The organism is Brevibacillus sp. FIR094 (assembly GCF_050477165.1).
Lineage (GTDB): Bacteria > Bacillota > Bacilli > Brevibacillales > Brevibacillaceae > Brevibacillus.
On sequence record NZ_JBEAES010000029.1, the window covers coordinates 1 to 57,516 of the forward strand.

Annotated in this window: 60 protein-coding genes and 3 tRNA genes; 49 read left to right on the forward strand and 14 right to left on the reverse strand. The window is 45.9% G+C overall.

Features of this window, described 5'->3' with window-relative positions:
• Window positions 1-57 precede the first annotated feature (57 nt).
• The 9 genes from ACQ5DJ_RS22080 to dnaA all read right to left on the reverse strand — a co-directional run bounded on the left by ACQ5DJ_RS22080 (window position 58) and on the right by dnaA (window position 6,876).
• Window positions 58-133, reverse strand: a tRNA-Asn gene (locus tag ACQ5DJ_RS22080).
• Between the two features lie 17 nt (window positions 134-150).
• Window positions 151-226 (reverse strand) — tRNA-Ala (locus ACQ5DJ_RS22085).
• Between the two features lie 44 nt (window positions 227-270).
• A tRNA-Ile gene (locus ACQ5DJ_RS22090) sits at window positions 271-347 on the reverse strand.
• Window positions 348-563: 216 nt separating this feature from the next.
• Window positions 564-2,486: a DNA topoisomerase (ATP-hydrolyzing) subunit B gene (gyrB, locus tag ACQ5DJ_RS22095; RefSeq protein ID WP_429844334.1), complete on the reverse strand. Its 1,923-nt coding sequence runs from the start codon at window positions 2,484-2,486 to the stop codon at window positions 564-566.
• Entirely contained in the window at window positions 2,486-2,773 is a 288-nt protein-coding gene (gene remB / locus ACQ5DJ_RS22100; RefSeq protein ID WP_137031562.1) for an extracellular matrix regulator RemB, read from the reverse strand. The genes gyrB and remB overlap by 1 nt, the downstream gene beginning before the upstream one ends.
• A gap of 12 nt (window positions 2,774-2,785) precedes the next feature.
• Entirely contained in the window at window positions 2,786-3,904 is a 1,119-nt protein-coding gene (gene recF / locus ACQ5DJ_RS22105) for a DNA replication/repair protein RecF (RefSeq protein ID WP_429844335.1), read from the reverse strand.
• A gap of 16 nt (window positions 3,905-3,920) precedes the next feature.
• Window positions 3,921-4,136 carry a S4 domain-containing protein YaaA gene (yaaA, locus tag ACQ5DJ_RS22110; RefSeq protein WP_017246846.1) on the reverse strand — a complete coding sequence of 72 codons (216 nt, stop codon included), beginning with the start codon at window positions 4,134-4,136 and terminating at the stop codon, window positions 3,921-3,923.
• Window positions 4,137-4,167: 31 nt separating this feature from the next.
• Window positions 4,168-5,307, reverse strand: coding sequence for a DNA polymerase III subunit beta (gene dnaN, locus ACQ5DJ_RS22115; protein WP_429811325.1), 1,140 nt, complete (start codon window positions 5,305-5,307; stop codon window positions 4,168-4,170).
• 207 nt (window positions 5,308-5,514) lie between these two features.
• Entirely contained in the window at window positions 5,515-6,876 is a 1,362-nt protein-coding gene (gene dnaA, locus ACQ5DJ_RS22120) for a chromosomal replication initiator protein DnaA (protein ID WP_429844336.1), read from the reverse strand.
• 587 nt (window positions 6,877-7,463) lie between these two features.
• Here dnaA and rpmH point away from each other — a divergent pair.
• The 16 genes from rpmH (at window position 7,464) to ACQ5DJ_RS22200 (ending at window position 22,557) form a co-directional block, all read left to right on the forward strand.
• Entirely contained in the window at window positions 7,464-7,598 is a 135-nt protein-coding gene (gene rpmH / locus ACQ5DJ_RS22125; RefSeq protein ID WP_007720125.1) for a 50S ribosomal protein L34, read from the forward strand.
• Window positions 7,599-7,785: 187 nt separating this feature from the next.
• Window positions 7,786-8,715, forward strand: a complete 930-nt coding sequence (locus ACQ5DJ_RS22130) for a hypothetical protein (RefSeq protein WP_429844337.1) — start codon at window positions 7,786-7,788, stop codon at window positions 8,713-8,715.
• A gap of 140 nt (window positions 8,716-8,855) precedes the next feature.
• A complete protein-coding gene (gene rnpA / locus ACQ5DJ_RS22135) occupies window positions 8,856-9,236 on the forward strand; it encodes a ribonuclease P protein component (protein WP_429844338.1) in 381 nt (126 codons plus the stop codon).
• A 4-nt stretch (window positions 9,237-9,240) separates the two neighbouring features.
• The gene (yidD, locus tag ACQ5DJ_RS22140) at window positions 9,241-9,465 is read left to right on the forward strand and encodes a membrane protein insertion efficiency factor YidD (protein ID WP_429844339.1); all 225 of its coding nucleotides are present in this window, start codon (window positions 9,241-9,243) and stop codon (window positions 9,463-9,465) included.
• Between the two features lie 38 nt (window positions 9,466-9,503).
• Complete coding sequence (yidC, locus tag ACQ5DJ_RS22145; RefSeq protein WP_429844340.1) at window positions 9,504-10,262, forward strand: membrane protein insertase YidC; 759 nt, start codon at window positions 9,504-9,506, stop codon at window positions 10,260-10,262.
• Window positions 10,259-10,888, forward strand: coding sequence for an RNA-binding cell elongation regulator Jag/EloR (jag, locus tag ACQ5DJ_RS22150; RefSeq protein ID WP_007720132.1), 630 nt, complete (start codon window positions 10,259-10,261; stop codon window positions 10,886-10,888). Before yidC ends, jag begins: the two co-directional genes overlap by 4 nt.
• Before the next feature lie 290 nt (window positions 10,889-11,178).
• Complete coding sequence (mnmE, locus tag ACQ5DJ_RS22155; protein WP_429844341.1) at window positions 11,179-12,555, forward strand: tRNA uridine-5-carboxymethylaminomethyl(34) synthesis GTPase MnmE; 1,377 nt, start codon at window positions 11,179-11,181, stop codon at window positions 12,553-12,555.
• A gap of 16 nt (window positions 12,556-12,571) precedes the next feature.
• Window positions 12,572-14,470, forward strand: coding sequence for a tRNA uridine-5-carboxymethylaminomethyl(34) synthesis enzyme MnmG (gene mnmG, locus ACQ5DJ_RS22160; protein WP_429844342.1), 1,899 nt, complete (start codon window positions 12,572-12,574; stop codon window positions 14,468-14,470).
• An 11-nt stretch (window positions 14,471-14,481) separates the two neighbouring features.
• Window positions 14,482-15,198, forward strand: coding sequence for a 16S rRNA (guanine(527)-N(7))-methyltransferase RsmG (gene rsmG, locus ACQ5DJ_RS22165; protein WP_017246837.1), 717 nt, complete (start codon window positions 14,482-14,484; stop codon window positions 15,196-15,198).
• Between the two features lie 212 nt (window positions 15,199-15,410).
• A complete protein-coding gene (locus ACQ5DJ_RS22170) occupies window positions 15,411-15,974 on the forward strand; it encodes an MgtC/SapB family protein (protein WP_429844343.1) in 564 nt (187 codons plus the stop codon).
• Window positions 15,975-16,611: 637 nt separating this feature from the next.
• Window positions 16,612-17,466: a nucleoid occlusion protein gene (gene noc / locus ACQ5DJ_RS22175; protein WP_137031572.1), complete on the forward strand. Its 855-nt coding sequence runs from the start codon at window positions 16,612-16,614 to the stop codon at window positions 17,464-17,466.
• Window positions 17,467-17,975: 509 nt separating this feature from the next.
• Window positions 17,976-18,734 carry a ParA family protein gene (locus ACQ5DJ_RS22180; RefSeq protein ID WP_015894094.1) on the forward strand — a complete coding sequence of 253 codons (759 nt, stop codon included), beginning with the start codon at window positions 17,976-17,978 and terminating at the stop codon, window positions 18,732-18,734.
• Window positions 18,731-19,576, forward strand: coding sequence for a ParB/RepB/Spo0J family partition protein (locus ACQ5DJ_RS22185; RefSeq protein WP_392431136.1), 846 nt, complete (start codon window positions 18,731-18,733; stop codon window positions 19,574-19,576). The genes ACQ5DJ_RS22180 and ACQ5DJ_RS22185 overlap by 4 nt, the downstream gene beginning before the upstream one ends.
• Window positions 19,577-19,591: 15 nt before the next feature.
• Entirely contained in the window at window positions 19,592-20,746 is a 1,155-nt protein-coding gene (locus ACQ5DJ_RS22190) for an aminotransferase class V-fold PLP-dependent enzyme (RefSeq protein ID WP_429844344.1), read from the forward strand.
• Between the two features lie 30 nt (window positions 20,747-20,776).
• Window positions 20,777-21,490: a DUF554 domain-containing protein gene (locus ACQ5DJ_RS22195; protein WP_429844345.1), complete on the forward strand. Its 714-nt coding sequence runs from the start codon at window positions 20,777-20,779 to the stop codon at window positions 21,488-21,490.
• 167 nt (window positions 21,491-21,657) lie between these two features.
• Window positions 21,658-22,557, forward strand: a complete 900-nt coding sequence (locus ACQ5DJ_RS22200; RefSeq protein WP_429844346.1) for a diacylglycerol/lipid kinase family protein — start codon at window positions 21,658-21,660, stop codon at window positions 22,555-22,557.
• Window positions 22,558-22,646: 89 nt separating this feature from the next.
• On the opposite strand, the gene yyaC is transcribed toward ACQ5DJ_RS22200, so the two are convergent.
• The gene (yyaC, locus tag ACQ5DJ_RS22205) at window positions 22,647-23,252 is read right to left on the reverse strand and encodes a spore protease YyaC (protein WP_007720159.1); all 606 of its coding nucleotides are present in this window, start codon (window positions 23,250-23,252) and stop codon (window positions 22,647-22,649) included.
• A gap of 214 nt (window positions 23,253-23,466) precedes the next feature.
• Between yyaC and ACQ5DJ_RS22210 the strand changes: the two genes are divergently transcribed.
• From ACQ5DJ_RS22210 to ACQ5DJ_RS22225, 4 genes are all read left to right on the forward strand, one after another.
• Entirely contained in the window at window positions 23,467-23,748 is a 282-nt protein-coding gene (locus ACQ5DJ_RS22210) for a DUF3343 domain-containing protein (RefSeq protein ID WP_409176465.1), read from the forward strand.
• Window positions 23,745-24,620, forward strand: coding sequence for a mechanosensitive ion channel family protein (locus tag ACQ5DJ_RS22215; protein WP_429844347.1), 876 nt, complete (start codon window positions 23,745-23,747; stop codon window positions 24,618-24,620). Before ACQ5DJ_RS22210 ends, ACQ5DJ_RS22215 begins: the two co-directional genes overlap by 4 nt.
• A 15-nt stretch (window positions 24,621-24,635) precedes the next feature.
• Window positions 24,636-24,845 carry a DUF951 domain-containing protein gene (locus ACQ5DJ_RS22220; RefSeq protein WP_007720174.1) on the forward strand — a complete coding sequence of 70 codons (210 nt, stop codon included), beginning with the start codon at window positions 24,636-24,638 and terminating at the stop codon, window positions 24,843-24,845.
• Window positions 24,846-24,958: 113 nt separating this feature from the next.
• Entirely contained in the window at window positions 24,959-25,738 is a 780-nt protein-coding gene (locus ACQ5DJ_RS22225; RefSeq protein ID WP_429844348.1) for an Ig-like domain-containing protein, read from the forward strand.
• A 216-nt stretch (window positions 25,739-25,954) separates the two neighbouring features.
• Here ACQ5DJ_RS22225 and ACQ5DJ_RS22230 read toward each other — a convergent pair whose 3' ends face one another.
• Entirely contained in the window at window positions 25,955-26,041 is an 87-nt protein-coding gene (locus ACQ5DJ_RS22230) for a YjcZ family sporulation protein (RefSeq protein ID WP_016739383.1), read from the reverse strand.
• A 357-nt stretch (window positions 26,042-26,398) separates the two neighbouring features.
• Between ACQ5DJ_RS22230 and pepF the strand changes: the two genes are divergently transcribed.
• On the forward strand, window positions 26,399-28,309 hold the full coding sequence (gene pepF, locus ACQ5DJ_RS22235) for an oligoendopeptidase F (protein WP_429844349.1): 1,911 nt from the start codon (window positions 26,399-26,401) through the stop codon (window positions 28,307-28,309).
• Window positions 28,310-28,376: 67 nt separating this feature from the next.
• On the opposite strand, the gene ACQ5DJ_RS22240 is transcribed toward pepF, so the two are convergent.
• Window positions 28,377-29,000: an NAD(P)-dependent oxidoreductase gene (locus ACQ5DJ_RS22240; RefSeq protein WP_429844350.1), complete on the reverse strand. Its 624-nt coding sequence runs from the start codon at window positions 28,998-29,000 to the stop codon at window positions 28,377-28,379.
• 221 nt (window positions 29,001-29,221) lie between these two features.
• Here ACQ5DJ_RS22240 and ychF point away from each other — a divergent pair, with 221 nt between their 5' ends.
• The 10 genes from ychF (at window position 29,222) to ACQ5DJ_RS22290 (ending at window position 38,144) form a co-directional block, all read left to right on the forward strand.
• On the forward strand, window positions 29,222-30,322 hold the full coding sequence (gene ychF, locus ACQ5DJ_RS22245) for a redox-regulated ATPase YchF (protein ID WP_429844351.1): 1,101 nt from the start codon (window positions 29,222-29,224) through the stop codon (window positions 30,320-30,322).
• A 143-nt stretch (window positions 30,323-30,465) separates the two neighbouring features.
• The gene (rpsF, locus tag ACQ5DJ_RS22250; RefSeq protein WP_007720183.1) at window positions 30,466-30,753 is read left to right on the forward strand and encodes a 30S ribosomal protein S6; all 288 of its coding nucleotides are present in this window, start codon (window positions 30,466-30,468) and stop codon (window positions 30,751-30,753) included.
• A gap of 29 nt (window positions 30,754-30,782) precedes the next feature.
• Entirely contained in the window at window positions 30,783-31,262 is a 480-nt protein-coding gene (locus ACQ5DJ_RS22255) for a single-stranded DNA-binding protein (RefSeq protein ID WP_007720185.1), read from the forward strand.
• Window positions 31,263-31,302: 40 nt separating this feature from the next.
• On the forward strand, window positions 31,303-31,533 hold the full coding sequence (gene rpsR / locus ACQ5DJ_RS22260; protein ID WP_007720187.1) for a 30S ribosomal protein S18: 231 nt from the start codon (window positions 31,303-31,305) through the stop codon (window positions 31,531-31,533).
• Window positions 31,534-31,634: 101 nt separating this feature from the next.
• Entirely contained in the window at window positions 31,635-32,543 is a 909-nt protein-coding gene (locus tag ACQ5DJ_RS22265) for a DUF2232 domain-containing protein (RefSeq protein WP_429844352.1), read from the forward strand.
• Between the two features lie 4 nt (window positions 32,544-32,547).
• Window positions 32,548-34,485, forward strand: coding sequence for a DHH family phosphoesterase (locus ACQ5DJ_RS22270; protein ID WP_429844353.1), 1,938 nt, complete (start codon window positions 32,548-32,550; stop codon window positions 34,483-34,485).
• A gap of 26 nt (window positions 34,486-34,511) precedes the next feature.
• On the forward strand, window positions 34,512-34,955 hold the full coding sequence (gene rplI / locus ACQ5DJ_RS22275) for a 50S ribosomal protein L9 (protein WP_429844387.1): 444 nt from the start codon (window positions 34,512-34,514) through the stop codon (window positions 34,953-34,955).
• A gap of 24 nt (window positions 34,956-34,979) precedes the next feature.
• Complete coding sequence (gene dnaB / locus ACQ5DJ_RS22280) at window positions 34,980-36,329, forward strand: replicative DNA helicase (RefSeq protein ID WP_017246818.1); 1,350 nt, start codon at window positions 34,980-34,982, stop codon at window positions 36,327-36,329.
• Window positions 36,330-36,510: 181 nt separating this feature from the next.
• Entirely contained in the window at window positions 36,511-37,797 is a 1,287-nt protein-coding gene (locus tag ACQ5DJ_RS22285; protein ID WP_137031589.1) for an adenylosuccinate synthase, read from the forward strand.
• A gap of 131 nt (window positions 37,798-37,928) precedes the next feature.
• Window positions 37,929-38,144 (forward strand): hypothetical protein, encoded by a 216-nt coding sequence (locus tag ACQ5DJ_RS22290; protein ID WP_020477510.1) that lies wholly within the window; start codon window positions 37,929-37,931, stop codon window positions 38,142-38,144.
• A gap of 70 nt (window positions 38,145-38,214) precedes the next feature.
• Here ACQ5DJ_RS22290 and ACQ5DJ_RS22295 read toward each other — a convergent pair whose 3' ends face one another.
• Window positions 38,215-38,670 (reverse strand): hypothetical protein, encoded by a 456-nt coding sequence (locus tag ACQ5DJ_RS22295; protein WP_429844354.1) that lies wholly within the window; start codon window positions 38,668-38,670, stop codon window positions 38,215-38,217.
• Window positions 38,671-38,843: 173 nt separating this feature from the next.
• Here ACQ5DJ_RS22295 and ACQ5DJ_RS22300 point away from each other — a divergent pair, with 173 nt between their 5' ends.
• The 6 genes from ACQ5DJ_RS22300 (at window position 38,844) to ACQ5DJ_RS22325 (ending at window position 46,049) form a co-directional block, all read left to right on the forward strand.
• Window positions 38,844-40,340, forward strand: coding sequence for a LysM peptidoglycan-binding domain-containing M23 family metallopeptidase (locus ACQ5DJ_RS22300; RefSeq protein WP_429844355.1), 1,497 nt, complete (start codon window positions 38,844-38,846; stop codon window positions 40,338-40,340).
• Between the two features lie 207 nt (window positions 40,341-40,547).
• Window positions 40,548-41,258 (forward strand): response regulator YycF, encoded by a 711-nt coding sequence (yycF, locus tag ACQ5DJ_RS22305; protein WP_429844356.1) that lies wholly within the window; start codon window positions 40,548-40,550, stop codon window positions 41,256-41,258.
• Window positions 41,255-43,078 carry a cell wall metabolism sensor histidine kinase WalK gene (gene walK / locus ACQ5DJ_RS22310; RefSeq protein ID WP_429844357.1) on the forward strand — a complete coding sequence of 608 codons (1,824 nt, stop codon included), beginning with the start codon at window positions 41,255-41,257 and terminating at the stop codon, window positions 43,076-43,078. The genes yycF and walK overlap by 4 nt, the downstream gene beginning before the upstream one ends.
• Window positions 43,075-44,457 carry a YycH family regulatory protein gene (locus tag ACQ5DJ_RS22315; protein ID WP_429844358.1) on the forward strand — a complete coding sequence of 461 codons (1,383 nt, stop codon included), beginning with the start codon at window positions 43,075-43,077 and terminating at the stop codon, window positions 44,455-44,457. The genes walK and ACQ5DJ_RS22315 overlap by 4 nt, the downstream gene beginning before the upstream one ends.
• The gene (locus ACQ5DJ_RS22320; protein ID WP_429844359.1) at window positions 44,444-45,217 is read left to right on the forward strand and encodes a two-component system regulatory protein YycI; all 774 of its coding nucleotides are present in this window, start codon (window positions 44,444-44,446) and stop codon (window positions 45,215-45,217) included. The genes ACQ5DJ_RS22315 and ACQ5DJ_RS22320 overlap by 14 nt, the downstream gene beginning before the upstream one ends.
• Before the next feature lie 43 nt (window positions 45,218-45,260).
• On the forward strand, window positions 45,261-46,049 hold the full coding sequence (locus tag ACQ5DJ_RS22325; protein ID WP_429844360.1) for an MBL fold metallo-hydrolase: 789 nt from the start codon (window positions 45,261-45,263) through the stop codon (window positions 46,047-46,049).
• On the opposite strand, the gene ACQ5DJ_RS22330 is transcribed toward ACQ5DJ_RS22325, so the two are convergent.
• A complete protein-coding gene (locus tag ACQ5DJ_RS22330; RefSeq protein WP_429844361.1) occupies window positions 46,044-46,280 on the reverse strand; it encodes a hypothetical protein in 237 nt (78 codons plus the stop codon). The genes ACQ5DJ_RS22325 and ACQ5DJ_RS22330 overlap by 6 nt on opposite strands.
• A 281-nt stretch (window positions 46,281-46,561) precedes the next feature.
• Between ACQ5DJ_RS22330 and ACQ5DJ_RS22335 the strand changes: the two genes are divergently transcribed.
• The 12 genes from ACQ5DJ_RS22335 (at window position 46,562) to ACQ5DJ_RS22390 (ending at window position 57,471) form a co-directional block, all read left to right on the forward strand.
• Window positions 46,562-47,794, forward strand: coding sequence for a S1C family serine protease (locus ACQ5DJ_RS22335; RefSeq protein ID WP_429844362.1), 1,233 nt, complete (start codon window positions 46,562-46,564; stop codon window positions 47,792-47,794).
• 509 nt (window positions 47,795-48,303) lie between these two features.
• The gene (locus ACQ5DJ_RS22340) at window positions 48,304-48,570 is read left to right on the forward strand and encodes a CxxH/CxxC protein (RefSeq protein WP_429844363.1); all 267 of its coding nucleotides are present in this window, start codon (window positions 48,304-48,306) and stop codon (window positions 48,568-48,570) included.
• Window positions 48,571-48,574: 4 nt separating this feature from the next.
• Entirely contained in the window at window positions 48,575-49,054 is a 480-nt protein-coding gene (rlmH, locus tag ACQ5DJ_RS22345) for a 23S rRNA (pseudouridine(1915)-N(3))-methyltransferase RlmH (protein ID WP_048035457.1), read from the forward strand.
• Between the two features lie 141 nt (window positions 49,055-49,195).
• The gene (locus tag ACQ5DJ_RS22350) at window positions 49,196-49,699 is read left to right on the forward strand and encodes a hypothetical protein (RefSeq protein WP_429844364.1); all 504 of its coding nucleotides are present in this window, start codon (window positions 49,196-49,198) and stop codon (window positions 49,697-49,699) included.
• A 66-nt stretch (window positions 49,700-49,765) separates the two neighbouring features.
• Window positions 49,766-50,467 carry a tetratricopeptide repeat protein gene (locus ACQ5DJ_RS22355; RefSeq protein WP_429844365.1) on the forward strand — a complete coding sequence of 234 codons (702 nt, stop codon included), beginning with the start codon at window positions 49,766-49,768 and terminating at the stop codon, window positions 50,465-50,467.
• 389 nt (window positions 50,468-50,856) lie between these two features.
• The gene (locus ACQ5DJ_RS22360; protein WP_429844366.1) at window positions 50,857-52,212 is read left to right on the forward strand and encodes an RNA-binding domain-containing protein; all 1,356 of its coding nucleotides are present in this window, start codon (window positions 50,857-50,859) and stop codon (window positions 52,210-52,212) included.
• Between the two features lie 225 nt (window positions 52,213-52,437).
• Window positions 52,438-53,046 (forward strand): hypothetical protein, encoded by a 609-nt coding sequence (locus ACQ5DJ_RS22365; RefSeq protein ID WP_429844367.1) that lies wholly within the window; start codon window positions 52,438-52,440, stop codon window positions 53,044-53,046.
• A 594-nt stretch (window positions 53,047-53,640) separates the two neighbouring features.
• A complete protein-coding gene (locus ACQ5DJ_RS22370) occupies window positions 53,641-55,314 on the forward strand; it encodes a DUF6138 family protein (protein ID WP_429844368.1) in 1,674 nt (557 codons plus the stop codon).
• 96 nt (window positions 55,315-55,410) lie between these two features.
• Window positions 55,411-55,908, forward strand: a complete 498-nt coding sequence (locus tag ACQ5DJ_RS22375) for an imm68 putative immunity domain-containing protein (protein WP_429844369.1) — start codon at window positions 55,411-55,413, stop codon at window positions 55,906-55,908.
• A 124-nt stretch (window positions 55,909-56,032) separates the two neighbouring features.
• Window positions 56,033-56,551 (forward strand): DUF4303 domain-containing protein, encoded by a 519-nt coding sequence (locus tag ACQ5DJ_RS22380; protein ID WP_429844370.1) that lies wholly within the window; start codon window positions 56,033-56,035, stop codon window positions 56,549-56,551.
• A 28-nt stretch (window positions 56,552-56,579) separates the two neighbouring features.
• On the forward strand, window positions 56,580-56,996 hold the full coding sequence (locus ACQ5DJ_RS22385; protein WP_429844371.1) for a hypothetical protein: 417 nt from the start codon (window positions 56,580-56,582) through the stop codon (window positions 56,994-56,996).
• A gap of 52 nt (window positions 56,997-57,048) precedes the next feature.
• Window positions 57,049-57,471, forward strand: coding sequence for a tetratricopeptide repeat protein (locus tag ACQ5DJ_RS22390; RefSeq protein WP_172139764.1), 423 nt, complete (start codon window positions 57,049-57,051; stop codon window positions 57,469-57,471).
• The last annotated feature ends 45 nt before the right edge of the window (window positions 57,472-57,516 follow it).

Below are 57,516 nucleotides of genomic sequence, written 5' to 3' on the forward strand. Positions count from 1 at the left end.
TGTATGACAGCGTGAAAGGCTGCTGTGTTAAACCGCTTCACCAACGGGCCATTTCAATGGCTCCTCGGGACGGACTCGAACCGCCGACCGATCGGTTAACAGCCGATTGCTCTACCAACTGAGCTACCGAGGAATAATCATATTTTAGAATGGTGGAGCTGAACGGGATCGAACCGATGACCTCCTGCTTGCAAGGCAGGCGCTCTCCCAACTGAGCTACAGCCCCATCCTAGCGCTTTAATGACGCAATTGCCATGTCAGCTATGTAAGTGGTGGGCCTAGGCTGACTCGAACAGCCGACCTCACGCTTATCAGGCGTGCGCTCTAACCAACTGAGCTATAGGCCCATGATTACTTCCGGAATTTAAATCTAGCATACTTTTTAATTCATTGCAATAGAAAATTTGATTTTTTTTATTGCGTGAGTGAACTTTTTTTTGAAACGAGCTTAACAAAAGTACACCCTATTATAAGTCATGTTCTTACTAGATTTCAAATGTGTTTTGAAATTTTCATTAAGAAAAAGCTTGCCCGGTAAAGGACAAGCTTTTCTTTGTTCCAACTTAAATATCAAGATCGCGAACGTTTGCCGCGTATTGCTCAATAAACTCCCTGCGAGGCTCTACTTCGTCTCCCATCAGTGTCTCAAACACCATATCGGCATCCATAGCATCCTCGAGGTCTACCTGAAGCAACGTACGGACTTCTGGGTCCATTGTAGTCTCCCACAATTGATCCGCATTCATCTCACCTAGTCCTTTATAGCGTTGGACGTTAGGCTTCGGTTGAGCTTTCAAGGTAGCGAGTACCGCATCACGTTGCTTGTCGGTATAAGCATATTGCAACGTCTTCCCTTGCTTGATGCTGTAGAGAGGTGGCTGCGCAATATAAATATACCCCGCTTCAATCAACTGTTTCATGTAGCGGAAGAAGAACGTCAGCAGAAGCGTGCGAATATGCGATCCGTCGACGTCGGCGTCCGTCATAATGACGACTTTGTGGTAACGTGCCTTAGAAATATCAAAGTCTTCACCAACACCCGTTCCCAGAGCCGTAATAATGGCACGGATCTCGTTGTTGCCGAGAATTTTGTCCAGACGTGCTTTTTCTACGTTCAATACCTTCCCGCGAAGAGGAAGAATGGCTTGGAAATGACGGTCGCGTCCCATCTTCGCAGAACCGCCCGCAGAGTCACCCTCTACAATGAACAGTTCAGATTCGGATGCGTCTTTGGAAGAGCAGTCTGCCAGTTTACCCGGCAAAGCACTTACTTCCAGCGCACTCTTGCGACGAGTCATTTCACGTGCTTTACGAGCTGCCTCACGGGCACGAGATGCCATGAGCGCTTTTTCCACAACTTTTTTGGCTACACCCGGGTTTTCTTCCATGAAGGTATTAAAACGGTCACCGAAGACAGACTCGGTAATGCTACGCGCTTCCGAGTTGCCCAGCTTCGTTTTTGTTTGTCCTTCAAACTGAGGCTCTTGAATTTTTACGGAGATAATCGCAGTGATTCCTTCACGCACATCGTCCCCGGAAAGATTCGGATCCTTTTCCTTCAGGAAGTTAAACTTGCGGCTGTAGTCATTGATAACACGAGTAAGAGCCGTTTTAAATCCGGTTTCGTGAGTACCACCCTCATGCGTGTTGATATTATTGGCAAAAGAGTAGATGTTGCTCACATAGCTGTCGTTGTACTGAAGGGCAACCTCCACGACAAGACCTTCTTTTTCCCCTTCGCAATAAATCACATCATCATGCAGGGCTTCCCGGTTTTTATTCAAGTATTCTACGAACTGGATGATACCGCCCTCGTAGTGGAAGGACTCTTCCTTCTGCTGATCTGGACGTGCATCTTTCAGCGTGATGCGCAAGCCTTTGTTAAGGAACGCCAGCTCGCGAATACGTTTTTGCAAAATCTCGTATTCAAATACCGTTGTTTCGGTAAAAATAGTCGGGTCTGGCTTGAAGGTAACTTTTGTTCCCGTCTCTTCGGTCTCGCCCACAACAGCAAGATCGGCATCCGGTGCACCTACTTTAAAGCGCATGAAGTATACCTGGTTATTTTGTCTAACCTCGACTTCCATCCACTCCGATAGTGCGTTCACTACCGAGCTACCTACCCCGTGAAGACCGCCGGACACCTTGTATCCGCCACCGCCGAATTTACCACCGGCGTGCAATACAGTCAAAACGGTTTCAACTGTGGATTTTCCGGTCTTTTCATGAATGCCAGTTGGGATTCCTCGACCGTTATCGGTTACAGATACGGAGTTGTCTGGATGAATGACCACCAAGATCTCGTCGCAATAACCAGCCAGCGCCTCGTCAATGGCATTGTCGACAATCTCCCATACCAGGTGATGCAAACCTCGGCTGCTGGTCGACCCGATGTACATTCCGGGACGTTTCCGAACTGCCTCTAGCCCTTCCAGTACCTGAATCTGACTCGCATCGTAGTTTGTATCTTTCGTCACTTGATCCACTACTCTGTCAACTCCTCCACTTCAGCTTGTACAAAGGGAAACTGATCCAAGCTGTCCACGAACTGAGCGCGTCGCTTCAGCGTCAGAGAAGAAATAGGTGAACAGTAAATGGCGTTCTTGGTGATTACATAAGACTTCGTTTCTTCCTCGCTATGGTCAACAACTGTCTTACTTTTTTCGAGTAAGAACGCTTTATTGATTTTTGAGGATTTCACAGTCTGATGATCAAGAATGGAAATAACTTCCTTCGTGCTCACCACAGTATCTCCACCAATGTGAATAAACATCCCTGTACCCCCCTACCTTTCTCCGGAGATTTTCCCTTCCCTCACGTAAAAACGAGAGGCTTGCTGGAGAACCTGATGCTTTAAGCCTTCCACACCTGTGGTACTTACAAACGTTTGTACTCGATCCTGAATAGTTTCGAGCAGCAATGTTTGCCGATGTTCATCCAACTCTGACAAGACATCATCCAACAACAGAACGGGGTATTCTCCCACTTCTTCTTTAATCAGCTCAATTTCGGCTAATTTAATGGACAGCGCACTGGTACGTTGCTGTCCCTGGGAACCATACGTTTGCACATCCATGTTGTTCACTTTAAGTGAAAAATCATCACGGTGTGGCCCAATAAGGGTGCTCCCCCGCATGATTTCCCGATCGCGAACCTCTTCGTAGGCAGCAAGCATTTTATCTACAGCCTGATCTATCGTCATCTCTTCTGTAACGGGCGATGAGTTAACGTAATGCAAAGAAAGTCTTTCCCTGCCATCGGTAATGCCGGCGTGGATTTCCTGTGCCCACGTCTCCAGCTTCCGAATGAACTCAAAACGCTTCCGTAACAATTTTACCGCTAAATCGGCTAATTGGGTATTCCAAATTGCCAGCATTTCCAGCGAGTTACTTTTTTTCATGGCCAAATCCTTTAAAAGCTGATTTCGCTGGGCCAGCACTTTGTTGTAATTGCTCAAATAATAAAGATACGTAGGTGAAACCTGACCAATTTCCATATCGATGAAGCGTCTACGCTGGGCAGGTGCGCCTTTGACAATGGAAAGATCCTCGGGTGCAAACATGACGACATTCAATGCCCCCACATAGGCGCTCAGCTTCTGCTGTTCCATTCCGTTGATTTTGGCCCGCTTTCCCTTGGTTGTCAACTGCAGCTCTAAACGAACAGAACCGTAGCGACGAAGAACATCGCTACGGATCGTGGCATAATCGGCATCCCAGGAAATTAGCTCCTTGTCGCGGGGCGTTCGGTGGGATTTGGCGAGTGCCAAAACATAGATCGATTCGAGAGCATTCGTTTTCCCTTGAGCGTTGTTGCCAATAAACAACTGGATGGGACCGTCAAATGACAGGGACATCGTTTCGTAGTTGCGATAATTGGTTAGAGACAGGTTCTTGAGAAACAAGAATCACGCTCTCCTCTCAGGGGCGTACCACTTGATAGCGACCATAGCCTTCAATCGCTACTTCATCGCCAGGATATAGCTTGCGTCCACGTCTGTTGTCCAACTCTCCATTGACCTGGATCGGAACCTCAGCCAAAAAAGCTTTGGCCATTCCCCCCGTGTCAATGATTTCAGCCAGCTTCAAAAATTGGCCGAGAGCAATATAGTCTGTGCTAATGGAAACCTCACGCATGGCTTGGCTCCTTTCTTTTACGTAAAACAAATTAGTACGTACGAACCGGCAAAATCAAATGGAGCATCCAGTCGTGATCGGTCGGACGAATCACAAATGGACTCATCGGGCCGCTAAAGCTCGCTTTGATTTCCGCGCTATCGATTGCACGCAGCGCATCGATCATGTATTTGGCGTTGAAGGAAATTTTCAATTCTTCGCCATTCATTGCTTTTGGCGTCAAAATGTCCGTTACTTTCCCGATCTCAGGTGCATTGGACGTAATTTCGACGGTTCCATCAGGCATCGTAACGAGCTTGACTACGTTCGATTTGCCTTCGCGGCTCAGCAAGGAAGCACGCTCGATGGATTGCAAAAACTCCTTGGTACTAACGGTGATCTCTGTTTTGCTTCCTTGTGGAATAATTCTGGTCGTGTCCGGATATGTTCCTTCCAAGAGACGGGAATAGAACAGGATATGCTTGGACTTCACCAAAATTTGATTGTCAGCAACAACGATATCCGCGAGATTTTGGTCGTCATCTAATATCTTTACCAATTCATTGCAGCTTTTACCCGGAACAACCACGTTATGGAAAGAAAGATCCTCTGGGCATTCGACCATTGCGGTACGGCTAGCCAAGCGATGGCTGTCGGTTGCTACAAAACGCAATTTACCTTGATCAAGCGACCACATCAAACCGGTCAAGATCGGACGCATTTCGGAAGTAGAGACACCAAAAACAGTCTGGCGAATCATCGCCTTCAGTAAATCACAGGGAACACTGAAGACTTTATCTTCTTCCAGATGCGGCAGCTGTGGATATTCATTGGCATCCATTCCGTTAATGGTGAACTCAGCTTGTCCGGAACGAATTTTGGTTACGAGACGATCATCAACTTGAATATCGATTTCATTGCTTGGCAACTTACGCACGATTTCGCTGAAAATACGTGCAGTCAACACAATGCTACCAGGTTGATGTACGGTTACTCCCCATTCTCCTGCTTCTTCCAACGGGATCTGAACTTCAATAGACACATCAGAATCGCTTGCTGTCAGTGTCAAACCTTCATCATCCGTTTTGATTTTAATCCCGGTCAAAATTGGAATCGTAGTTCTGCTAGAAACTGCTTTGCTAACATGCGATACGGCGTTCGATAGCTTTTCACGCTGAACGGTAATATGCATCGACGTGAGCCTCCCTCTCCGGCGCCATTATTTTTGGTTGGAATCTGCATAATGGCTGCGCCTTTATCATAACTTATTAGGATAAATCTTTTTAACAGAAGTAGTAATAGGGCCTGTGGATTTGTGGATATGTGGGTTCAATACGTAAAAGAGAGCCTATACACATGTGGGTAAGTTGTGTATAGGCTTTTTGCGTTATGCACAGGTTTAATGGCTTGCTTTTAACTTTTCAATGAGCGACTGAATTGTTGTTTGCATATGAGGGTCATTTGCCAGCGCACGAGAGATTTTCTCATGGGCATGGATGACTGTCGTATGGTCACGGCCACCAAATTCATCACCGATTTTCGGCAAGGAGGCATCCGTCAGCTCTCTGGAGAGATACATCGCAATCTGACGTGGGAAAGCGACGGTTTTTGTCCGTTTTTTCGCCTTGAAATCTTCTAGTTTCAGGCTGTACGCTTCTCCGACCGTTCGTTGGATGTCCATAATAGTAATCACGCGTGGGCGGGAGGAAGGAATAATGTCTTTCAGTGCTTCCGCTGCCAGCTGCGTGTCGATATCGCGATTAATCAAGGAGGAGTAGGCAACGACACGAATCAGTGCGCCTTCCAGCTCGCGGATGTTGCTGTCGATCTGGTTGGCGATGTACGCCATTACCTCATTAGGGATATCAAGATTTTCTGCTTTCGCCTTTTTGCGCAAAATCGCAATCCGCGTTTCGAGGTCTGGCGGCTGAATATCCGTAATCAGTCCCCATTCGAAGCGTGAGCGGAGGCGATCCTCCAGTGTCGGGATCTCCTTAGGAGGTCGATCGGAGGAGATGATGATTTGTTTGCTTTCTTCATGCAAGGCATTGAACGTATGGAAAAACTCTTCTTGTGTCGATTCTTTGCCTGCTAAAAACTGAATGTCATCAATTAAAAGAACGTCAACACTCCGGTATTTATTGCGGAATTCGACGGCTTTGTTGTCACGAATAGAGTTGATGAATTCATTGGTGAATTTCTCAGACGACAAATAGACCACTTTCGCCGATGGGTTGTGCTGAATGACATAATGGCCAATTGCATGCATTAAGTGGGTTTTGCCAAGTCCGACTCCTCCGTAAATGAAGAGGGGATTGTAAGCTTTTGCAGGAGCTTCAGCAACCGCAAGCGATGCGGCGTGAGCGAATCGATTCCCTGAGCCGATGACAAACGTGTCAAAGGTGTATTTGGGATTTAAGATACTGGGTGGCTGGTCATCCGCGACTGTTGGCGGTTCGCTCATTTTCACCCGTGGGGCAGGTTGTTCGTCGGCAAAAGCCGCATCAGGATTTTGCAATGCGACGAACTTTACTTTCATATTGATACCCGTCACTTCATATAGTGTATCGGTAATCAGTTGTGCGTACCTGGTTTCTAGCCAATCACGAGCAAAGTCGTTTGGTGCGACGACGATCAGTGCATCCTCTTCTAATGTAGTTGCCTTTGTCGCCTTCAGCCAGGTATCAAAACTGGGTTTGCTTAGCGATTTTTCTATCTTGGCGAGTACTTTGCGCCATAGTTCGCTAATCGCAGCATCCAACCAGAATCCCTCCCTCTGGACCATCCGAAAAATTGATGAAGCACCGATCATCTATAATGATCGAGAAAAAGTGCAAAAACCTGCTATGTTGTGACCTAATTGTCAACACAGCCGTATGTAGCGACTGTGGATAAAAAAAGTCGAAATATAGGGATTCCGCTCGTAGAAGTGAAAAAAAGCAGACGGTTATCCTCAATCCTGTGAGTAACGACATACACATAGGAAAGAATCTGTCCACAAACTTATCCACACCCTGTGGAAAAACCGATTTACGTATCGGAGTTATTCACGCTTCAAAACAAAAACATAATAACAGATATAAGGCATGGTATCAATGGTTTTTTCATACTTATCCACAAACACAACTTCTGGTACTCGCCACATATTCACATCCCTATATTTTGTGTACAAGCTGTAGATAAACTTGTCGAAAGCTATTTTTGTGGATAAAATGATATCCACAGGTCCGGGAAATAGTTTTATGGGGATATTTGCCTTGGTAATGAAATTCCACCGTCACTTGACTTTTTAGGCATATGTTCTTATAATGCAAAAGAATGTCTTTGCAAGACGGAGGTGTATACGTAATGAAACCATCTTTCAATCCTAACAACCGCAAGCGCAAAAAGGATCATGGATTCCGTAAGCGCATGAGCACAAAGAATGGCCGCAAAATTTTGGCTGCTCGTCGTCAAAGAGGTAGAAAAGTTCTTTCCGCTTAGGCCACACTTTTAGTGGCCTTTTTGTTTGCTTACGTATGTCTGAAAATTCTTTGTTCTTATAAAAAGAGGAAGGCCTTCTCCGATGTGGAAACCTTTTGAGGGATAATCGTTACCTAGCTACCGAAAATCCTACTATTATGAAGAGACAGGAGGAGGCCGATGGAGCAAAGCAAGGACGTAACCGACGTTGGCGCGCGAGTTTCTTGATGAATGGCCTCTAGCCAGCTTGGTATGTGCCTATGCTGGTGGATCTGTCGGGAGGGGAGAAGCGGACGCATACAGCGACCTCGATTTACACATCTTTGTGGAGGGAGAAGGTGAGCCTTCCTGCGAAAATCGCCTGTTTAGAGGGCATGTGATACAGCTGCTGGTCCAATGTGCTCCTACAGATGAAGAAGTATACGAGAATCCGTGGGCATGGCGTTACTTAAAGGAAGCAAAGGTTGTTCTGGATCCAGAGGATCGTTTCACTTCCTGGATGAATGACATGTGTGCCTATATGGATTCTCAGGCTGGAAAAGAGAAAATGTTCGCACAGGCAAAAGCGGAAGTAGATTCGTTCCACGAAGAGGCGCAGGCTGCCTTAATGGAAGGCTTTCCTTACTCCGCTTATTTGGCTGCATGGGCAGGATGGGTCGGTGCGCTGCAAATGAGTGCCGTTTTCCAGGGGTATTCATTGAGTGATGCACAGTTGTATCAGCTGGTACAGAAAGCAAGACGTTCGGACGTTGTGGATGGCTTTTTTCAGGAGACATACCGGAGTAATGAAGAGGTACAGGATGCGCTTATGCTATTGGCGGACTATCGAGCTCATCTACGGTCAAAAAATGAAGGGATTACGTTTGCACTGGCGGCTGAAAATGATTGGTTAGTAAAGAGGAAGGTTCAGAGATTGCAGGCGCAAAATCAGCTTGATATGGCCGGGTTTTTATTATTTTCAGAGGCGATCTGGATATATCATAGCGTGGATTCTGATGAATGGCTGGAGAATCATTGGGCGGATCTGCCTGCCAAGCTTTCCTTGTCTCTTCAAATATTGGGCTTTTTCCAAGCGGATGAGCAATTGCTCTCTGACTTGCGCTGTGCCAGTGCAGAAATCATCGCGGAAATTGGCTGATAGCCGATATTTTTTCGCTGAATTTTTGATTTTGTTCTAAACAGAGTATACTTAGGGAAAAAAGTGGACGAAACAAGGATATACTGGTAGATGCTGTGTACGTTTTCTACTATAATTGTGATGTTAGGGGTTGTTTACCTTTGCATCGTTCACACCGGCTCAAAAAAAATGAGCAATTCCAAGCTGTGTTTCAACGAGGAAGTTCTGCTGCTAATAAGCAGTTTGTCTTGTATTCATCAAAGCAAGAGGGACAAGCGGCTTTTCGCGCTGGAATTTCCGTCAGTAAAAAAATTGGCAATGCTGTTGTCCGCAATAGAGTCAAGCGGCTTATACGCGAAGCAGTAGCTCGAATGGAGTCTGATATTCCAGTCGGTCTCGATCTCGTCATCATCGCCCGTCCGGGTGTGGAAGCGATGACGCTTGAAGCCATTGAGCAATCTCTGTTACATGTGATGAAGCGAGCCAAAGTGATCAAACAGGCACCCGTACATAATGGAAAAAGAGATGGAAAAAGAGGGTGAAACGATGATGGCGAAGATCATGGTTTGGTTGATTCGGGGATACCAACTGATGATTTCTCCGTATAAGCCACCTTCATGTAGATTCGCGCCCACCTGTTCCCACTACGCAATCGAGTCGATTCGTCGATTTGGAGCGTGGAGGGGAGGCTGGTTGGCCCTTCTTCGCATCTTGAAATGCCATCCGTTCCACCCGGGCGGGTATGATCCAGTCCCGGATCAGCACAAATAAGATTACCTCAATTGAAGCGGGGAAAAGGAGGATCACCCTTGAGTAGACGTACACTCAGCATTCTTATGCTGACTATGCTGGTTCTAGTTTTGTCGGGCTGTAACCCCCAAGCTGCTGCACCGATTGGCCCTGACGCAACCGGCATTTGGGACAAGTATTTGGTCTATCCACTGTCCTGGCTGATTAAAGAGAGCGCATTAATACTCGGAAACAACTACGGTCTGGGTATTTTGGTTGCAACGATCATCATTCGAATCATTGTGCTTCCATTGATGGTCAAGCAAATCAAGAGCTCCAAGAAAATGCAAGAAGTTCAACCGGAGATGCAAAAAATCCGTGAGAAGCACAAGAATGATCCACAAAAAGCGCAAGCAGAAACAATGGCTTTGTTCCAGAAGAGCGGTGTTAATCCGTTGGCAGGATGCTTGCCAATGTTGGTACAAATGCCGATTTTGATCGCGTTCTACCATGCGATCATCCGTACGACCGAGATTAACTCACAAACGTTCATGTGGTTGACGTTGGGAGAAAAAGACCCGTACTACATCTTGCCGATTGTTGCGGCGATTACGACGTACTTGCAGTCCAAGATGATGGGTCAGGCAAACCAAGGAAACCCACAAATGCAAATGATGATCATCATGATGCCGCTGATGATTTTGGCGATTGCCGTCACATTGCCATCAGCACTGTCTCTGTACTGGGTATACGGTAACCTGTTTACCATTGTACAAACCTACTTCCTGTATCGTGATAAAGGGAATATGCCTACTCCTAAGGGGGGAGCCTCCAAGTGAAAAAGGTGGTAGCTACGGCAAAAACGATCGACGATGCTGTGCAAAAAGCTTTGCTGGAATTGGGAGTGCCGCGTGAGCGGGCAACGATCCAAGTTCTAGAGGAACCAAGCAGAGGATTGTTTGGTCTTATTGGGGCAAAGGACGCCAAAGTGCAAGTAGAATTTCACTTTGATCCGGTTGCACAGGGACGTGACTTTCTTCAAGACGTTTTGTCGAACATGAAGGTGAATGCCAAAGTGGAGACGCGTACAAATGAAGAGGGCATGCTGTTTGACATCCAGGGAACCAATCTGGGAATCATTATTGGCCGCAGGGGACAAACTCTTGATTCATTACAGTATCTCGTAAACGTCGTAGCGAACCGTCATGCGGACAAACATGTACGTATCACTCTGGATGCCGAAAATTACAGGCTGCGTCGCAAGGAAACATTGGAGCAGCTCGCAGATCGTGTGGCGAAAAAAGCGTTATCGACCAAACGGGATGTACGTCTGGAACCAATGTCTGCTGCTGAACGGAAAGTAATTCACGCCTTCTTGCAAAAGAGAGCGGATGTGGTTACCTTCAGTGAAGGAGACGAGCCAAATCGTTATATCGTGATTGCACCGAAAGAAGCCTCTCGCTAGGCTTCTTTTTTTTGCCTGAATTCAATTGAGCAAGCGACGACATTTTGAACAATCTCTTTCAAAAAGTTGTCCACTGTGGATAATTGACCAAATGGTTGAGGATTTGCGAAAATGATTATACTGTGGATAACCAAAATGGACAGCAACCTTGGCAGATAGGGTTGCTTTTTCCTATTGGGTGTTTAGCTATATGGATTGGCTGCACTTTCTTTTGGAATTTTTCTAGACGATCTGTTATGCTAGTAAGTTAGTGGCTGACTTGTAAGAGTGGAAAGCTTGAGGTGAACAGCATGAAATTCGATACAATAGCGGCGGTCGCAACACCGATGGGTGAAGGCGGTATTGCCGTGATCCGGGTAAGCGGTACGGAAGCGATCGAAGTTGTGGATAAGATATATAAAGGAAAGCAGCGGTTGTCCACTGTGGACAGCCATACGATCCATTATGGGCACTTGTATGAGCCAAACACAGGTGAACGAGTGGAAGAGGTACTGGTTTCCGTAATGAAGGCTCCCCGTACATTTACGAGGGAGGATGTAGTTGAGGTAAACTGTCACGGAGGAATCGTTTCCGTTGAAAAGGTTCTGGAGTTAATCTTGGATAATGGTGCAAGATTGGCGGAGCCAGGTGAGTTCACAAAGCGTGCGTTCTTAAATGGACGTGTCGATTTGTCTCAGGCTGAGGCCGTCATTGATTTGATCCGGGCGAAAACAGACAGAGCGATGAAGGTCGCATTGAATCAAGTAGAAGGGAAGCTGTCCAGGCTCATTCGGCAGCTGCGCCAAAACTTGATTGAAGCGATGGCCCATATAGAAGTAACACTGGACTATCCAGAGCATGACGTTGAGGAATTTACACAAAATTTCTTGCGAGGAAAGTGCCTGGAGGTTAAAGGTGAAATCCAACGACTGTTGCAGACCGCACAGCAAGGAAAAATTTTGCGTGAAGGCTTGTCGACCGCGATTATTGGACGTCCGAATGTAGGGAAATCCTCTCTATTGAATAGTCTGGTCCAAGAGGAAAAGGCGATTGTGACTGACGTTGCGGGAACGACGCGCGATGTTATTGAAGAGTATGTCAATGTGCGCGGAGTTCCTTTGCGACTCATCGATACGGCAGGAATTCGCGATACAGAGGACATCGTGGAGAAAATAGGGGTAGAGAAGTCCAGACAGCTACTGCAAAAGGCTGACCTCGTGTTGCTCGTGATCAACTACAACGAGCCTCTCTCCACCGATGATTACGCGATTTTTGAAGCGGCAAAAGGGTTCCATGTGATTGTGATTGTTAATAAATTCGACCTGCCGCAAAAAGTGGATTTGGAAGAGATCAAGCGTCATTTCCCTCAGCAGCCGTTAATTATGACGTCTGCGCGTGAGGAGACGGGGATTGATCTTCTGGAGCAGGCAATTGGGGAGATTTTCTTCAGTGGCCGTGTGCAGCAGGATGATTTGACCTACGTGAGTAACGCTAGACATATTCAACTGCTTCGTCAGGCAGAACGAGCCATAGATGAAGCGCTGGGTGGAATCGATGACTTGATGCCAGTAGACATGATTCAGATCGACATTAAAAAGTCGTGGGAGCTGCTTGGGGAAGTCATCGGAGAAAGCGTCGGCGAGGATTTGATTGACCAGATTTTCTCCCAGTTCTGTCTGGGTAAGTGATAGAGGAGGACAAAAAATGAACGTTGTACCTGCATATGAAGCGGGCTCGTTTGACGTCATTGTCATTGGTGCGGGTCATGCCGGTGCGGAAGCGGCATTGGCGGCTGCACGTATGGGCTCCAGTACATTGCTGTTGACGATCAACCTGGATGCTGTGGCGTACATGCCATGTAATCCTTCCGTAGGTGGTCCGGCAAAAGGCCACGTCGTACGCGAATTGGACGCGCTGGGTGGAGAGATGGGACGCAATACTGACAAAACCCATATCCAAATGCGTATGCTGAATACAGGGAAGGGACCTGCTGTGCATGCCTTGCGCGCACAAGCAGACAAATTTGCGTATCAGCATGAAATGAAGAAAACGATTGAAAATACTCCGAATTTGATCCTGCGTCAAGCGATGGTGGAAGAGCTGATCGTGAACGATGGAGTCTGTGAAGGGGTTATTACGCAAACTGGGGCGCGATACATGGCCAAATCCGTTGTATTGACGACCGGAACTTATTTGCGCGGAAAGATCATCCTCGGAGATCTCCAATACGAAAGTGGACCGAACAACATGCGTCCGTCCATTCGTCTGGCACATCATTTGAAGGAACTCGGTTTTGAAATGACACGTTTTAAGACGGGGACGCCACCGCGTGTTCATAGTAGCAGTGTGGATTTCTCTAAAATGGAAATTCAGCCTGGTGATCCAGTACCGCGTGCTTTTTCTTATGAAACAACGGAATTTATTATGGATCAGCTTCCTTGCTGGCTGACATATACAAATGAAGAAACGCATGGACTCATCAATAGCAATCTGCATCGTGCGCCTATGTACTCGGGGATGATCGAAGGAACAGGCCCGCGTTATTGCCCTTCGATTGAAGATAAGGTAGTTCGTTTTAACGATAAGCCGCGTCACCAAATTTTCTTGGAGCCAGAAGGACGCAATACCGAAGAAATGTATGTACAAGGCTTGTCGACCAGCTTGCCGGAGGATGTTCAGCTTTCCATGCTGCGCTCCATGGCTGGAATGGAAGAAGTCAAAATGATGCGCCCTGGCTATGCGATTGAGTATGACTCGGTCGTGCCGACGCAGCTCTGGCCTTCTTTGGAAACCAAAATCTTGCCTGGCTTGTTCACAGCAGGGCAAATCAATGGTACCTCTGGCTATGAAGAAGCAGCGGGTCAAGGTCTTATGGCAGGAATTAACGCAGCACGTCGCGTTCAAGGGAAACCACCAGTTGTTTTGGGACGAGAAGAGGCGTACATCGGTGTATTGATTGACGACCTTGTTACGAAAGGAACGCATGAGCCTTATCGTCTGCTTACTTCTCGTGCAGAATATCGCTTGCTGCTGCGTCATGACAATGCGGACTTGCGCCTGACGGATATCGGCCATGAAATTGGTCTGATTAGCGAAGAGCGCTATAATCGATTTAACCAAAAACGAGAGCTGATCGAGCAAGAAAAAGAACGTGTGGCAAACACGCGTGTACGTCCTGAAATGGCACATGTCCAAGAGGTTTTGCGCAACGCGGGCTCTCCTGAACTGACAGATGTCATCGAGCTTGCTCAATTGCTTCGTCGTCCGGAAATCAACTACAGCCACATTGCTCAAATGGTCCCTGCACCAGAAGCACTGCCAGAGGATGTGACCGAACAGGTTGAAATCCAGATTAAATACGATGGCTACATCAAAAAGTCTTTGCAACAGGTTGAGCGGATGAAAAAAATGGAGGAGCGCCGCATCCCAACGGATATTGACTACCACCAAATCTCCGGTTTGTCCAAGGAATCCCGTGACAATATGACCAAAATTCGTCCGTTGAACATCGGGCAGGCGGCTCGTATCGCAGGGGTTACTCCAGCAGACATTTCCGTGTTGATGGTATATCTGGAATACAAACGCGTGGGAGTAGCCGAATAAGGAGAAAAGCTATGACGAAAGAACAGTTTGCCGAGGTACTTGCAGCCCAGGGGATTTCTTTGACGGATCGTCAGAAGGAGCAGTTTGATCATTTTTACCGCCTGCTGGTGGAATGGAATGAGAAGATGAACCTGACCGGGATTACCGAAGAGGGCCAAGTGTACAACAAGCATTTTTATGATTCGATTACGCCGGCTTTTTACTTCCCATTTGACCAGGTGCAATCCGTTGTAGATATCGGTGGGGGCGCAGGCTTTCCGAGCATTCCTTTGAAAATTTGCTTCCCACATCTGAAAATGACGATCATTGATTCCTTGAACAAGCGTATGAGCTTTTTGCAGCATGTAGCAAAGGAACTGGGCCTGGAGAACGTAAATCCCGTACATGGGCGTGCTGAGGATCGTGGGCAAGAAGCGATTTATCGAGAGAAGTTTGATCTCGTAGTGGCACGTGCTGTTGCGAGACTCAATCTGTTATCGGAGTTCTGCCTACCTTTTGCCAAAGTCGGAGGACACTTTGTCGCTCTCAAGGGAGCGGAGATTACTCCAGAGCTTGCTGAAGCAAAAAAGGCAATCAAGACGCTCGGTGGGAAGACGAGAAAGGTCGAGACTTTCCAGCTTCTAGAGGAAGCGGGAGAGCGTAACATCGTCATCATGGAAAAAATAGAAGCGACACCGAAAAGCTATCCGCGCAAGGCAGGAGTTCCTGCGAAAAAGCCTTTAGTGTAGGAGTCAGTCATAGGAGAGGGTCGTAGCCACGTGCTGCGGCCTTTTTTCGTGTGGAAAGTTTACGTGAAACTGTCCGTTCCTGATGAAATAGAAAGGATGCCTCAAAAGTAGTCTCTCAGGTTTGCTTCTTGGATCATGGAGTCTACAACTCGGCATATACATAGTACTAGCTCCTTCGAAAGAATGACATCGTATGAGAGGGTGATTAGACTATGCAAGCAGCAGTACTTTCCTCCTTTTTTCCACCAGAACTCCCGACCATATTGCTTCGGCTCTTTCTTGCTTTTCTAGCAGGTGCCATCATGGGGTGGGAGCGAGAGAGATTCATAAAGGATGTGAGTAGGCAAAGAGGCGCTGGTTTTCGAACGTATAGTCTCGTTTGCTTTGGTTCGTGTCTTTTTGGACTAGCTTCTATTTACGGTTTTTCTTCAAGTGGCGTAAATCATGATCCAGGGAGGGTAGCTGCACAAGTCGTGACAGGCATGGGATTTTTGGGAGCCGGAGCTATTATTAAATTCAATGGTACGGTGAAAGGTCTGACGACGGCAGCAGGGATGTGGGTTGCCTCAGCCATTGGTCTAATGTTCAGTGCAGGGATGTATGTCGCTGCGATCGTTGCCGCGGTTTTCTCGTACCTGACGTTAGACTTTCACAGACTTTTTCCTCGATTGTTTTCTGTCACCAAGATTTCACATCCTACTGATGAGAGCATTGGAAGTGAAGAGAGGCCAAAGCACCGTGACGATCGCGATTTTTATGACGAAGATCACGATTGATGTTTCACGTGAAACGTTTTTTGTTAGCAGGAATTGGGCGAATCTTGCAGAATTACATATATATAAATGAACCTGAAGAAAGCGTGTAGGGAAAGAAGATTAGGTCAAAGGCAATTTTACAAACCGACCGGATGGGCAAGAAGAGTCTGTTAAGCAGTATGCATTATAGGGCTTGTGAAGCTTTTTTAAAAGTAGATGCATGCTGCCTCTAACAATGTAAGAGGAGGACCTATGTTAAAAGAGTAGGACTGGACTCACTTACGACGCCAATATGCCATTTTTCCTTAGCAGCAACAATCAAAGAACATATTCAATCTGTCATATCCAGACAATGGATGGGCGAGGGATACAAAATGTTTCTAGGAAGATTCTGTCGTTGATTGGACAGGACCTTTTTCAGTTTCAAGGACCTATTCAAAAAGTTATTTTTTCAGCATCAAGAAAGTGGCGAGAAGCTGAAGCTGGAGGGGCGGAATGTAGGGGAGCTACATGAGCACCGGGATTACGAAGATGAACGCTTGTTTCGTTGTTGCGCAATGTTTCAGGATTACTTTGTGATCCAAGATGACTTTTTGGACATCTCTTCAAAGACTTTAAAATAGCACGGATGGAACGGGTAGAAGTGGGGGATTTTTCTATGGCAGTTAAAGATTCATTTTCTCGGATTTTTGGCTTGACGGACAAGACAGATAACGAAGAAATCAAACAAATACCGGTTGAGGAGATTGTACCGAATCCATATCAGCCTCGTACTGTATTTGATGACGAGAAAATTGATGAGTTGTGTCAAACGATACGAACTCATGGGCTCATTCAACCGATTGTCGTGCGGGTTCGCGATGGTCGTTATGAATTGATTGCTGGAGAACGACGTTTGCGTGCAACTAGAAAATTGGGCATGGAGAGGATTCCTGCGATTGTCAAAGAGTTTAATGACTCGCAAACAGCCTCTATCGCATTGATTGAGAATTTGCAACGAGAAGGTTTGACAGCCATTGAAGAGGCAGTCGCATATCAAAAGCTGATTGATTTGCACAATTTGACGCAAGAGAGTCTTGCTCAACGTTTAGGCAAAGGACAATCGACAATCGCAAACAAATTGCGCTTGCTCCATTTACCGCAAGAAATTCAAAATGCATTGTTGTCCAGACAAGTAACAGAGCGTCATGCAAGGGCTCTGATTCCGTTAAAAGATCCAGAATTACAAAATAAAGTCCTGCTGGAGATTTTGGAGCGGGAATGGAACGTGAAACAGACGGAAGTGCGCGTGAAGCAACTTCTTGAATTAGCTGAGAACCCTAAATCGGAAAAAGATGCGAAGCCTCGCTGGAAGGCATTTTCAAGAGATACGCGGATTGCGATTAATACTGTTCGACAATCAATCGATATGGTGATCCAGACAGGCCTACCTGTAGAGACGGCGGAAGAAGATCATGATGAATTCTATCAATTCACCATTCGTATTCCGAAGAACAAGGAAACAGGGAAATAAATGTGATGGTAACAAAAATGGCGACAAGGTCGCCTTTCTTTTTGGGCAAATGCTGATTATTTATAGGAAAATGAGACTTTCGGCAATATTTAATTTCCAGAAAAAAGCATTTCGTATAAAAAAAGCTAGGGAAATCTGCATTTTCGGGACAAAAATCAGGCTTTTTTGTCTCACTATCTAAAAAAAACAGCGTACGACCAAGCTGCAAATCTGATAACATGGAAAGTACCAACCTGTGCATACTTGCAGGTTTACTCGATAATAAATGAGGATAACTTTGCAGAGACTTTTTTCGTCTTATCATGTACAGGCCATGTAAAGGTTACTGAATGGCAGCGAACGAAGAAAATTGTATAAAAGACGATCGTTTTACAAGAATACGAGCAAATCGTAAATAGACTCAAATGACTAACTAGATGAGGATACAGAAGATGACTTTGAAAGACGTACTGGAGAGTGTACTGGTCACGCCACAAGCTTTCCTACACGACAAAAAAGAGGTGGAGAAGTTGGGAAAAATCATTGCGGTTGCGAACCAGAAAGGCGGCGTCGGGAAAACGACTACGTCCGTCAATCTAAGTGCTTGTTTGGCCGCATTGGGGAAAAAGGTGCTGCTGGTTGATATTGATCCGCAAGGAAATGCAACCAGTGGGATCGGGGTAAATAAGGCAGATGTTAAGTACTGCATTTATGATGTCCTGATCAATGATATCAACCCCGTCGATGCGACTTTGCCAACTGAAATTGAAGGATTAATGATCATTCCTGCCACCATTCAATTGGCAGGTGCGGAAATCGAGCTGGTTCCTACGATTTCTCGTGAGGTTCGTCTGAAAAAGGCGCTGGAAGTTGTCAAAGACAAGTACGATTACGTCATTATCGATTGCCCGCCATCCTTAGGGATTTTGACCGTTAATTCTTTGACAGCATCTGATTCCGTCTTAATTCCAATCCAGTGTGAATACTATGCGCTAGAGGGATTAAGCCAACTGTTGAACACCATTCGTTTGGTCCAAAAACACTTGAATTCACAGCTTGCGATCGAAGGTGTCGTGCTGACGATGCTCGATGCACGTACGAATCTCGGATTGCAAGTGATTGAAGAAGTGAAAAAGTATTTTCAGGACAAAGTATACAAGACCATTATTCCTCGAAATGTTCGCTTGAGTGAAGCACCGTCACACGGACAAGCCATCATTACGTACGATCCACGCTCACGAGGAGCGGAAGTCTATACTGATTTGGCGAAGGAAGTGGTAGGGGTATGAGTAGAGGATTGGGAAAAGGGCTGAATGCGCTTATTACTTCCAATCTCATCGAAGAAGGGGAACAAGTAAAAGAAGTTTCCATCAATGAGATTCGTCCTAACCCTTATCAGCCCCGGAAAGAATTCGAGCAATCGGCTATCGAGGAACTAGCACAGTCGATCAAAGAGCATGGGATCATCCAACCACTGATTGTTCGGAAAAGCATCAAAGGTTACGAGCTTGTAGCTGGGGAAAGACGATTGCGTGCTGCAAAAGTAGCGGGGTTAAAAGAGGTTCCGGTAGTAGTAAAGGCGTACACAGATCAGCAATTAATGGAGATTGCCCTGATTGAGAACTTGCAACGGGAAAATCTGAATCCACTCGAAGAGGCAGAGGCTTATGACAAGCTGATTTCCCACCATGATTATACGCAAGAACAGCTTGCACAAAAGATAGGGAAGAGTCGACCGCATGTAGCCAATATGCTGCGGTTGCTACAACTGCCAGAGAAGATCCGAAAAATGGTCTCGGCAGCCGAACTATCCATGGGACATTCGCGTGCTTTGCTTGGGGTAACGGATAAGAAAGTACAGCAACAGCTTGCAAATGACGTGGTGGAAAAAGGATTGAGTGTTCGTCAGCTGGAAGAGCTTGTGAAGCAGCTCAATGTTTCACGTGAAACAAAAAAGAAAAAGCCAGCGAAAAACGAGCCTGTATTGATCGAGATGGAGGAACGGCTACGCAGTCGTTTTGGAACATCGGTCAAGATTAAGAAAGGATCGAAGCGCGGCAAGATCGAAATTGACTTCTATTCACAGGAAGACTTGGAACGAATCATCGATATGTTGAATATAGAGCAGTAAGTCCAGGAGGTAGTCATGGCGATCATCTATTTGGATAACGCAGCTTCTACATGGCCGAAGCCACCAGCAGTCAAAGAAATGATGGCGGAGGTCATCGAAGACTTTGCTGCAAATCCTGGCCGAGGTGGACATGCGCTGGCGATGAAAGCGAGTAAAGCTGTGTTTCGGACACGGGTGCAAGTGTCGCGGTTGTTTGGGATTCAAAACCCGAATAACCTCTTTTTTTATCTCAATGCTACTCAAGCGCTTAATCAGGCTATAAAAGGATTCTTACAAGCAGGCGATCATGTTATTTCTTCGTCTGTTGAGCATAATTCGGTAAGACGTCCCATCGAGTACATGCGCAAAAACAACCAAGTAGAAGCTACTTTTGTCGAGCCGAGAGAAGACCATCAATTTTATGTAGAGGATTTTGCCAAGGCAATTACGCCGGCGACGCGGTTAATCGTTGTGAGTCATGCCTCCAATTTGACAGGTGTCATCCTGCCTGTTGCCGAACTGGGGAAACTGGCAAAGGACCACGGAATTACGTTTTTGGTGGACGCTTCTCAATCTGCTGGTGTTTTGCCTATCGATGTAGAGGCAATGAACATCGATATGCTTGCTTTTCCAGGGCACAAAGGGCTGTATGGTCCACAAGGTACAGGTGGTTTGTACGTGAGCAGTGATATTGATCTCGAGCCTTTGATTCATGGGGGGACAGGCAGTCAGTCTGAAGCGATCGATCAACCGACAACTCGTCCAGACCGATACGAAAGCGGGACGCTCAATACGGTTGGTTTGGCAGGACTGCAAGCAGGCGTTGATTTTGTCATGGAAAAAGGTGTGGACAACATTTGTCAGCACGAATGGAAATTAGTGAAACAAACAATCATTGGATTGCAGAAGATCGAGGGGGTACAGGTCTACGGACCAGGGATTGAGACCGAACGTGTAGGCGTGGTTGCTTTTAATATCGGAGAGGTGGATGCAGCAGAGGTATCGTTTATCCTGGATCAACAATACGGGATTGCGACCAGATCGGGTTTTCATTGCACGCCACTGGGTCACCAGACCGCCGGTACCGAACAACGTGGAGCGGTTCGAGCCAGCTTTGGAATTTTCAACTCAGAGAAAGATGTAGAAGCGCTTCATAACGCTGTTCGGGAAATAGCAGCAGCGTTTGTGTAAGGGTAAGGCATCTGTAGGGGGACAGCGCAAGTGATCTTGCTGGGAACATTGGTCAACGCCGGAGCAATCATCTTAGGAGCATTGTTAGGCAGAATGTTGAAGCGAATTCCGGAGTCGATGCGACAAACCGTCATGCAAGGAATTGCTCTGGCCGTATTCATATTGGGCATTAAAATGTGCCTGGGTTCGGATAATTTTTTACTCGTGATTATCAGTATTGTGCTAGGAACAGTACTAGGTGAATGGATTGGGATTGAAAAAGGCTTAAACAATCTGGGGAACTGGCTGGAGAGGAAAGTTGGGGGTAGCCAAGGCAGCATCGCTACTGGTTTTATCACGACGACGCTGGTGTACTGTATTGGAGCCATGGCTGTATTGGGTGCATTGGACAGTGGTTTGCGTAACAACCATGATGTACTGTTTATGAAAGCATTGCTAGACGGATTCTCTGCGATCATTTTCACATCAACGCTAGGAATCGGTGTTATCTTTTCGGCTGTGCCCGTGTTTTTATATCAAGGCATGATTGCGTTATTATCTACACGTATTTACAGTGTGGTAAGTGAAACGATGCTGGATGCGATCCTGGTAGAAGTAACGGCGGTAGGTGGCTTGATGATTATTGCGATTGGGTTAAACGTTTTGGAGATCAAACAGATAAGGGTAGCCAACATGATGCCAGCATTAGTGATCGCAGCAGTCGGAGTTCCCTTTATCGATTGGATTTCAAAGCTGTTTTCATAGTTGGCACAGAGGCTCTTCCTTCGGGAGGAGTCTTTTTTTATGAAAAATCAACTATCATCGATAAAAATAGCATGCGATAATATGATACAAAAACTTGATTTGCGAGCAGGTATGGATAAGTGGGACGGGACAGTACAGTACGACAGCATGTTGGGGAGAGAATTACTATGTTGGGTGTAATCGTCAATCCTGTATCGGGCAATGGCACAGGCTTGAAAGTATGGAGGCAAATTGAGCCGACGCTACGACGTCTAGGAGCGCCTTTTCATGTCAGGTTGACATCAGGAGAGGGGGACGCGGAAAAATTATCAAAAGAGTTGATTCAAAAAGAGGGAGTAAATAAAATCATTGCTGTCGGGGGAGACGGAACGGTCCGAGGCGTGATAAACGGCATATACGAATCGAATCAAGATTGTCGATTTGGAGTGGTGCCGGCTGGTTCCGGAAATGATTTCGCTCGCGGACATGGAATTCCGATGAAACCGTTACAGGCATTAGATAGAATTCTGTCGGAAAAAGGGGAAAAGCGAATCGATCTGATTTTAATGGATGGAAAAGTAGCTGCGAATTCAATCGGAGCTGGATTCGATGCACAGGTAGCAAAGATAACGGATCAAGCTGTGTACAAAGCTTGGCTGAATCGTTACAAGCTAGGAGCACTCGCCTACATTATATCGGTGATTCGCGTCGTATGTACCTATCAGCCACGTGACATCGTACTGAGCGTTGATGGTTTTGAGGTTCGTTTAGAGGCTGTCTGGCTAGTTGTCGCCGCCAATATTCCGAATTACGGAGGCGGAATGCTGATCTGTCCCGATGCTATACCGGACGATGGCATTGCGGATATTTGCGTAGTAAGTGGTATGAGTCGACTTGGATTGTTAGCAGCTTTTCCGAAAATATTCACAGGAGCTCACCGTCATCATCCAGATGTCCGTTTTTATAGGGGCAAGCAGGTAACGATACAAGGAGCAGGACAGTTGCCCGTCCATGCAGATGGAGAAAGCGTATCGCCAACGCCGATCAGTGCTCAAGTGATCGAAAAGCGCCTGACGATTTTTTTGTAAAAAAATAGACCTGTCATCCGTTGAGGGAGAGAACAGATCAAAAAGCAAGTTTTCTAAAGAGGGATGGAACCTTTTGCAGAAAGAAACGGTCAATCATATAACACACTATCGAATCGACTAGGCGTAGAAGCCAGTGTTACGGCTTTTGCCAGTCCGGAAGCTATGATATCTGCCATGTTCATGACGATGGAGAGGCGGGTATTTTGAAGGACAAAATACTCCATGAATCCTCCTACGTTGACAATCCCAGTAATGTGGAAGGAACCAACAGGAGGCAGCTCTTTTTTTACACCAGCCCCTGGTTTTAGTGGACCATTAATCACATTGATGTTTCCGACGTGGCTAAATTGACCTAAACAGGCATCGACTGCAATGAGTGTAGCTGTCGGATGATTCGCGTGGATGAGCTCTAATTTTTCCTTAAGATTCATGGCATGTACAGGGTCCTCAAGCGTTCCGTACACTTGCAAAAAACGAGGTGACTGTGCGATGAGCTTGGTTCCTACTAATGGGCCTAGAGCATCACCAGTAGAACGGTCTGTCCCAATACATACAATGACAAGGTCGTCATCGAACCGATTTAAGCGAAAGCGCTGCGCAAGGTGACCGGCGAGATGCTCGTCTGCGTTTTCACTGCGGTATTCCACTTTAAAAGGTGGCAAAGAATAATCCTTGCGATTATCGGATGTGCTCATGGAAACCCCCACTCTTGCCGACTTGGCTTAAACCAACCTGTAAAAGGTTATATAAAAGTATTCACAGTATCGTACCGATATGACATTTTTATACCTGCTAATGGGAAAGTTACGTAGGTTTTGAAAACTCAGTGAGGCTGGCATGCATGAAAGCGAACAGGTAAAATAAGAGGAGCCTATGGAAGTTTGTGTGAAAAAGATGAGGGGGAGTGAAATGGGAGGAGAGACAGTGCTGATTGCGTTTGATTCCACGCAGCAAGCCTTGCGGGCAGAAATGCTGCTGGAGTACGAAGATATTGAGATCGATACAAGACCAACGCCGAAAGAAATAACGGCAGGCTGTGCCCTTTCCATTGAATTCCTACTGTCGGATTACTCACGAGCGAAAGCGATCATGATGGAACAACAAGTGGTAATACGAGGATACTTCCGTCAGTTTTTTGGCCAATATAGCGAGGTCGACGAAAACGGGGAGCAGAAGGAGCGGGAGGAATGAATCAAGCTGGTTTTTTTGAGAGAATTTATGCCCAAGTATATGCGTATGTGACAGATGCCGATATGTGGGTAAATATAGGGATGGCAGTACTGAAAATTGCAGCGATCATCCTGTTATCGCGAATCGTCGTGTCGGTTGTGCAATCCGGCGTAAATAAAGTGTTCCAGCACCGTCATGGAAGCAAGATTCAAATGGATCAACGTCGAGTAGACACGATGCGGGTTCTTGTCAACAATGTCGTGCAGTACGGCATTTACTTTTTGGCGATTCTCATGATTTTGCAGCTGTTGGGCATTGATTTGCGCCCTGTTTTGGTAAGCGCAGGGGTATTGGGGCTAGCAGTTGGTTTTGGGGCGCAGAGTCTCGTGCGTGATATCATTACGGGATTCTTCATTATTTTTGAGGACCAATTTGCTGTCGGAGACGTCGTAACGATCAACAATTTGACGGGCACGGTGCAGGAGATTGGTCTGCGCATTACAAAGGTGCGCAGCTGGACGGGTGAGGTACACATCTTTCCAAACGGCACGATTAATCAAGTGACCAACTTTTCTTTGCAAAATACGTTAGCAGTTGTCGACGTATCTGTAGCGTATGAAGAAGATCTGAACCAAGTTGAGTCTGTGCTCAAAGAAGTGTTGGCATCGGCTCAAACGGAATTGACGGATATCGTATCTGAGCCACAAATTTTGGGAGTACATGCACTGGGACCTTCCGAAGTCATCATCCGGGTTACGGCTGAATGCAAGCCGAACACGCATCACGGGGTTAATCGAAATTTGCGTGCGAAGATCAGAACGGAATTAACCAACCGAGGCATTCAAATTCCGTATCCCAAAATCGTCGCGGTGTCTGGAAAGGGAACAGTGTAGAGAGGAGAAAGAGAAATGGAACGCAAGCAATTTGGACTGGGGGATGTCGTACAGATGAAAAAGCCACATCCATGTGGCACGAATGCGTGGAAGGTCATACGCATGGGCATGGATGTGCGGATCAAATGTACGGGTTGCGATCATAGTGTGATGATTGGTCGACTAGAATTTGAACGCAAGCTGAAAAAGATACTGATTCGCGCAGAGGAAGAACCACAAGCATAGACCATATTTCTTTGATCAACCCATCTGTCTTTTTCTACAATGCCTGTAAACGATGAAGCGAGGCGTTTTTTGCTTCAAGGAGCGGCTTTGTCGTTTTAGAAGGGAGGGGTTTGATGGAAAAGATGAGTGTTCGGTGGTTGCAGTGGGTAGTAGTGCTTGCGATTTTCCTACTTCCATCACAGGGAGTGTGGGCAAAGTCAGCAAACGAATGGGGAGTGAGAATATCCCCGGCTGACAAATCGGCGGAAATTAACCCGGATCAAATCATTACACTGACATTTTCGGGGCCGGTTTCGTTAAAAAATGGGCAAGAGCTCTCCGACAAGTCTGGTCTTTCGATTATTTCGCTCACGGATGCGAAAAAAAAGAAGGTTCGTTTTACGGCAAAATGGAACAAAACAGATCGAAGCATGACGATTGATCCGGTAGGAAATCTGGAAGCAGGGGCGTCCTATCAAGTAAGCTTGCTGGCCAAAAAGGTGAAAGATCAGCGCAGCAATTTGAATCCAGAGCTGACCAGCACGTTTCAAACGAAAAAACCTGTGGATAATATCGCTCCACAAGCAGTCATATTGCCCGGTCACGGGGCTAAAAATGTAGGGCTCCAGGATAAAGTGACACTCCAGTTCGCAGAGGAGGTTGCTTTGGTTGGTGGTGGAGTCCTCTCCAGCAAAACAGCCGGGCCATTAGTTCGCGTGACAGATGAAAAAGGGGCTATCGTTCCGCATACCATTACGTGGAACAAAAGCAAGCGAATGTTGTCTGTGAAGCCAAAAGGAAAATGGCAGCCACATACAAGATATCAGGTAAGTCTCATTACGAGTTTGGTAAAGGACACAGCAGGTAATCTCAATCAAGCGCAGTGGATAACTTTTCAGACGGGATCTAAATAAGTCAGCCCTGTCGATAAAAAAAGGATGCAGCCAATAGAGGCGCATCCTTTTTCCTTTTGTACGATCAAATGTATCTCCCGGTGGTGGTACTTAGGTTATGACTGATCATTATCCCTAGGCTACATTGCCTGGCTATGATCTATGTGGAATTGGAGAAGGTAAGGCTGCCGAGGATGCAAGCTTACCTTCAGATAGGCTGGATGGCAGCGGAGTAGGTTAGTTGCAGTCACAACCTACGATAACGAGAAGGATGAACAGAACCAAGATCAGCGCGAAATCGTCAAAGCCGTTAAAGATACCCACTTGCTAACACCTCCTACCGTAGTTTCAATACTCATGCTATGTAGGAACCCAATACGAGGTATAGGCGGATGCCCTAGTTCCAAATAAAATAAGTTATTCACAGCATATCCACAGAAAATGTGGACAACTTTTTGCAGAGAAAAGGAGTGCCTGCAATCGCTGTGGGGGGTAAAAAGTTGTTAGTAAATACTTATCCACAGAGTTATCCACAAAAGAGGATTTTCTCTGGATAAATTGACTTTTGTTATTGAATATTTGAAAAATTTTTATTAGTAAGAAGGAATTTGGCAGGTGAAAATATAATTACACACTTATGATTTTGGCAAAAATAGATAGAAGAAAAGGGGCGATTGAGATTTGAAGAAGCAAGTATTTGCATCAGTTACGGCTTTGGCCATTGCATTGTCGACAGTATCCGTACCATTTATTCCTTACAGCACGCAGGCGGTAGCTCTTGCTGCTGATAAGCCTTCTTATCAAACTCGCGCTGAGATCCCAGATGCGTACAAGTGGAAGCTGGATCATATTTATCCGACTGTTAAGGAATGGGAAAAGGATGTTGCTAAGGTTGAGTCTTTAGCAAACGCTTTCACAAAGCACCAAGGCAAGCTGGGTACATCTTCTGCTGCGATGCAGGCTGCATTCGATGACTATGTTGAATTGATGCGCTTAAATGACAAAGCATACGTGTACGCAAACATGTCTCTCGATGTAAACTCCGCGAATCCTGATTTGCAAAAGCTGGGAGACCGCGCTGAGAAAATGTACACGCTTGTCACAGAAAAAACCTCGTGGGTACAGCCTGAAATCGTTGCAATTTCCGATGACAAAATAAAGAGCTTGCTGTCCGAAAAGGAGCTTGAGCCTTACAAACTGTTTATCGAAGACATGCTGAGAACGAAGCCGTACTCACTCTCTGCGGATATGGAGCAGCTCTTGGCAAAATCGTCTCCGTTGGGCGGTGCACCGACTAACATTTACAGCATGCTGTCCAAAGACGTGAGGTTCCCTAAAATCAAAGATGAGACAGGCAAGGAAGTTCAGTTGACGCGTGCGAATTTCATTTCCTATATGGAAAGCAAAGATCAAAATGTGCGCAGAGAAGCGTTCAAGGCATACTATGGCGCTCTGATCGATTTCCAAGACTCATTTGCATCGACATTGGCTGCCAAAGTAAAGGGCGATAATTTTTACGCCGCTGTTCGCAATTACGATTCTGCGCTGGAAGCAAGCCTGACACCGAACAACGTACCGACGAAGGTGTATGATGAGCTGATTGACACGGTGAATGACAATCTGCCATTGCTGCATCGCTACATTTCCTTGAAAAAGAAAATGCTTGGCGTGAAGGAATTGCACATGTACGACATTTACGTGCCGATCGTACCATCTGATGACAAATATATTTCCTTCGACGAAGGAAAGAAAATTGTTGTTGATGGGTTGCAGGTAATGGGTGATGACTATGTGAAGGCAATGTCCGACGGCCTCGATGGCGGCTGGGCAGATGTCTATTCCACCGATGACAAGCGCACGGGTGCTTACCAATGGGGGGCATATGACACACATCCATACGTACTGTTGAATCACCAAGGAACGCTCGATGATGTGTATACCATCGCCCATGAGATGGGACATGCGATGCAGTCGTATTACACGAACAAAAACCAGCCTTACATTTCGTCTAATTACCCAATCTTCACGGCAGAAGTTGCTTCTACCATGAATGAAACCCTGCTGTTCAAGAGCATGTATGCGAAAGCGAAGACGAAAGAAGAGAAGATGTATCTCTTGAATCACTATCTGGAAAACTTCCGTTCCACGCTGTTCCGTCAGACGCAGTTCGCGGAGTTCGAAAGAGCGATTCACGAGAAGGAGCAGGCTGGGGAATCTCTGAATGCGGAAGCGATCAAGAAGATCTACCTCGACATCAACAAAAAGTATTACGGAAAAGACATGGTTTCCGATGAGGAAATCGGTATGGAATGGGCACGTGTGAGCCATTTCTACAACTACAAATACTACGTCTATCAATACTCGACTAGCTTTGCCGCTGCACAAGCATTAGCGAAGCAAATCATGGATGAAGGTCAGCCAGCAGTGGATCGAGTTCGCAAAAACTTCCTCGAAGCGGGTAATTCTGCTCCGCCTATCGAGGTACTAAAAGCAGCAGGTGTAGACATGTCCACGTCCCAGCCAATCGAGCAAGCAATGGAAATCTTTGAAGAGACATTGAATGAGCTGGAAAAGCTGGTAAACGAGAAATAAAGAAACGGCAGAAGCAAAACAGGCTCCCTTCCATTACGGATAGGAGCCTGTTTTTTTCCTGTATGTATCAATAGGCAATGCCGACTCGCGCTCGTATGTATTCGGAAGTAGAAAGCTGCTGAAACGTAAACTCCGCCGTATCCGGCACGGAGATTTGCATCCCATCTACAGGCAACTGGTGAGCCTCGACCCGGTAAGTGCCTGTATACTCGCCATCAGGCAAATACGTCGGACATACAATGGTCCAATCGAGTTCGGACTGTTCCAAGAGCGAATATGCCTTGTGATGTTCTTCGGCAGCACGCGTCAATTTTTGTCTGGACTCACTGGATTGATAGCGGAGCAGGTCAGGAGAAACTCTGCTTTGCAAGATGCCAGCGGTGCCCACCGTAATAATGCGGGAAACGCCTTCTCGCTTCATTGCTTCAATTATATAAGGAATTCCCTCGGATAACGTCGTTGCCTTGTCTGTCCCGAGCGCGCTAATGACCGCGTCAACTCCACGCATGGCGGATGCAACAGCGTTTTGATCGAGAACATTTCCGGTCAGGACGCGGACATTTTCATCAGTCAGATGAAGGAGCTTGTCTGCTGAGCGAACGAGAACGGTTATTTCATGCCCATCTTTTAATGCATAGTCGAGGATATGGCTTCCTACACGACCAGTGGCACCGAGAAGTAGGAGTTTCATTTTTGTAGTCACCTCATTACCTTTCCTTTTACCGTAGCAAATAGATTCTGTTTGTCTAGTCTAGCATTTCTTTTTTTGTCCCACCACTTGAAGCTATGATGAGCACAGGTGGAGACAAATGAAATTAAGCTTTCAGCTTCCACAAGGAGACAATTGTAATCTGAAAACCAAATCTATATACTTAAAAGGATGTCAGGATGATGATAAGGGAGTGTATATAGATGGGTGCATCATGCGGGATTGTAGGTCTTCCTAACGTAGGAAAATCGACATTATTTAATGCCATTACACAAGCGGGCGCTGAATCGGCTAACTACCCGTTCTGTACGATTGACCCGAACGTAGGGATCGTGGAGGTGCCAGACGAGCGTCTGGAAAAGCTCACAAAGATCGTTGTACCAAACAAGGTAGTTCCTACTGCGTTTGAGTTTGTAGATATTGCAGGCTTGGTAAAAGGCGCGAGCAGAGGCGAAGGACTTGGCAACCAGTTCCTTGGACACATCCGTGAAGTGGACGCGATTGCTCATGTTGTACGTTGCTTTGAAGATGAGAACATCACTCACGTATCAGGTCGTGTCGATCCTTTGAGCGATATCGAGACAATCAACCTGGAGCTGATTTTTGCTGACCTGGACTCTGTTGATCGTCGTATTGACCGCATTGCACGCAAAGTGAAATCCGGTGACAAGGAATCCAAGCAAGAGCTGGATGTGCTGGAGAAATTGAAAGCAGCATTTGAAGAGGGTCAATCTGCTCGCAGTGTTGAACTCGATGACGAAGAGCGCAAATGGATTCGCGATTTGCATCTGCTGACAATCAAGCCAATGCTGTACGTGTGCAACGTAGCGGAAGACGGCATTAATGATGCAGACAACAACCCGCATGTGCAAACCGTTCGTCAGCATGCAGCAAGTGAAGGCGCAGAAGTGGTTGTCATCAGCGCGAAAGTAGAAGCAGAAATCGCTGAGCTCGAGGGCGAAGACAAAGAAATGTTCTTGGAAGAGCTGGGACTTTCTGAGTCTGGTCTCGACCGCTTGATTCGTGCTGCCTACAAGCTGCTGGGATTGGTAACATACTTCACAGCTGGTGTACAAGAAGTACGCGCTTGGACCATCCGTCAGGGTACAAAGGCTCCAGGAGCAGCAGGCGTGATTCATACTGATTTCGAGCGCGGCTTCATTCGTGCCGAAGTGATTGCTTATGATCATCTGGTAGATGCTGGCTCCGTAGCAGTAGCCAGAGAACGTGGGAAGTACCGTCTTGAAGGGAAAGAGTACGTAGTGGCAGATGGAGATGTTATGCATTTCCGCTTCAATGTTTAGTACGAAATTCTTGATTCGAACTAGGCGGTTTGTTATAATACGATAATGCGAGTATTTATGGAGTGCATGTTTTGTGCGTTTCGTTTTAGCACTCGCTCCTTGCCCGAACAGGGCCGCTAAAGTCCATAAGGAGGTGAAAAGGTATGCGCCAATACGAAGTAATGTATGTATTGCGTCCAGACCTTGAAGAAGAGAAAGTAAAATCCAATGTAGCTCGTTACAGCGATGTTGTAACTAACTATGGTGGCGAAATCTCTAAGCTTCAAGAAATGGGTAAACGTCGTCTTGCGTACGAGATCAACAAGTTCCGTGAAGGTTACTACGTTTTGATGAACTTCAAAGCGAACTCCGATGCTGTTGCGGAAGCTGAGCGTCTGATGAAAATCAATGACGACGTAATCCGCTTTATGTTTGTTCGTGATGAGAAGTAATCATTGTCGCGATCAGAGGGGGAACCAAGATGAATAAAGTCATTCTCATCGGCAACCTGACGAAAGATCCTGAACTTCGCTACACGCCAAATGGCGTTGCCGTTGCTACTTTTACTGTGGCCGTCAATCGTCCCCGCACCAATCAAGCGGGTGAGAAAGAAACGGACTTCATTAACATTGTCGCTTGGCAAAAACTTGCCGACCTGTGCGCAAGCTATTTGCGTAAAGGTAGACAAGCAGCCATCGAAGGACGTATGCAAACACGTTCCTATGATAATAAAGAAGGTAAAAAGGTATACGTGACGGAAGTCGTTGCGGAGAACGTTCAATTTTTGGGCGGTCGAGGCAATGAATCCGGCGGAGACAATTCAGGATACGATCCAGGACCGGGCATGGGTGGCGGTAACAAACCATCCGGTCAACGAAATAATGACTATGATCCGTTTGGTGATCCTTTCGCGAGTGCAGGCAAGCCGATCAACATTTCAGATGATGACTTGCCGTTCTAAGATCGTATAACTTTCACATTCCTAAGAGGGAGGGACTATCATGGCACGCAAAGGACGTCCTAATAAGCGTCGTAAAGTATGCTTCTTTAAAGTGAACAAAATCAAGCACATCGATTATAAAGATATTGATTTGCTGAAAAAGTTCATCAGCGAACGCGGCAAAATCTTGCCACGTCGTGTAACTGGTACTTCTGCGAAGTATCAACGTGCACTGACAATCGCGATCAAGCGATCCCGTCAAGTAGCACTGTTGCCTTACACTGCTGAATAAGTTGCAAAAGCTATAAAAAGGGGGGCACAATTGCGTGGCCCTCTTTTTTCCATAGTTTTCTATGGAGAGTGTACATGAGACATGAATAATGAGGTGCTGACATGCCGTCCAAAACGAAACACTTGGCTGAAAACGCCCTTATGCTGGGTATCGCACTGGTGCTGCTGTTTCTCAGTACATATACCATACTGGGAGGGCTCGTCAGTTTCTTGATACCTCTGCCTTTTATCCTTTTGGCAGTAAATCGAACAGTACCTAACATGGTTTGGATCTCCCTTGCCTTTACGTTTCTGGGATGGATCATTACTGGTCCATTTGCGGCTACACTTGCTTTTTCAAGTGCGGTTTGGGGTTCAGTCATGGGGATTTTTTATGCGAAAAAAGGAGCGGCTCTTCCGGCGATTGTGGCAGGGGCAGGCGTTGCCTTTTTGAGTGTCGTTTCCATGATGGCATTCATGGCATTCGGAATGAATGTTGATTTTAATGCCATCATGCAAGAAGTGGCTAAGTTGCGTCCAGCAATGATGCCAAAAGAGCAGTTTGATCAGCTCCTTGAACTGGGTAAAATCGTCTTGCCTACGAGTCTTGTCATGTTCAGCTTTTTATCGACCGCCATTATTCATGGATTGGCGAGTCTGATTGGACGACGTCTGCGAAGACCGATTCCAGCATTGAAGCCAATTCGGGAATGGAACTTCCCTCGATCATTGCTTTATTACTACTTCATTGCGATGATCAGTCTTTTGTTGTTTGCTGAAAGCATGCAGGGTACATTCTGGGAAATCGCCCTGATGAACCTGAAAGTCATGCTGGATGCGATTTTTGTTTTGCAGGGCTTGAGTTTTTGTCTATTTGCTGCCTTTTTGTACGGCTGGAAGAGACTGACTCCCGTGCTCATTGTCTGTCTATTTATTTTTCCACCCCTAAGTACTATACTTAGTCTAGTAGGGATATTTGACCTAGGAATTCGTTTGCGTGAAAAACTGGAAACAAGAGTGAAGAGGGGCTGAGGAAATGCCCAAGTTCCTGTTAAAGCGTTGGTACGGGATGCACATGGTCCTGGCACTCAGCTTTAGCTTGCTGTTGTTGGGGATTTTGACCTTGTTCCATTGGATGTACGGGGCGATCGGCATGATTTGCTTGATTGGCTTGGTTCTTTACGCTCTTCAAGCAGAAAAGGGGTTCCAACGAGACTTGCGCCTGTATTTGGCGACGGTCACCCATCGCGTGAAGAAGGCGGGAGAAGGCGTTATCCAGGAACTGCCGATCGGAATTCTTTTATACAACGAGGAAAAGGCAATTGAGTGGGTAAACCCGTATATGACGCATATGTCCGGGGATGAATCCATGATCGGGAAAAGCCTCCAAGAGGTATTCCCCCAACTAGCTTGGAAGCCGGAGCAAAAACGGCTGGAGTTTACTTATAACGAGCGGGTATACGAGGTCATTGTGCGGTCCGATGAGCGCCTTTTGTATTTCAAGGACATTACGGACTTTAAAGAATTGACGACTCGTTACCATCGAGAAAAGGCTGCACTTGCCATCATTCACCTCGACAATTTGGACGAGGTCGGACAAGTCATGGATGATCAGAGCCGTACGCTGCTCTCTACAAGCGTGGCTGGTGTGATTACAGAGTGGGCCAACAAACATGGCATATATCTTCGCCGAATCACGGCCGACAAGTTTTTGGCTCTGATGGAACGGGAAGCACTTGATAAATTGGAAGAATCGCGATTTGACATTCTCGATGTAGTACGGGAGATGACGGCTGACAACAAAATTCCGATTACGCTTAGTATCGGGGTTGGAGCGGCCGCTACCACTTATATTGAGCTGGGACAAATGGCGCAATCAAGCTTGGATATCGCATTGGGGCGCGGTGGCGACCAGTGTGCTGTCAAGGTTGGCAACAAGCTCACTTTCTACGGTGGGAAATCGAATGCGGTGGAAAAGCGGACACGTGTCCGGGCTCGTGTTATTGCACATGCTTTGCGGGATCTCATTCATGAGGCGGAGCACGTCATCGTCATGGGGCATAAACAGCCTGACATGGATTCCATCGGGGCATCACTTGGTGTATTGAAGGCTGTGCAGCTGCACAACAAAACGGCTTATATCGTCATGGACGAAGGTAATCATTCTGTCGAGCGTCTGATGAAAGAGATTTATGCCAATGAAGAGTTGGCTGAGACCTTTATCACGCCAGAACAGGCGATCCGACTTATCTCCGGTCGCACATTGCTGGTAGTCGTCGATACGCATCGACCATCGCTGGTGATTGAACCGAAGCTATTGACGGAAACGAGCCGAATTGTGGTGATTGACCACCATCGACGTTCGGAGGAGTTCATTGAGCCAGTACTCTTGTATCTGGAACCGTATGCTTCTTCGACGGCTGAGCTTGTCACGGAGCTCTTGCAATATCAGAGCGAGCGATTGAATATCGACAATCTGATTGCGACGGCACTGTTAGCAGGGATTGTGGTAGATACCAAAAGCTTTGCCTTCCGCACAGGTTCACGGACCTTTGAAGCGGCGTCTTTCCTTCGCCGTAACGGGGCCGATACCGCGGCTGTCCAGCGTCTGTTGAAGGAAGATCTGGGACAGTATGTGAAGCGGGCAAAAATCATCATGAATACGGAAACGTACCGTGACAACATGGCGATTGCCATAGGAGATCCGTCTGAGGATTACACGCAGGTACAGGTGGCGCAAGCTGCTGAGCAGCTACTCACTTTGTCAGGAATCCAGGCGTCGTTTGTTGTTGCAGAGCGATCCGACGATACGATCTTAATCAGTGGACGTTCTCTGGGCGACATCAATGTTCAGTCCATTATGGAACTGCTGGGTGGAGGCGGTCACCTCACTGGTGCTGCGACACAAATTCAAGGCATATCAATTAAAGAAGCTACACGTCGTTTGAAAGAAGCGATTGACTCGGTCTTATAGGCCAAAATATAAAGGGGGAAACGATGATGAAAGTCATTTTTCTTCAAGATGTAAAAGGCCAAGGGAAAAAAGGCGAAGTTAAGGATTTGTCAGAGGGCTATGTACGCAACTTCTTGTTGCCAAAGAAGCTGGTAAAAGAAGCGACTGATAGCAACGTGAAAACGCTCGACGCTCAAAAGCGCAGCGAAGATAAGCGCAAGGAGCAAGAAAAGCTGGATGCTCAGGAGCTGGGCAAAAAGCTGGAAGAGCTGACAGTGAAAGTAGCAGGAAAAGCAGGCGAAGGTGGTCGCTTGTTCGGTGCAATTTCCAGCAAACAAGTAGCGCAATCGCTGGAAGATCAGTTTAAAATCAAAGTAGACAAGCGTAAGCTCGAAATGGATGCCATCCGTGCTTTGGGCGTGACGCAAATCAAAGTAAAACTGCACAACGAAGTAACCGTGACTCTGAAAGTACACGTTGTGGAAGAATAATGTCTCAATTGTGGGGGGTGTGACGTGAGCGACCTGTTTTTGGATCGTGTGCCGCCACAGAACAAGGAAGCGGAACAATCGGTACTGGGTGCCGTGTTCTTGTCTAAGGAAGCTTTAATCACGGCCATTGAGATTCTCCGTCCGGAGGATTTTTACAAGACAGCGCATCAGCGCATCTTTCAAACGATGGTGGACCTGTATGAAAAAGGCGAACCTGTCGATCTGGTTACTGTTACAGCGGATCTACAGGACCACAAGCTGCTGGATGAAGTTGGCGGGGTTACGTATCTCACGGAAATCGCCAGTTCAGTTCCAACGGCTGCCAACATCGAATACTACGCAAAAATAGTAGAAGAAAAATCGCTGCTTCGGCGATTGATTCATACAGCTACCAAGATTGCCAATGACGGATATTCCCGTGAAGATGATGTCACGCAGATCATCGCGGATGCGGAGAAGTACATCATGGAGATCGGTCAAAATCGCAACAGTGGCGGTTTTACACCGATTCGTGATGCCCTTCTGGAAACGTATGAGCGGATTGAGTTTTTGAGTCAGCGACGCGGTGATATTACGGGGATTTCTACGGGATATACCGATTTGGACAAGATGACAGCAGGATTGCAGCGCAGTGACCTGATTATCTTGGCAGCCCGTCCTTCCGTAGGGAAGACGGCTTTTGCCTTGAATCTCGCTCAAAACGTAGCAGCCCGTGCAGGCGAGACTGTAGCCATCTTCTCCTTGGAGATGGGTGCTCCTCAGCTGGTACAGCGTATGATTTGTGCGGAGGGCAATCTGGATGCGTCCCGGATGCGTTCAGGGTCACTGGAGGAAGATGATTGGCAAAAGCTGACGATGGCAATCGGTACGCTGGCGAAAGCGCCGATTTACATCGACGATTCACCCGGGGTTACTGTACAGGACATCCGGGCGAAATGCCGTCGCCTTCAAACAGAGAAGGGATTGGGCTTGATCCTGATCGATTACCTTCAGCTGATTCATGGACGAGGAAAAGGAGATAACCGTCAGCAGGAAGTATCTGAGATCTCTCGTACGCTAAAAGGGATCGCGCGTGAGCTGAACGTGCCGGTTATCGCCCTGTCGCAGTTGAGCCGTGGTGTAGAGCAACGGCAGGATAAGCGACCGATGATGTCCGATATCCGTGAGTCGGGGTCGATCGAGCAGGACGCCGATATCGTTGCCTTCTTGTACCGTGATGACTACTATGACAAGGAATCAGAAAATAAGAATGTCATCGAAGTCATTATTGCCAAACAACGTAACGGCCCGACCGGAACGGTGGAGTTGGCGTTCTTAAAAGAATTCAACAAGTTCGTTAACTTGGATCATCGCTTTCGAAACCAAGCAGGTTAATAGTTGGAATGGAAGAAAAGCCGGAGAAATTCCGGCTTTTTTTTCTATATTGAATTGCCGAACATATTAAGAACTAACTATATGAATGTTCGTATTTAGCGTTGACATGGCGAGTCTCGTTTAGTAAACTTAGATTGTTTCAGGCCCGAAAAGACATGATAATATCAGGAGGTGTTTTTCGATGTCAACAGTCGTTGTCGTCGGAACCCAGTGGGGCGATGAAGGTAAAGGTAAAATTACAGACTATCTAGCTGAAAGTGCAGAGGTAGTGGCTCGTTACCAAGGCGGTAACAACGCAGGCCATACTATTATTTTTGATGGTAACAAGTATAAGTTGCATTTGATTCCATCCGGAATTTTTTATAGTGACAAGACCTGCGTAATCGGAAACGGTATGGTAATCGATCCGAAAGCATTGGTAAAAGAGCTGGAGTACATTCATAGCTTCGGTTTTTCTACAAGCAATTTGAAAATCAGTGATCGCGCGCATGTGATTCTGCCATACCACATCAAGCTGGATGGCGTAGAGGAAGATAGCCGCGGTGCTAACAAAATCGGTACAACCCGTAAAGGTATCGGGCCTGCTTACATGGATAAAGCAGCACGTATCGGTATTCGTATCGCTGACTTGTTGGATCGCGAAGAGTTTGCTCGCAAGCTCGAGCGCAACCTGGCAGAGAAAAACATGTTGCTGGAGAAAATGTACAACACAACTGGCTTTGAGCTTCAGGAAATTTTGGATGAGTACTTGGCACTCGCAGAGATCATTCGCCCATACGTGACCGATACTTCTGTTGTTCTCAACGATGTGATCGATCAAGGCAACCGTGTTCTGTTTGAAGGTGCACAAGGCGTATTGCTCGATATTGACCAGGGTACGTATCCTTACGTAACGTCCTCCAACCCAATTGCGGGTGGCGTGACTATCGGTTCTGGTGTAGGACCAACTAAGATTCACCAGGTAATCGGGGTTGCAAAAGCTTACACGACGCGTGTAGGTGATGGTCCGTTCTTGACTGAGCTGACTGATGCAACTGGCGACCATATTCGTGAGGTTGGTTTCGAATATGGTACAACAACAGGTCGTCCACGCCGCGTAGGCTGGTTTGACAGTGTTGTAGTTCGTCATGCTCGTCGTGTCAGTGGTCTCACTGGTTTGGCGATCACCAAGCTGGATACCCTGTCTGGAATCGAGACCCTGCGTATTTGCACAGCGTACAAATACAATGGAGAAGTTATCGAATCGTTCCCAGCGAACCTCAACCTGCTTGCGAAATGTGAGCCAGTTTATGAGGAGTTGCCAGGTTGGACAGAGGATATCACAGGCGTTCGCAATCTGAACGACTTGCCAGAAAACGCTCGTCACTACATTGAGCGCATCACACAACTGACTGGTATTCCAATGTCGATCTTCTCCGTAGGACCGGATCGTGAACAAACTGTCATTGTTCGTGGCATTTACGGATAAGCTATCAACTATATAATAGAAGAAAGCTGTCGAGCATTCGGCAGCTTTCTTTTTTTTGCAACGGACAGACACGAAACGACACCCTCTGGGCATATGGATAGACATAGGGAGAAATGGAGAGGTGAAAAGTGATGATGGGTTTTGGATTTGACCAAAAGGCCATGAAGCTACTGGGCAAAAATGTACAGGTAAAGATGATCAATGGCGTCGTCATCAAGGGAACCATGACTCATTTTAACAATGGATACCTATGCTTTATCACCACATACAAACAACAAAATGACGCCGAGAAAACGAAAATACGCAGACTTGCGTTAAAAGACGTTACCTCGATGCAAGAGGTGTGAGTTCACAGATGTCGATAACGAAATAAGCCATCTTTCCTAGTCAGTTAAGGGAAGATGGCTATATTTATTTTTAAATCATACCTCCATAGGATCGGATGATCTCGGTTGCAAGATCACCTTGTTCTTCTGGTACGACTGCCGTTAACAAGATACTCCGATATAAATTATCGTCGCCCCGGTCTGCCATGCCGCTGGCGTCAGGATCTACTGCTGCCATGATGCTTGCATCCCTGCCGCTTGGGAAGTCACCTGCCAATGTAAGGTTGCCCAAGCTGGGAAAGTCTCCGGAAATGGGATTCATGATCTGTTCGTTTCCTTCACCGGGGAATTGTCCAATTCTGTCGATCTGAATGATGGAAAAACCAGCTTGTCGAAGTGCTTTTTCTGCCTCTTGGGCATCCTCTTCGGTTTGAAATCCTGCAAGAATGTTACGTTCCTTCACGTATATCAGCCCCCAGATATGATAAATGCTACCAATTATTTGTACATATAGTGACTCTACGGCTATTTTTTTATTCGACAGCAATTTACACTTGATGTTGTCGTTAATCTTATGGTAAAGTCGACATAGTTGGTTTCTTTAGGCAATTTGGCAGATAAATGGAAACTAAATTTTGGGATATACGACCTAGTCGATAAATTAAAAATTTTCAGGAAATAGAACGAGCAAGTTGTATCTGTTTTCAGGAGGGACAAGTTATGCATTGGTCGGAATGGAAGGCCAAGCTGCAGGAACGGTCATCACGAATCGTTCGGGATTGCAGTGATCTGGCGAAACGTACTATGAAACGTACAAGCTCTTACATCCAGTCGCATAAAAAACAATCGCTTTCAGTTGCGGCAGGCCTAGTATTGACGATTGCTGCTGGAGCATCTGCACAATACTACTACACAAGCAATGTCAATTCTGTCTACCATGTCAGTGTGAACGGCAATGAGATTGGCGTGGTAAACGATCCAAATGTGATACATAATTGGACAGCAGCCAAGCTGGAAGAGGAAAAGGCAAAAACAGGCCTTAACTTGCAATTGGCTAACTATATCGCATTTGAAGAAGAGCGTGAATTCAAGGCACAGTTCAATAACGATGCCGCTGTACAAGCTCTAGCATCCGTAGCGGATCTCAAGGTTCAGGGCGTTAAGCTAACGATTGATGGCAAAGTGGTAGGTTACCTGCCAGACCAGCAATCAGCTGATGAAGCACTGGCTGAAGTGAAGCAAAAATATTCCGGAGTTCCTGCAACGACAGGGAAAAAGGCTGTTGTAGCAGCAGCATCAGCAGTCCCAGTCAAACCAAATCCGGTAAAAGAAGTCGCATTTAAAGAAAATGTAGAGATGCAAACCGAAACAGTCGATGCATCTCAAATTTTGTCTGCCGATAAACTCGAGGAGTTGCTGGTAAAAGGCACCTTCAAGGATATGAAGCACACGGTCGTAGAAGGCGATTGCATCGGTTGCATCGCGAAGAAATACGGCATTACATCAAAAGATATTTACGCGAACAACCCAGGTGTTACGGAAAATAGCGTCCTTAAGTTGGGACAAGAAATCAATGTAACCGCAGTGCGTCCACTGGTTACTGTACAAGTCAAAGAAGAAGTAGATCAGCAAGAGGTTATCGCTTTTAATACGCAAATTAATAACAATGACAAGGTCCCTAAAGGCGAAACAAAAGTCGTACAAGAAGGTAAAAACGGCAGTAAAACAGTTAAGTACGAAGTTGTGAAAGAAAATGGACAAGTAGTTAATCGCAAAGTTATCAAACAAGATGTAACGATGCAGCCTGTAACCAAAATTATGGAGCGCGGTACAAAAGTGATTCCTTCGCGCGGGACAGGCCGTTTGAGCTGGCCTGCTAGCGGATATATCAGCAGCGGCTTCGGCAAACGTTGGGGCAGCATGCATAAAGGAATTGATATTGCCGGTGCTGGTTCTGTCATGGCGGCAGACAATGGACGTATCACATTCGCTGGTTGGAATGGTGACTATGGAAAATCGGTTATCATCGACCACGGCAATGGAATGAAGACATTGTACGGTCACATGAGCAGCATTAATGTGAAAGTCGGCGATGTTGTTAGCCAAGGAAAGAAAATCGGCGTAAAGGGTTCTACTGGACAATCGACCGGCGTACACCTGCATTTTGAGGTTCTACAGAATGGACGAAACCAGAACCCGATTCGTTACTTAAAATAGACATGTAATTTCTGGATAAGAAAGGGCAACTCTTAGGAGGGGCCCTTTTTTTGTTGGAAGGGATTGAATGCCAAGCCCTTCTTTACACGGCGTACATGGTGTATTGTAGAGGAATAGTGATGGTCGAAGTGGAATCCTTGAAGAGGCAGTTTGAGAGGAAACAGATGACTGTTGGAACACGTACTTACAGAAAAAGGAGGGCGCAGGATGGCAAAACTCCTCGTAGTTGACGATGAAAAACCGATTGCAGATATTTTGAAATTCACGTTTGAAAAAGAAGGATATCAGGTCGTATGCGCCTACGATGGTGATGAGGCACTTGTCGTAGTCAAGGATGAGCGACCAGATCTGATTTTACTAGATGTTATGCTTCCAGGCAGAGATGGGATGGACGTATGCCGAACCGTTCGCCAAACGTATGATGTTCCGATCATCATGCTGACTGCCAAAGACTCTGAACTGGATAAAGTACTTGGGTTGGAATTGGGCGCGGACGATTACGTGACGAAGCCATTTAGTACGCGTGAGCTGGTAGCTCGTGTAAAGGCCCATTTACGCCGTAACCGAGCCAAAGTGGAGGAGAAGGATAGCCAGCATGTACTGCGCGTACATGAGCTGGAAATCGATTTGAACTCATATACCGTCGAAAAGGTGGGAGAAGCATTAGAGCTGACGCACCGTGAGTTTGAGTTGCTGGTGTACCTCGCTCGCCATCAGGGACAAGTATTGACGCGAGAGCATCTCCTGCAGTCGGTCTGGGGATTTGACTATTTTGGCGATGTACGAACAGTAGATGTGACCATCCGTCGTTTACGGGAAAAAATCGAGGATGATCCGAGCCAGCCGAAGTACATTATCACACGGCGTGGTTTGGGCTATACATTACGCAATCCCGGCATGGGAGGCCAGCCTGGATGAGGCGGCTGTTCAAAACCGTTCAGTGGAAAATGGTCATCATTTACATGCTGTTGATTTTGCTTGCGATGCAATTTATCAGCGCCTATTTTGCCCGGGAAGTCGAGAGTTACTATATCAACAACTTTTCCGAGGCATTGAATGGACAAGCGAGTTTGTTAGCGAGTTTGCTGGAAAGCGATTTGCGCCCGCATGACGGGAAGGAATCCAACGCCGTACAAAACCGCCAGGACATCGACAACCTGATCAACAACTTGGTGAAAATCAATGGGGCGAATGTGCAGGTCATCGATCAGACAAGAACGGTGGTTGCGACGACAGAGGACAAAAGTACAATTGGGCAGCGGACCTCGCAGCCTGAAGTGACGGTTGCCTTGCTCGGGACGCGCAGTGAATCGATGCGGATTGATCCGAAGACGGGGGCGCGAGTGAAAGTATTGGCACTACCTGTTAAGGGCGATCAAATCGTATACGGTGCGGTCTACATGATCGCTTCGATGGAAGGCACTTATGCGACGATTGGTAAAATGAACGGTATCTTGGGGACAGGTACGATGATCGCAATGGTCATTACGGCGGTGCTCGGGGTCGTGTTGGCACGCACCATCACCAAGCCTGTGAAGGAGATGACCCGTCAGGCACGCTTGGTGGCAGACGGAGACTTTAACAGTAGTGTACGTGTCTATAGCGATGATGAAATTGGCCAACTCGGTATGGCCTTTAATCATATGACCTTGCGTTTGCAGGAAGCGATCTTGCAGCAAGAAGAAGAGCGTGAGAAACTCGCGGGAATTTTGAGTAACATGACGGACGGTGTCATTGCCGCTAACCGAAATGGGCAGATCATCTTGTTTAATCGAGCTGCAGAAGATATGTTACAGGTGACGATGGCTGACGTCCTACTCAAGAGACGCACCTTGTATGAGCTGCTGGGGCTGCCGCCAGAGGATGAGATGTCGCTCTATGCGCAGGAAGAGCCACTTATCATTGAGATGACGCTACCGAATAAGGAAGAAGTGATCCTGCGTGTGACGTTTACGCCCTTGCAGCACGATAGCAAAAAAATGGGTGGGATCATCGCGGTCGTAGCGGATGTTACGGAGCAGCAACGACTGGAGCAGCAGCGCCGCGAATTCGTGGCGAATGTGTCGCATGAGCTGCGGACACCACTGACGACCATTAAAAGCTATGTGGAAGCCCTGCTGGATGGCGCAGTGGAAGATCCAGAGCTGTCCCAACGGTTCTTGAAGGTTACTTCGTCGGAGACAGAGCGTATGATTCGCTTGGTAAACGATTTGTTGCAGCTATCGCGTTTTGATTCGCAGGGGGTTCGTCTGCATTGTAAGGAAGCGGACATCAACCGATTGCTACATTATGCTGCCGATCGTTTTTCCATGTTCAGTGAGCAACAGGAGGTTCAGCTCAGTCTGGATATGCCGAGGAAGCTTCCGCCGGTTTATATTGATTTGGATGTGATCAATCAAGTATTGGATAATCTTTTGTCCAATGCGATCAAGTATACGCCTCAAGGAGGCACCGTGGTTCTCATGGCAAAAGAGAACCACAAGCAAAAGCGGGTCCAAATCTCCATCACGGACACAGGAATCGGTATTCCCAGCCGCGATTTGAAGCGAATCTTTGAGCGCTTCTACCGCGTAGACAAGGCGCGTTCGCGCGGTCAGGGTGGAACAGGCCTGGGATTGGCGATTGCCCGTGAATTAGTACAGGCACACGGTGCAGATATCGAGATTACGAGCGAATGGAACGTGGGAACGACAGTCACGTTCTGGGTGCCATTTGCCCAAGGAGGAAAAACGGGATGAAGCGGATGCTAGAGCCTGCCAAGACCGTCTTACTCAATCTGCTAGTGCTAGCCAGCTTTGTTTTGACAGCGATGTTGTGGTCGAATCAACCTAACCTTCAATTTATTGAGCCGGCAGAGTACACGCAGTCAAAGCCAGTTCAGGAAAAACAACTCGAACAGCTCGTTACGCCGGAATCCGTTGTTTTTCACTATGGGGAAGATCGCCACACGAAAGCATCCGCAACCGATGCACCTTACAGTTTGATCGTGCGAGAAATGTCGAAATGGATCTTCCTCGATTTTTCTCCGCTCACCATCTCCAATGAGAAATGGGAAGATATTGCCCGGGAAAAGATGGGATTGGAAGTGCGCTTTCGGAGCACGGTTCCCTTGTCAATTGTAGGTCGGCTGGTAACCTTTCGGGATGAGTTTGACAACCGAATGAAAGGGATTGACCGATTGTGGTTGTACTACGAGAAGGACGAGGATGTCGTCTACGCGTTATTTTTGTCGACTGAGGAAGGTCGAATGATGCGTTCTCGAACGTCGATTAGCCCTAAGGATTTGCGAGAATCTTATTTGGCTTCCGGTGATTTAATGCCTGAGCAAATCATGAAAATCGTCAAACCAGAGCGAAGCTTCGTAGATTTAGAAAGACCTGCGCTGATGTGGAGCACTTATTATTTGCCCAAGAATCAGATGCGCATGCAGCAATTCCGCTACAGCTATGTACCTGTTACGAATGAAAGATTGATCGAGTCCTACTTTATCGATCAGTCGCTCGTCAGACAGATCATGGAGCGGGACAAAACGGTTATTTTTACAGATGGCAGCAGATCAATTCAATTGAGATCGGAGCAGCAGGCGTTCACGTTTACTGATCCAGCGTACCAACAGCGGGATCAGGAGCTGTCTGATGAAGAAAAAGTGCAGAGTGCCGTTACCTTCATGAATAAGCACTTAGGCTGGCTTGATGACTATCATTTTGAACGAATCAAGAAGAGCTACAATGAAAAGGACTTGATCACGTTCCGCCAGTATTTGGGGGCGTATCCCTTGATCAGCGAAGGGGAGGCCAGGCAGATCGATACCATCCAAATTACATCAGAGGCAGGCCAGGTTGTGACGATGAGCCGATCGCTGATGGATTTGGACAAGTATATCGATAATAAAGAGTGGACGGTTATGTCTGGTCCGGAGCTGTATCAATATATCCGCGACAAAAAGCTGGCGGATACAGAAAAAATCACCAACGCTTATTTGGCTTACCATACCAAAGTAGGCGAAGGATACGTAGACCTGATGCCAATCTGGGTTGTGGAATTGGCGAATCAGGCGAACCTGTATATTTCTGCGCACACCAAACAGGGAGGAGGGAAGGCGCATGGATTGGAGTAGGACCAAGACGATTCTGATCTGGGCCTTTCTTCTCCTCGATCTGTTTCTCCTGTATCAGGTGTATGTGACGCGCATTAGCCTGTGGAATGACAAGGAAGTCGCGCAGAACGAGAAATGGAATACAGAGCTGTACTTGAATCAGCAAAATATCACATTGGATACAGAAGTGCCGCAGGATACACCGGAAATGTCCAATTTGGATGCTGAGTATATCGGAATTAATCCGATTTCCTTGCATGAGATATCAGGACTTCAGGCGACAGTGGAAAAGATGGCGCTGGCTGCCAAGCTGGACCCACCGATGCAGATTCGTGGTCAACTGAATCCGCAGGAGCTCTTGCGTCAAATTGGTCCGAGGCTGATTTATTCTGATCAATACGTAGCCGATCCGTATCAATCGAATCAAGCGCGGCTCTTGTATTGGCAGGTCTATGATAAAATGCCAGTATTCGTCGCCCCGTTGGAAATGTATTTGGACAATGGAACGATACTCGGATACAGGCAGACCTTTTTCCACCTTCGCAAGCAGCAGGGAGAACGACAGGTGATCTCTGGTTATGCGGCACTACGCTCTCTGGTGGACAAGCAAATCATTTCACCAGGGGAACGGATTGAGAATGTGAGCTTGGGTTATTACGGTTCTTACGATGCCGATATTCAGACACTGGTGCCTGTTTGGCGCGTGGTTCACGATGGCAAATGGCATTTTGTCAACGCGATTACAGGAGCGCTGGAGCGTCCGATGGTAACGCAGCGTTGAATAGATAGACAGCCTGGGAAAGATACGGGAAGAGGGATGTTCGGTGAGATTTAGTGTGTTGGCAAGCGGGAGTACGGGCAACGCCATTTATGTGGCAACAGACCGTGTTTCCATATTGATCGATGTAGGCATTACAGGAAAGCAGGCAGAAGCGGCACTGGAGACCATTGGCGTCAATCCAGCCGATCTGAGCGCCATTCTCGTCACCCACGAACACGTCGACCATATTAAAGGAGTCGGCGTCATGGCGCGGCGATATGGATTGCCGATTTACGCCAATGAAAAGACATGGTCGGAGCTGGATGGGCAAATCGGGACGATCAAGGAAGATCAGCGACGCTTCTTTTCTGTGGGGGAAAAGAAAGAGTTAGAGGATTTGGGCATCGAGTCATTCGGAATCTCGCACGATGCCGCTGAGCCGATGGGCTTCTGTTTTTATGATGGCAAGAAAAAGCTAAGTGTCGCGACAGATTTGGGGTATGTCAGTGATCGGATTAAAGAGACGATTCGTGGAGCAGATGCGTATGTGTTCGAGTCCAATCATGACGTTGAGCTGTTGCGTATGTCCCAGTATCCTTGGAGCATCAAGCGACGTATCTTGAGTGATGTTGGGCACTTGTCCAATGAAGCGGCGGGCGATGCTTTGCTCGATTGTCTAACAGGTGGGGCAGAACGTGTATACCTCGCCCACTTGAGTAAGGAAAACAACATGATTGATTTGGCCCGACTGACGGTCAAAAACATCTTGGAGGAGCAGGGGCTATCTGTTGGTGACGATGTGCATCTGCGCGATACGTACCCGGATCGACCTACCAAGCTGGAAGAGCTATAAGATCGGTTTGATCCCCGTTTGACGACTGGCGATGCGCTCAGTGAGCTTCGCGTACGTATCGATGTGGAAAGTTAACTGTGTATCGAGCTCATTCACTTTGGCAGTCAGCTCGTCATGTGTCAGCAGTCCTTTGGCTACTAGCAGCTCGATCAAGGCATGCAGGACAAGCGTATTGTGGTAGTCTACTTTCTGAAGGTCAGCCAGCTTGGCGATGAGGTGGACTTCTTTCAAGTCTATCAATCCTTTCTATTTGGTCTGGCAGGTAAAAGCTTTTAATCTATCATATCCGTGCTCTCGGAGAAATATTCCGAGAGCTTTTTTCTATTCCACAACCTTTCCATAATTCTCACGCCATTTTGCCGAAAGCGGGTCGTATACTAAGGGTGTCAAAAGGAAACAGACATCAACGAAATCAATCATGCAAACCAAATACGGCGCATGTCATTGTGTATACGAGTATGAAAAACCTGCAAAGCTAGTAATGGTAGAAAGTAGAAAGGGGAGTATGAATCATGGGTTTCTATGATGATTTAACTCATGTGGAGAGAAAAAAACAACGCGGTTCTAACATTGGACGTATGGTCGTGACGTCAGTAACGTCCGCGGTAATTGGGGGAATGGTCGTCCTGCTCACGCTGCCGACTCTCTCCAATGCGGGATATATTAATATGGTTAAGCCTGGAGCAGAAAATGCGATCAGCAGCAATGCCTCTTCTTCTAACCCGTTTGTCAAGCCAGTATCTGTAAGTGTAGGCTCTGGTACAGTGGATGCTGTGAAAAAAGTGGAAAATGCGATCGTTGGTGTAATCAACATCGGTCAGCGCAGAAGCAGTTGGATGCAGAACTCGATGGATGTAGAGCAGGGTCAAGGCTCTGGTGTCATCTTTGAGAAAAAGGGCGGAAAAGCCTACATCGTTACCAACTACCACGTAATCGACAAGGCGCAAAAGCTGGAAATCGCCCTGCCAACAGGTGAAAAAGTACCGGCAAAGGTGGTCGGCGCCGATGGTTACACCGATCTGGCTGTACTAGAAATCGACGCCTCCAAGGTTACAGACGTTGCTGAGTTTGGTGATTCTTCTACCTTACAGGTGGGTGAACCGGCCATTGCCATCGGGAATCCATTGGGTATGCAGTTCTCCCGGACCGTTACACAAGGCATCATCAGTTCCAAAGAACGCTCCATGCCAATGGACTTTAACGAAGATGGCCAGGATGACTGGGAGCTGGACGTCATTCAAACAGACGCAGCGATCAACCCTGGTAACAGTGGTGGTGCCCTCGTGAACATCGAGGGTCAGGTCATCGGGATTAACACCTTGAAGATTTCCAAGGCAGGTGTCGAAGGATTAGGTTTTGCCCTCCCGATTAATGATGTCAAAGTGATCGTGGACCAGCTGATGGCAAAAGGAACCTTGGAACGTTCTTACCTCGGTGTGCAGCCACTCGACTTGGCTAATGTGCCGCGCTACGAATGGAAAGAAACCTTGAATCTGCCTGAGCAAGTGCAAAGTGGCGTTGTCGTCCAAACGGAAGTAGGCAAATTCTCTCCTGCGGGTCAAGCAGGCTTGAGACAATTCGACGTCATTATCAAGCTGGATGACAAGAACATTTCCACCAGCGCTCAACTACGGAAGTATTTGACGATGAACAAAAAGCCGGGCGATACGATGGACGTTACGTACTATCGAGATGGTATCCAGAAGACTGCCAAAGTGAAGCTAACAGCACCGCCACAGCAGTAAGAGGTACTGACCAAGCCATTTTGTAGGCAGGTATGTGAAGGAATCAAACTTTGACGGGCAATTCCGGGATGCATTTTATCCCGTTTGCATATATGCAGCATCTGAAGTTCCCCCCTCTATCTATTTTTAAATAGATCCCTACTTAAGAGCGCCGAGCTGATACGGCGCTCTCTTTTTTTTGTTCGTCGGTCGGACTTTTAGTGGAGGAGAGAAAAAAGAAGAAAACGCTCAAGTTCTTGGGCTACCTGCCGTGAGGTGGTTCTGCCCAGCTCCATGGAAAAAGTGAAACCCGCGTCCAAAGTCGCGTAGCTACGCAGTGTCTCAGAGGTGGACGCTAAAGGCAGGTTTCACTTTTTCCATTACGCTTCAGTTGGTATCCCAAAGACTTTCGCCGTTTTCTTCTTTTTTCTCTCTACAGCTTTAACTGTATGTTTGTAAACCCATCGTTGTCTTTTTGGTGGATTGATTTGTTTTGTTGCTGTTCTGGGGTAGAATAGGAAGCGACATTATTGAACGGAAAAGAGGTATTTGATATGGACATGAAGATGAAAAGCATTCAAATAGAAGGCAAGGAAATTGAGTTGTTGGCGGAATATCCGGTGCGGTTTGCTTGCATGGAGCATTTGGAGCAGGAGTTGGATGATTACGTAAACGATTTTGAGACGGCGCCGGATACGTATGCGGCTCAGGCGATTGAGGGCGATGGAGTAGACAAGCGTTGTCGGGAATGTGGAGAGCCTGGGCAGATTGCGCTTTTGAAAGAGAAGGGAATGTAGGTTCATGCAAATTTCGATTATTACGGTAGGGAAGCTGAAGGAGAAATATTTGCGTGAGGGCATTGATGAATACAGCAAGCGTCTGTCTGCTTACTGCAAGCTGCAAGTAATAGAGGTCAATGATGAAAAGGCGCCGGAAGAGATGAGTGCGGCGGAGATGGAGCAGGTGAAGCGCAAGGAAGGCGAGCGTATTCTGGCGCAGATCAAGCAGGATCAGTACGTGATTGCGCTGGCGATTGATGGGCAAATGTGGTCGTCGGAGAAGCTATCTGCGGAGATGGACAAGTTGGCTTTGCATGGGCGCAGTCAGGTGGCGTTCGTGATTGGCGGGTCGTTGGGGTTGGCTGATCAGGTGTTGAAGCGGGCGGATGCGTTGTTGTCTTTCTCGAAGATGACGTTTCCGCATCAGTTGGTGCGGTTAATACTACTTGAGCAGGTTTATCGGGCGTTTCGGATTAGTCGGGGGGAGCCTTATCATAAGTAAGCACAAAGTTATTTTTAATGGAAGCGTTAAAGAACAATTCAATGTCCTTTACGTTTCTTTGTTGTTTTGTACTTGTGAAGCCTACCATAAATAGTGGATTATGCTATGATTGGTAATAAGTTGATAACAAGGGGAAATACTATGTTCTTTAATATATTTGTTAGTAGACCTAATGCTTTAGATAATAATCAAAAATCCACTGTTCTAACGATACAAAATCTATTAGAAACTAGAGGAATGTGTTCCAGAACAATAGGTGCGACTGATTTTCCTAATGTTTCCCCAATGAAAGCAGTTGAGCAATTGATGAGACAATGTTCTGGGGCTGTCATATTAGGATTTCCTCAAATGATAGTACAAAAAGGAATTTCTAAACCTAGTACTTGCCAAGAAATGGGTATAAAAAATAAATTATTACCAACTCCTTGGAATCAGATTGAAGCCTCAATGGCTTTTATGTTGGGTTTACCTATGCTGATAATACGAAATCAAGGGATTGATGGTGGAATATTTGATGTTGGAACAACTGGTCATTTTATTCACACCTTTGATTTGAATAATCAAGATTGGATAAACGAAAGTAGTTTCCTTCAGCCTTTTAATGAATGGTATAAAGAAGTTTTAATTAAACAAGTGAGTTCTTAAAGAAACCACATCATTAACTAGGAGTGGTTTATAACCTGCTAAAGTAATGAAGTAAAGGGGGATATAATGGAATTCAAAGATATTGCATCTGTCGTTGCTCTTGTTATCTCACTTGTATCGTTGTTTATTTCACTGAGACAAAAGAAACATGAAACTGAAAGAACAATTAGGGAGAAGCTTACGGACACTTTTACTAAAATTACTGCAATGGATGTTGAACTAATTAAACTTGAAATGAATATTAACAAAAATATAAACCTAACAAGAATTTTTAACCAGCAAAGGAGATTCCTCGTAAATCAAGCACAATATTTTCTACCTAAAATAGAGAGGTTAGTATCAGATAGTGAGTATGCTTTGTTAGCAAATACTTTAGAACGAACTGGAGACCTTGAAAGTGCTGATTACTACTGGCGTAAAAGTATTGAAAAGTCGTCTAATAAACTTAACAAAATATATAATATACGTGGTTATGCAAGATTTCTATTTAAATTCAAAAATTTCAATCAGGGTAGAAAGATGTATCAAGAAGCAGTTGATATGAGTACAAGGGAAAATGATAAAGATGTGTATGACTTAGCTGATACATACATATTATGGGGGGCATTAGAGAGGGAACACGGCTTTTTTGACAAAGCTGAGGAGTATTTTGATTTAGCTGGAAGAATGATTAATAAGATTGAGAGTGAGGGTCAAAAGCAGAGATTGAAAAATTATTTAAATGATATTAAACAAGTAAATTATCCGAATGTAATATCATCCAATTAGGTTACCATTTAGAAATTAATGAAATAATCGTTAAAGCATGAGGTTATTATCCCATGCTTTAAATGTTGGTGTATACCTAATAGTCAAAATCAACTATGTGCTTAATGTTGATCGGTGAATGGTTGAACCTTATCAAAAGTGACGGCGAATTGTAGTGAAGTGTGGAAAGTTTTTTAAGGTGTTTGATACAAAGAATTTGCAGAACCCCTGAGACCTTGAGTTTCAGGGGTTGTTTTGCTCTTTTTAGCTGGGATATTGTCTGCCATTTTCCATGATATGGTATGATGAGTACTAGGTAATTTCTTCGGATACAGGGCTATGATGGAGGTGTTAATGAATTCCGGGAAAAGACGTTAGGTGAAATTCTTTGAAAAGAAGGTCATAAATTTATGCTAACTAAAGATAAATTTTACGAGATACTAGATGAAGGTCGGGAAGACAATCTTTGGGATTTCAAAGAGGAATTATCAATATCAAAAAAGGTGGAATTTTATGAAATTCTGAAGGACATACTAGCATTTGCAAATAGCAGAGGTGGATATTTATTACTGGGAGTTAAAGACAAGTCTCATGAATTAGTCGGAGTAAGTGAAGAGATTGATGAGGCCGAACTTGCACAAAAAATAGAGTCTGCACTAAGTTACTCAATTGATTTTAAGATTTTGTACTTTAACGACGAGATTGATAGTAACAAAAAATTAGGCCTGATACAAATATACCAAGCTCAGAAAATATGTGTTTCACCAAAGTCGTATTCATCAGATAGAGGAGTTATAGTAGAGCAAGATATCATTTATACACGACGGGGTACAAGAAGTATTCGGGTAAATGGGGAGCAATTAAATGAACTCGTGAGACGAATACAAACAAATGCAACATACAAATTTTCTGAATCAGAGTTACAACTTATAGAGAAAAACAGGAACTCTAGTTATTTAGAATTCAAACAGTTTGATGACTATTTAAAGGGAAAATTTGAGTTTACTGCGTCAAGCTTTGGAAATAAAATAACACAATTGTGCAGAGACCAACTTAAATACAACCGACTTGAAGTAGGAAAATGGATTGGTTTTGAAGAAGAACGAATAAACGATTATTTTCAAGGGATTGCTTACCCATCTCTTGAGCATATATTACGGGCATCAAAATATTTTGAGGTACCTATCAGCTTTTTTTTCAAACCCACAACATATAGTCGCCCCCCGATTTGGGAGAATCCATTAGTTAGTTTTTGTTTAATTGAGAAAGTAATTAATAAAAGTGAACTATTAAATATTAATTGGGGAGATTTTTTCTCATATGTTCTTTGGGATATGTCTAAGAACATTTGTATATTTGTTGAATGGATAAGATCTGATTACTTTGTGTATGTTCGTAATAGGGAAGACTTATTACACACCTCTAGATCGGATTTTTTATATGACTATCTCATAGAGATGTCACCTGAAGAAGTATTGGAGTTTAAATCGTTTCTTTCGACACAACATTATAAACTTATTGAAAAAGCCAGTTTTAATAAGGAAACTCTATCTAGACTTCCACATGAGGAATTTCTTTATCATCTTATTGATTACAGTAATGATTTAGTATGTAGACTAATAAATGAAAGTATTAAGTTAATAACAGTCAGTGAATCAAAAATAGAAGTCAAATATCATTTCATTGAGGAAGTTATCAATCGTCAATATCTAAGAAGAAACTATGACATAGATAAAATTTCGTTGAGGATAGATTACAATATATAGAAAATTATTATAGATTACCATAGATGCAAAGAAACTTCACCTAAACCATATCTAACGCTGCTGACTTAGTTCGCAAGATGACACAAACGGAGAAGTCGATTCAGCGAACAACCCCGCGAGGTAAGTAGCGGAGCCACCCAGTCACATTCGATCCTTTATGCCTCTAGGGTTTAAGAATACCAGAACGTTAGACGAATTTATTACAAATTGGAAAAGAGGTGTAAAATGTATCACAATGATATCTACATTTCTCCAAGGTATTGTCTCGATGATTACCTAATGTTAAATTTATCCATAACTAGTATTGAACAAGATTGGAGAAAAGCTATTGATATATTTGCTGATAGAATGGAAGGCAGATTTCTACTTTTAATTCAAGAATACTCGGAGAACATAAGAAGCGACAATAGACATATCGATTACAGTTTTAGTTCAATGGCGTTGTGCTGTTTACTGATTGAAACTCTCCATCAGTTTTATTATGGACTTGATGTAACGGTTTTTAGAGGACATAAGGAAGCATTTGTGCAGTTTTTGACCAGGAGTACATATTTCAGAGGGCAATTCACGAGAAGGACTGCTGCGTTCTTCTACTCAGATATCAGGAACGGAATTCTTCATCAAGCACAGACTAAAAGAAATACTCAGCTTGCTTTTGATCAATTAGATATGGTTATCGAGATAGAGAATGGAATTCGTCTAGACGTGATTAAATTTAAGGATGAATTAATAAATGAATATCAACTATATCTAGCACGTCTTAGTCAAAGTGATAATATTCAATTGAGGGAAAATTTTATAAAGAAGATGAACTACATAACAATAAAGAATTAATTTTAAAGGAAAAAAATAATTATGAATGAACTAGTTCAAGCATTTAAGCATTCTAAGGAAGACTCATAAATATTCACAGGAGGGATTACGAAGCAGGTTGGGTGGGGTAAAAAAGGCCCACCGAAATTAGGAAGATAATGAACAGAAGTATAGATCTGCGGAGAATATAGCGAACTCCTAATCAACGACAATTAACAAAACCTATAAGTAATTTCAACGAGGAGCATGCAGCAGCGGCTCCTTTCACATTTTTTGCCTATGAACATGTTAAGCTGAACCATACCATAAGTGACGGCGAAAAATCGTAAAAGGGAGAACGGCCTCTATGACGTTCTCCCCTTTGCTCTGCGGGATGATAATGTATTTTTTTTAGCCCGATTCTACTCATACATAGCCCCCCTTATCCTCCATTTGTGAATAGGCCTCACCCTCACCCAAGCCAATTGATTTATAATACTCCCTCTCTACTTCCTACATCCTAAGAATTGATCTTTAACCGACCTCAGGGAGTCGTATACAATTCCAACAAGCTCTCCCATTTTCATAGTATGATTATATTGAGATAAGATGGAACACGCAAAAAGGCGGGAGACAATGAACGAATTGCAAAAAGAAGCGCTGGAAGAGACGAAAACGGCGATACATAAATGGTTTGACGAACAGGAGAATCGAAAGGACACAGAGGAAGTAGTCTTACGCACCACACTGCAAGTAGGCATCTTTAACTTTGTCATGCTAGATTATCGACCGGGTAGGACTAGGGTTGAAACTTCAAAATCTGTGGGGAGTGCCGCAGGAAAAAAGTCGATGAAAGCCTCACCCTTTACGCGGGAGCAGATATTGCATGAGGTTCAGCCCCTGCTGGCGGAAATCGTAAGGGAGAGGCTGTACAAGCTGGAAACGTCGCCGTTGATCAACTACCGTTTTACCTTCCAAGGAACCTTCGCAACGACGGACGGGCTTGTGGAATTAACGGTGCTGGAAACGGTATACGAAGAGAAAAAGCGGCAGCTTCTGGAGCGAATTCAGTCCTATATGGAGGGAAAATTGGAGAAGGGCTCTAACCCAACCAACAGGCTGGAAACCTTCTTTTTGGCGCGTCATCTGCTTGATCCGCATTTGTTCCCCGAACCGGAAGCCGCAAAAACGATCGCTTTATTTGACCGGATTCAGGAGTTGAATAAAGAGCAAGTTGAGGCTCTCGCGGAGCATCGAAGAGATATTATTAGGGCTTTGACCGACTGGGTCGAGAATGTATTTTTGCCGCGTTACTATGATGTCACCCGTTCCGAATACAGGACCAATGAGTATGTGATCAAGACGGATGCTGTTTTTGAGGACAAGGATGAGCCGAATCAGCCTATCGATCTTCTGTTGTACGGAGCGGTGATGATTATTCGTTACGAGCCGGACTTCAACAAAAACAAGGGTCAGACTTTTCTGGAGCTGGCGAAGCAGCTTGGCAGCAGTAAAGCCGCGCGTATGCTGAAGGAGGGCAGTGACAGCTTCTCGCAAGAAGACGTCCATATGCGCCATGAATTGGTCGAGTGCAAGGCCAACGATGTTTTTTCTCTCTTCACAATCGTGATTCGCAAGGAAGAAGCCGGGGCGTACGAGCGGGCGATTTCGTTTATTCTCTCCCTGCTCCGAAAGGACTTCCCGAAAAGCTACAAAATCAAGTTAAAATCCAGCGTGAAGGAGTATTTGCCCATCATGGGGTTAGCCAAATCGGACACGCACCGTTTTTTTGCGAATGCTCTAGCTTATTCCGAGCTGCATCCTTTATTGGAGGAATATGCTCGTGAGGCGATGGAAGAGTATGAATGGTACGAGGATACAGAAAGCGAAAAAAGCGTAATGCCGGGCAGTTATGCTGTGTTCGGGCTGGGGCTTTCGTCTGAGCGGTATTTTCCGCTTGTTGAAGCTTACATGGACCTTGTGGATGATGAGCATCAGTTGGTGCATGACAAGTTCACAGCAGTTTTCGCCGAAACCTATGGCATAACGGAACGCTCGACTCCCACCTTGATCGCCTGCCTGCTGCGCTCCCACGATTCGCTAAAGCTGAAGATTCAGCCGGAGCTGGAAAGCGAAGACAAGCTGTCGCTATTCGTACAGCAAATAGAGACGCTGTCGGATGACGAGGCCGAGCGGGTACTGTACCCGATCTGGGGCAAGGTGGAGAAGCTGGCTGCATTGGCTCGCAAGGCCCAGGGACCGTATAAGGAGCTGATCATTCGTCTGCAAAAGGCGGCGGGGATAGCCTGACGGTGGCTCGGTGAAAGCGGTATTGATAATTATGCATTTGAGTGAAATGATCTTATTTGGATCATTACCATGCTTAAAAGAAAGTGGGAGAAGAACATGTACATAAGCAAATGGTGGGGAGATTTAATTGGCGGGTCCGATGATTCGCTGGCATTAATAGACTATTTGGAACAACTGGACTCAACGAATGTGACGCTCGATCAGATTTTAAAGGACTTGGGGCTGGATGTTCTGCTTTCCGAGGGAGACCTGAAAAGCGGCGGAAGTATTGGATTTGATATCAAAAATGCTAACGGGACGTTTCGAGCAGAAATTGATATTGCCTGCTCAGCTCTAATCGATCTTTCAGCCATTGTGTTGGAATCTCAGAAATCAGGCTATGTCGATTTGCATGATTTGGATGAGGATAGGGAGTCGTGCAAACTTTATATAGATGCCTCCGAAGAAAAAAGGAACCTGCTTCGGGATGAGTTGTACAAGTTTTCCCGTGATCCGCTGGCTTACGAATTAGCCGAACTTGTTCCGGCGGATGATATGAGAGAGCTAGCGGAAAAGGCAAAAATGATCGCAGATGAGCTGGCACCGTTAAGCTGAATCATACCACAGTAACGGCGAAATTTTTGGCTTTAACCGCGAGAGTTGCCTCGAAGCCGGAGGGGGAAGTCTCCTCCAATCCTGTCGTTACAGGCTCGACTAAAAGTAGGACAAAGGAGAGAACATGGATTTTCAAGTGCTGCAAGTAAAAATCGAGGTGGCTGCCAAGGCTGCATTCGAGCAAGTCAGAAACAAATATGCAGGACAAAGCTTTTGCGGTTACGCCTTGTATTCCGACTCGGATGCAATCACCGTATGTCCGGCGGTAAACTCAACCGATCACTTGAACAAAATGATTGCCGGAGACCCTGATGATGCGATTTATTATCGCTGGAGTCCAGGGGAATGGGATCATGAATTCGAAGGTGCTGAGTTCTTTGAGGATATTTCCAATCTATTATATAACGAAGTGATGGGTATGCAGTCGGCGGAAAGACACAGGGAATATAAAGGGAAGGTTTATGAGTGTTGCGTGGCTGCGCTTGAATCACTGAAAAAGGAAGGTTTTTTCTCCGATATGAGCGAATCGGGAGTATTAGTCTTTACTGTATCGAATGACACAAATGCACTGGAATGTGATTGGATTGCCCGATTGAACCGAAATGAACTTGCTCAAGAATTCCAGAATTGGATTGGCGGTTGAGAATATCCAGTACGATGGGGGAGATCTTATGTCCGTAATACATGCCTACCTTGCGAAGTCGTCCGATCCTTACTCCCATGAGCGTCTTGCTTCTGAGTTAAGCGACTATTTTGATTTTGAAAGAAAGAACGGACTGGAAATTGGAGTATCAGCAAATCCGTTTACGAGAGAGAAATACTTGATTCTCCGTTGGCCGGGATGGAATTTTACAGCTCATTTTGAAACTGGCCGTAGTGTAGCTGAAGATGTAAATTACATTGCGAGCGTTACCAAGGATTGTCCGCCTGAAATCAAAGGCTGTGCCGAACGCATTCGTTTCGTATTCTCGCCTGATGAAGGACGGGAATTCACGAATCATATCATTTGGGCGATAGACTACTTGGCGGAAATACCAGGCGCAATCATTTTTGATGAAACTCAAAAAACAATAGTGCGTGGCTGGTAAAGAGGCGAATACCTACAGCGGCTTCAAATCACACAGGATAGGAGAGACGACAGTGCAACTTTCAGATTCTACCCATACCGAAATTACCGTGTTGTGTAAACAAGGCGATGATTTGGTGAAAGCAGGCAATCTTGAGGAGGGCAAGAATAAGTACGTCGCGGCCCTCCGATTACTCCCGGAAAATCATCGAGAATGGGAGGCCGCAACGTGGATATATGTGGCTATTGGGGATGTCCATTTTCAAATGAAGAATTACGATAAGGCATTCAAGTGTTTCTTTAATGCTGTACAGTGTCCGGAGGGGCTGGGGAATCCTTACATCCATCTTCGGTTAGGGCAATTGTATTACGAACAGGAAAACCTTGAAAAAGCTGCAGACGAGCTGACCCGGGCTTACATGGGTGCGGGGATTGCGATCTTTATGGAAGATGACCCAAAGTACCTTGAGTTTCTGGAGACAAAAATAGAGATTTGAAGTTCTACAGGGAAGGAGCAACAACAAAAGGAGCTGCCGAGGCAT

Excerpts from the sequence above, each read along its gene's own strand:
- ACQ5DJ_RS22320 (WP_429844359.1), top strand. The coding sequence starts at position 44,444 with ATGGATTGGAGTAGGACCAAGACGATTCTGATCTGGGCCTTTCTTCTC.
- ACQ5DJ_RS22355 (WP_429844365.1), top strand. The coding sequence starts at position 49,766 with ATGGAATTCAAAGATATTGCATCTGTCGTTGCTCTTGTTATCTCACTT.
- yycF (WP_429844356.1), top strand. The coding sequence starts at position 40,548 with ATGGCAAAACTCCTCGTAGTTGACGATGAAAAACCGATTGCAGATATT.
- dnaN (WP_429811325.1), bottom strand. The coding sequence starts at position 5,307 with ATGCATATTACCGTTCAGCGTGAAAAGCTATCGAACGCCGTATCGCAT.
- ACQ5DJ_RS22210 (WP_409176465.1), top strand. The coding sequence starts at position 23,467 with ATGGGAGGAGAGACAGTGCTGATTGCGTTTGATTCCACGCAGCAAGCC.
- ACQ5DJ_RS22220 (WP_007720174.1), top strand. The coding sequence starts at position 24,636 with ATGGAACGCAAGCAATTTGGACTGGGGGATGTCGTACAGATGAAAAAG.
- rpsF (WP_007720183.1), top strand. The coding sequence starts at position 30,466 with ATGCGCCAATACGAAGTAATGTATGTATTGCGTCCAGACCTTGAAGAA.
- rpsR (WP_007720187.1), top strand. The coding sequence starts at position 31,303 with ATGGCACGCAAAGGACGTCCTAATAAGCGTCGTAAAGTATGCTTCTTT.
- noc (WP_137031572.1), top strand. The coding sequence starts at position 16,612 with ATGGCAGTTAAAGATTCATTTTCTCGGATTTTTGGCTTGACGGACAAG.
- yyaC (WP_007720159.1), bottom strand. The coding sequence starts at position 23,252 with ATGAGCACATCCGATAATCGCAAGGATTATTCTTTGCCACCTTTTAAA.
- walK (WP_429844357.1), top strand. The coding sequence starts at position 41,255 with ATGAGGCGGCTGTTCAAAACCGTTCAGTGGAAAATGGTCATCATTTAC.
- ACQ5DJ_RS22335 (WP_429844362.1), top strand. The coding sequence starts at position 46,562 with ATGGGTTTCTATGATGATTTAACTCATGTGGAGAGAAAAAAACAACGC.
- rplI (WP_429844387.1), top strand. The coding sequence starts at position 34,512 with ATGAAAGTCATTTTTCTTCAAGATGTAAAAGGCCAAGGGAAAAAAGGC.
- yaaA (WP_017246846.1), bottom strand. The coding sequence starts at position 4,136 with ATGCGTGAGGTTTCCATTAGCACAGACTATATTGCTCTCGGCCAATTT.
- ACQ5DJ_RS22375 (WP_429844369.1), top strand. The coding sequence starts at position 55,411 with ATGTACATAAGCAAATGGTGGGGAGATTTAATTGGCGGGTCCGATGAT.
- yidD (WP_429844339.1), top strand. The coding sequence starts at position 9,241 with ATGATGGCGAAGATCATGGTTTGGTTGATTCGGGGATACCAACTGATG.
- ACQ5DJ_RS22215 (WP_429844347.1), top strand. The coding sequence starts at position 23,745 with ATGAATCAAGCTGGTTTTTTTGAGAGAATTTATGCCCAAGTATATGCG.
- ACQ5DJ_RS22385 (WP_429844371.1), top strand. The coding sequence starts at position 56,580 with ATGTCCGTAATACATGCCTACCTTGCGAAGTCGTCCGATCCTTACTCC.
- ACQ5DJ_RS22225 (WP_429844348.1), top strand. The coding sequence starts at position 24,959 with ATGGAAAAGATGAGTGTTCGGTGGTTGCAGTGGGTAGTAGTGCTTGCG.
- ychF (WP_429844351.1), top strand. The coding sequence starts at position 29,222 with ATGGGTGCATCATGCGGGATTGTAGGTCTTCCTAACGTAGGAAAATCG.
- ACQ5DJ_RS22255 (WP_007720185.1), top strand. The coding sequence starts at position 30,783 with ATGAATAAAGTCATTCTCATCGGCAACCTGACGAAAGATCCTGAACTT.
- ACQ5DJ_RS22265 (WP_429844352.1), top strand. The coding sequence starts at position 31,635 with ATGCCGTCCAAAACGAAACACTTGGCTGAAAACGCCCTTATGCTGGGT.
- ACQ5DJ_RS22240 (WP_429844350.1), bottom strand. The coding sequence starts at position 29,000 with ATGAAACTCCTACTTCTCGGTGCCACTGGTCGTGTAGGAAGCCATATC.
- ACQ5DJ_RS22200 (WP_429844346.1), top strand. The coding sequence starts at position 21,658 with ATGTTGGGTGTAATCGTCAATCCTGTATCGGGCAATGGCACAGGCTTG.
- ACQ5DJ_RS22380 (WP_429844370.1), top strand. The coding sequence starts at position 56,033 with ATGGATTTTCAAGTGCTGCAAGTAAAAATCGAGGTGGCTGCCAAGGCT.
- remB (WP_137031562.1), bottom strand. The coding sequence starts at position 2,773 with ATGTTTATTCACATTGGTGGAGATACTGTGGTGAGCACGAAGGAAGTT.
- ACQ5DJ_RS22270 (WP_429844353.1), top strand. The coding sequence starts at position 32,548 with ATGCCCAAGTTCCTGTTAAAGCGTTGGTACGGGATGCACATGGTCCTG.
- mnmG (WP_429844342.1), top strand. The coding sequence starts at position 12,572 with ATGAACGTTGTACCTGCATATGAAGCGGGCTCGTTTGACGTCATTGTC.
- rsmG (WP_017246837.1), top strand. The coding sequence starts at position 14,482 with ATGACGAAAGAACAGTTTGCCGAGGTACTTGCAGCCCAGGGGATTTCT.
- ACQ5DJ_RS22370 (WP_429844368.1), top strand. The coding sequence starts at position 53,641 with ATGAACGAATTGCAAAAAGAAGCGCTGGAAGAGACGAAAACGGCGATA.
- rpmH (WP_007720125.1), top strand. The coding sequence starts at position 7,464 with ATGAAACCATCTTTCAATCCTAACAACCGCAAGCGCAAAAAGGATCAT.
- ACQ5DJ_RS22190 (WP_429844344.1), top strand. The coding sequence starts at position 19,592 with ATGGCGATCATCTATTTGGATAACGCAGCTTCTACATGGCCGAAGCCA.
- rlmH (WP_048035457.1), top strand. The coding sequence starts at position 48,575 with ATGCAAATTTCGATTATTACGGTAGGGAAGCTGAAGGAGAAATATTTG.
- mnmE (WP_429844341.1), top strand. The coding sequence starts at position 11,179 with ATGAAATTCGATACAATAGCGGCGGTCGCAACACCGATGGGTGAAGGC.
- ACQ5DJ_RS22285 (WP_137031589.1), top strand. The coding sequence starts at position 36,511 with ATGTCAACAGTCGTTGTCGTCGGAACCCAGTGGGGCGATGAAGGTAAA.
- ACQ5DJ_RS22365 (WP_429844367.1), top strand. The coding sequence starts at position 52,438 with ATGTATCACAATGATATCTACATTTCTCCAAGGTATTGTCTCGATGAT.
- ACQ5DJ_RS22315 (WP_429844358.1), top strand. The coding sequence starts at position 43,075 with ATGAAGCGGATGCTAGAGCCTGCCAAGACCGTCTTACTCAATCTGCTA.
- ACQ5DJ_RS22300 (WP_429844355.1), top strand. The coding sequence starts at position 38,844 with ATGCATTGGTCGGAATGGAAGGCCAAGCTGCAGGAACGGTCATCACGA.
- ACQ5DJ_RS22170 (WP_429844343.1), top strand. The coding sequence starts at position 15,411 with ATGCAAGCAGCAGTACTTTCCTCCTTTTTTCCACCAGAACTCCCGACC.
- ACQ5DJ_RS22290 (WP_020477510.1), top strand. The coding sequence starts at position 37,929 with ATGATGGGTTTTGGATTTGACCAAAAGGCCATGAAGCTACTGGGCAAA.
- ACQ5DJ_RS22360 (WP_429844366.1), top strand. The coding sequence starts at position 50,857 with ATGCTAACTAAAGATAAATTTTACGAGATACTAGATGAAGGTCGGGAA.
- ACQ5DJ_RS22350 (WP_429844364.1), top strand. The coding sequence starts at position 49,196 with ATGTTCTTTAATATATTTGTTAGTAGACCTAATGCTTTAGATAATAAT.
- ACQ5DJ_RS22185 (WP_392431136.1), top strand. The coding sequence starts at position 18,731 with ATGAGTAGAGGATTGGGAAAAGGGCTGAATGCGCTTATTACTTCCAAT.